Source organism: Streptomyces montanus, assembly GCF_005786655.1.
GTDB lineage: Bacteria > Actinomycetota > Actinomycetes > Streptomycetales > Streptomycetaceae > Streptomyces > Streptomyces sporangiiformans.
The window spans coordinates 1-42,425 of sequence record NZ_VBZC01000075.1 but is presented as its reverse complement, the minus strand read 5'-3'; the positions used below and the strand labels follow the sequence as shown (position 1 = coordinate 42,425).

At 69.4% G+C, this 42,425-nt stretch carries 38 protein-coding genes; 13 read left to right on the top strand and 25 right to left on the bottom strand.

Translation table 11 applies throughout. The features are described 5' to 3' along the window. The 3 genes from FE633_RS41085 to FE633_RS41075 all read right to left on the bottom strand — a co-directional run. Positions 1-750, bottom strand: a 750-nt coding sequence (locus FE633_RS41085; protein ID WP_138050265.1) for an NADH-quinone oxidoreductase subunit C, incomplete at its 3' end; no start/stop codon positions are given. Further along, positions 747-1,373 (bottom strand): NADH-quinone oxidoreductase subunit B, encoded by a 627-nt coding sequence (locus FE633_RS41080; protein ID WP_138050264.1) that lies wholly within the window; start codon positions 1,371-1,373, stop codon positions 747-749. The genes FE633_RS41080 and FE633_RS41085, both read right to left, overlap by 4 nt. Then, positions 1,364-1,777, bottom strand: a complete 414-nt coding sequence (locus tag FE633_RS41075; RefSeq protein ID WP_171060333.1) for an NADH-quinone oxidoreductase subunit A — start codon at positions 1,775-1,777, stop codon at positions 1,364-1,366. The genes FE633_RS41080 and FE633_RS41075 overlap by 10 nt, the downstream gene beginning before the upstream one ends. A 257-nt stretch (positions 1,778-2,034) precedes the next feature. Here FE633_RS41075 and FE633_RS41070 point away from each other — a divergent pair, with 257 nt between their 5' ends. From FE633_RS41070 to FE633_RS41050, 5 genes are all read left to right on the top strand, one after another. After that, a complete protein-coding gene (locus tag FE633_RS41070) occupies positions 2,035-3,237 on the top strand; it encodes a sensor histidine kinase (RefSeq protein WP_138050263.1) in 1,203 nt (400 codons plus the stop codon). 326 nt (positions 3,238-3,563) lie between these two features. Beyond that, entirely contained in the window at positions 3,564-4,919 is a 1,356-nt protein-coding gene (locus tag FE633_RS41065) for a sensor histidine kinase (RefSeq protein ID WP_138050262.1), read from the top strand. A 295-nt stretch (positions 4,920-5,214) separates the two neighbouring features. Next, positions 5,215-5,928: a response regulator gene (locus FE633_RS41060; RefSeq protein ID WP_281291333.1), complete on the top strand. Its 714-nt coding sequence runs from the start codon at positions 5,215-5,217 to the stop codon at positions 5,926-5,928. A 490-nt stretch (positions 5,929-6,418) separates the two neighbouring features. Then, the gene (locus tag FE633_RS41055) at positions 6,419-8,353 is read left to right on the top strand and encodes a 2-oxoacid:acceptor oxidoreductase subunit alpha (protein ID WP_138050260.1); all 1,935 of its coding nucleotides are present in this window, start codon (positions 6,419-6,421) and stop codon (positions 8,351-8,353) included. Then, positions 8,346-9,440, top strand: coding sequence for a 2-oxoacid:ferredoxin oxidoreductase subunit beta (locus tag FE633_RS41050; protein ID WP_138050259.1), 1,095 nt, complete (start codon positions 8,346-8,348; stop codon positions 9,438-9,440). Before FE633_RS41055 ends, FE633_RS41050 begins: the two co-directional genes overlap by 8 nt. Positions 9,441-9,525: 85 nt before the next feature. Here the strand turns inward: FE633_RS41050 and FE633_RS41045 are convergent, their stop codons facing one another. From FE633_RS41045 to FE633_RS41035, 3 genes are all read right to left on the bottom strand, one after another. Beyond that, the gene (locus FE633_RS41045) at positions 9,526-9,783 is read right to left on the bottom strand and encodes a hypothetical protein (RefSeq protein ID WP_240436735.1); all 258 of its coding nucleotides are present in this window, start codon (positions 9,781-9,783) and stop codon (positions 9,526-9,528) included. Between the two features lie 127 nt (positions 9,784-9,910). Then, the gene (locus FE633_RS41040) at positions 9,911-10,474 is read right to left on the bottom strand and encodes a DUF6082 family protein (protein WP_138050258.1); all 564 of its coding nucleotides are present in this window, start codon (positions 10,472-10,474) and stop codon (positions 9,911-9,913) included. A 247-nt stretch (positions 10,475-10,721) separates the two neighbouring features. Next, on the bottom strand, positions 10,722-11,120 hold the full coding sequence (locus FE633_RS41035) for a winged helix-turn-helix transcriptional regulator (RefSeq protein ID WP_138050257.1): 399 nt from the start codon (positions 11,118-11,120) through the stop codon (positions 10,722-10,724). A 93-nt stretch (positions 11,121-11,213) separates the two neighbouring features. On the opposite strand from FE633_RS41035, the gene FE633_RS41030 reads away from it, so the two are divergent. Together FE633_RS41030 and rarD are read left to right on the top strand one after the other, a co-directional pair. After that, positions 11,214-12,071: an SDR family oxidoreductase gene (locus FE633_RS41030; RefSeq protein WP_138050256.1), complete on the top strand. Its 858-nt coding sequence runs from the start codon at positions 11,214-11,216 to the stop codon at positions 12,069-12,071. A 137-nt stretch (positions 12,072-12,208) separates the two neighbouring features. Next, on the top strand, positions 12,209-13,252 hold the full coding sequence (gene rarD, locus FE633_RS41025; protein ID WP_171060332.1) for an EamA family transporter RarD: 1,044 nt from the start codon (positions 12,209-12,211) through the stop codon (positions 13,250-13,252). Positions 13,253-13,320: 68 nt separating this feature from the next. Here the strand turns inward: rarD and FE633_RS41020 are convergent, their stop codons facing one another. Continuing rightward, the gene (locus FE633_RS41020) at positions 13,321-14,538 is read right to left on the bottom strand and encodes a 4-hydroxybenzoate 3-monooxygenase (protein ID WP_138050254.1); all 1,218 of its coding nucleotides are present in this window, start codon (positions 14,536-14,538) and stop codon (positions 13,321-13,323) included. Between the two features lie 26 nt (positions 14,539-14,564). After that, positions 14,565-16,082, bottom strand: coding sequence for an MFS transporter (locus tag FE633_RS41015; RefSeq protein ID WP_171060331.1), 1,518 nt, complete (start codon positions 16,080-16,082; stop codon positions 14,565-14,567). 89 nt (positions 16,083-16,171) lie between these two features. Between FE633_RS41015 and FE633_RS41010 the strand changes: the two genes are divergently transcribed. Beyond that, positions 16,172-16,663 (top strand): winged helix-turn-helix transcriptional regulator, encoded by a 492-nt coding sequence (locus FE633_RS41010; RefSeq protein WP_212747337.1) that lies wholly within the window; start codon positions 16,172-16,174, stop codon positions 16,661-16,663. A 216-nt stretch (positions 16,664-16,879) separates the two neighbouring features. Next, entirely contained in the window at positions 16,880-17,815 is a 936-nt protein-coding gene (locus FE633_RS41005) for a M28 family metallopeptidase (protein ID WP_138050252.1), read from the top strand. 33 nt (positions 17,816-17,848) lie between these two features. Here FE633_RS41005 and FE633_RS41000 read toward each other — a convergent pair whose 3' ends face one another. The 5 genes from FE633_RS41000 to FE633_RS40980 form a co-directional block, all read right to left on the bottom strand. Continuing rightward, on the bottom strand, positions 17,849-18,799 hold the full coding sequence (locus tag FE633_RS41000) for an ABC transporter permease (protein ID WP_246114058.1): 951 nt from the start codon (positions 18,797-18,799) through the stop codon (positions 17,849-17,851). Continuing rightward, a complete protein-coding gene (locus tag FE633_RS40995; RefSeq protein WP_138050251.1) occupies positions 18,786-19,742 on the bottom strand; it encodes an ABC transporter ATP-binding protein in 957 nt (318 codons plus the stop codon). Before FE633_RS40995 ends, FE633_RS41000 begins: the two co-directional genes overlap by 14 nt. 84 nt (positions 19,743-19,826) lie before the next feature. Further along, positions 19,827-21,053 (bottom strand): LolA family protein, encoded by a 1,227-nt coding sequence (locus FE633_RS40990; protein ID WP_138050250.1) that lies wholly within the window; start codon positions 21,051-21,053, stop codon positions 19,827-19,829. A gap of 293 nt (positions 21,054-21,346) precedes the next feature. After that, positions 21,347-22,381, bottom strand: a complete 1,035-nt coding sequence (locus tag FE633_RS40985) for a CHRD domain-containing protein (RefSeq protein WP_138050249.1) — start codon at positions 22,379-22,381, stop codon at positions 21,347-21,349. 127 nt (positions 22,382-22,508) lie between these two features. After that, positions 22,509-23,519: a polyprenyl synthetase family protein gene (locus FE633_RS40980; protein WP_138050248.1), complete on the bottom strand. Its 1,011-nt coding sequence runs from the start codon at positions 23,517-23,519 to the stop codon at positions 22,509-22,511. A 312-nt stretch (positions 23,520-23,831) separates the two neighbouring features. Between FE633_RS40980 and FE633_RS47940 the strand changes: the two genes are divergently transcribed. Beyond that, positions 23,832-24,794, top strand: a complete 963-nt coding sequence (locus FE633_RS47940; RefSeq protein ID WP_212747336.1) for a DUF5959 family protein — start codon at positions 23,832-23,834, stop codon at positions 24,792-24,794. Here the strand turns inward: FE633_RS47940 and FE633_RS40970 are convergent. After that, positions 24,760-25,614: a Cof-type HAD-IIB family hydrolase gene (locus FE633_RS40970; protein WP_138050247.1), complete on the bottom strand. Its 855-nt coding sequence runs from the start codon at positions 25,612-25,614 to the stop codon at positions 24,760-24,762. The two genes, FE633_RS47940 and FE633_RS40970, sit on opposite strands and share 35 nt — an antisense overlap. Before the next feature lie 156 nt (positions 25,615-25,770). Between FE633_RS40970 and FE633_RS40965 the strand changes: the two genes are divergently transcribed. Next, entirely contained in the window at positions 25,771-26,220 is a 450-nt protein-coding gene (locus FE633_RS40965) for a hypothetical protein (protein WP_246114057.1), read from the top strand. Then, positions 26,217-26,849, top strand: coding sequence for a hypothetical protein (locus tag FE633_RS40960; protein WP_246114056.1), 633 nt, complete (start codon positions 26,217-26,219; stop codon positions 26,847-26,849). Before FE633_RS40965 ends, FE633_RS40960 begins: the two co-directional genes overlap by 4 nt. 68 nt (positions 26,850-26,917) lie before the next feature. Here the strand turns inward: FE633_RS40960 and FE633_RS40955 are convergent, their stop codons facing one another. Beyond that, on the bottom strand, positions 26,918-28,120 hold the full coding sequence (locus FE633_RS40955; RefSeq protein ID WP_138050246.1) for an FAD-dependent oxidoreductase: 1,203 nt from the start codon (positions 28,118-28,120) through the stop codon (positions 26,918-26,920). 52 nt (positions 28,121-28,172) lie between these two features. After that, entirely contained in the window at positions 28,173-29,429 is a 1,257-nt protein-coding gene (locus tag FE633_RS40950; protein WP_246114055.1) for a carboxylate--amine ligase, read from the bottom strand. A gap of 192 nt (positions 29,430-29,621) precedes the next feature. Between FE633_RS40950 and fahA the strand changes: the two genes are divergently transcribed. Next, positions 29,622-30,836 (top strand): fumarylacetoacetase, encoded by a 1,215-nt coding sequence (fahA, locus tag FE633_RS40945; protein ID WP_138050245.1) that lies wholly within the window; start codon positions 29,622-29,624, stop codon positions 30,834-30,836. A 118-nt stretch (positions 30,837-30,954) separates the two neighbouring features. Here fahA and recQ read toward each other — a convergent pair whose 3' ends face one another. The 9 genes from recQ to FE633_RS40900 form a co-directional block, all read right to left on the bottom strand. Continuing rightward, complete coding sequence (gene recQ / locus FE633_RS40940; protein WP_425473298.1) at positions 30,955-32,952, bottom strand: DNA helicase RecQ; 1,998 nt, start codon at positions 32,950-32,952, stop codon at positions 30,955-30,957. A 205-nt stretch (positions 32,953-33,157) separates the two neighbouring features. After that, on the bottom strand, positions 33,158-34,807 hold the full coding sequence (gene nuoN / locus FE633_RS40935; protein ID WP_138050244.1) for an NADH-quinone oxidoreductase subunit NuoN: 1,650 nt from the start codon (positions 34,805-34,807) through the stop codon (positions 33,158-33,160). Continuing rightward, positions 34,804-36,375: an NADH-quinone oxidoreductase subunit M gene (locus tag FE633_RS40930; RefSeq protein WP_138050243.1), complete on the bottom strand. Its 1,572-nt coding sequence runs from the start codon at positions 36,373-36,375 to the stop codon at positions 34,804-34,806. Before FE633_RS40930 ends, nuoN begins: the two co-directional genes overlap by 4 nt. Positions 36,376-36,380: 5 nt before the next feature. Next, positions 36,381-38,327: an NADH-quinone oxidoreductase subunit L gene (gene nuoL / locus FE633_RS40925; RefSeq protein ID WP_138050242.1), complete on the bottom strand. Its 1,947-nt coding sequence runs from the start codon at positions 38,325-38,327 to the stop codon at positions 36,381-36,383. A 14-nt stretch (positions 38,328-38,341) separates the two neighbouring features. Continuing rightward, the gene (gene nuoK / locus FE633_RS40920; RefSeq protein ID WP_009310327.1) at positions 38,342-38,641 is read right to left on the bottom strand and encodes an NADH-quinone oxidoreductase subunit NuoK; all 300 of its coding nucleotides are present in this window, start codon (positions 38,639-38,641) and stop codon (positions 38,342-38,344) included. Then, complete coding sequence (locus FE633_RS40915) at positions 38,638-39,447, bottom strand: NADH-quinone oxidoreductase subunit J (protein WP_138050241.1); 810 nt, start codon at positions 39,445-39,447, stop codon at positions 38,638-38,640. The genes nuoK and FE633_RS40915 overlap by 4 nt, the downstream gene beginning before the upstream one ends. Next, positions 39,444-40,085 (bottom strand): NADH-quinone oxidoreductase subunit NuoI, encoded by a 642-nt coding sequence (nuoI, locus tag FE633_RS40910; RefSeq protein WP_138050240.1) that lies wholly within the window; start codon positions 40,083-40,085, stop codon positions 39,444-39,446. Before nuoI ends, FE633_RS40915 begins: the two co-directional genes overlap by 4 nt. Continuing rightward, positions 40,078-41,448 carry an NADH-quinone oxidoreductase subunit NuoH gene (gene nuoH / locus FE633_RS40905; protein WP_138050239.1) on the bottom strand — a complete coding sequence of 457 codons (1,371 nt, stop codon included), beginning with the start codon at positions 41,446-41,448 and terminating at the stop codon, positions 40,078-40,080. Before nuoH ends, nuoI begins: the two co-directional genes overlap by 8 nt. Further along, positions 41,445-42,425, bottom strand: a 981-nt coding sequence (locus tag FE633_RS40900; RefSeq protein ID WP_171060329.1) for a molybdopterin-dependent oxidoreductase, incomplete at its 5' end; no start/stop codon positions are given. The genes nuoH and FE633_RS40900, both read right to left, overlap by 4 nt.

Below are 42,425 nucleotides of genomic sequence, written 5' to 3'. Positions count from 1 at the left end.
AGCGCCGCCGGCACCGGTACCCGCGGCGGGCGCACCCGCAGTGGACGCGTCCTCCGCCGTCGAGGCCTGGCTCGCCGAGCCCTCGGCCGCCGTGCGGGCGCGGCGTGCGGGACGTTCACCCGCCGCCCGGCCCGCGCCTCGGGCTCCGCCTCCTCGTGCCGGGCGGGCCGGGGCAGGCGGGAGCTGGCCCTTCAGGGGGCCCCACTCGTTCGGGTCGGGGACGCCCGGTGGCAGCATCTGGCGGCGCTTCGGGCCTCCGTGCTCGGACTCCCCGGGCTCCTTGGCGCCGGGCCAGGCCTTGGCGACGCGGGCGGCCAGGACGAAGTCCTTGCGCAGCGGGTGGCCCTCGAAGCCCTCGGGGAGGAGCAGCGGCGCCAGCCCCGGGTGGCCTTCGAAGGCGACGCCGAACATCTCGTGGGTTTCCCGCTCGTGCCAGGCGGCGCCCGCGTAGACACCGACCGCGGAAGGCAGCACCGGGGCGTCGTGCGGGACCGTCGTACGGACGAGGAGACGGCGTATCGGAGCGAGCGCGACCACATGGGCCGAGACGCGGAAACCCGTGCCGGGCTCGTCGACGGCACTCAGCCAGTCGAAATACGTGCAGCCCAGCTCGCCGCGTGCGGTCTCCAGGGCGGAGATCCAGGCGGCGGGCGGCACGTCGACCGTCAGGACTTCGTACGACTCCTCGGCCGTGGCCTCCGTACCGAAGAGCTCCTCCACGGGGGCGGGCAGCCAGCCGGTCATGGTCACCGCTCGCCCTCCCCCGCGGCCGGAACCGGCGGCTTCACCAAGCCGCTCCGCAGCGCGGACGCGGACGGCCGGGTGGTGCCGGCGGACGCGTACCGCTCCCCCAGCGACTCCCGGGCGATCTTCTCCTGGAGCTTGAGGATGCCCTGGAGCAGCGCTTCGGGGCGCGGCGGGCACCCGGGAACGTAGACATCCACCGGGATGATCTGGTCGACGCCTTTGGTCACGGAGTACGAGTCCCAGTAGGGCCCGCCGCAGTTGGAGCAGGCGCCGAAGGAGATGACGTACTTCGGCTCGGGCATCTGCTCGTAGAGCCGCTTCACCGCGGGGGCCATCTTGTCCGTGACCGTGCCCGACACGACCATCAGGTCGGCCTGGCGCGGTCCCGGTGCGAACGGGATGACTCCGAGGCGGATGAAGTCGTGCCGGGCCATGGAGGCGGCGATGAACTCGATCGCGCAACAGGCGAGGCCGAAGTTGAAGACCCACAGGCTGTAGCGGCGGCCCCAGTTCAGGACCACCTTCATCGGCTCGGGGGCGAGACGGGCGAGCGCGCCCAGCCTCTTCGGCTCGGGAAGCAGCACGGGCACCGGCTCGGACACGGTCTCGGGCTGGTTCACGTCCATGTGAGGACGCCCTTCTTGTATGCGTAGAGCAGGCCCACGGCCAGGAAGCCCAGGAAGATGAACATCTCCACGAGCGTTGTCGCGCCGTATCCCGGCGCGGCGAAGACCGTCGCCCAGGGGAAAAGGAAGATCGAGTCGACGGCGAAGATCACGTAGAGGAAGGCGTAGACGTAGTAGCGGACCTGGGTGTGCGCCCAGCCCTCGCCCACGGGGTCGACTCCGCACTCGTATGTCAGCAGTTTCTCGGGTGTCGGGACGACAGGCCGCAGCAAGCGTCCCGCTCCGAAGGCTACGGCGACGAACAGCACGCCGACCACTGTGAGCAGTCCGACGACCGAGTAGGACTGGAAGTAGTCCGCCGCGACGACGGTCCCGGTCCCCGCGACCATGGTCGGTTCCGGCACGTCCGCCCCTCGCTCCCTGACCTCGTATGACCTCGTGTGCGCCCTGACGTGCGCCGCGTGATGCGCCGTGCTCGACGATCTGTACGCACCGGAGTCTAGGCCCTGCTAAAGAAACGGTAAGCAGCCCGTCACACGTCAGCATGCACGGAGGCCCCCGGGAGGCGATCCGTGAGCGCCCCGAGGGTGGGGCTTTCCCCAGTGAACGGCGGCGGGATACCTCATGGCGCGACGGCCCGCGGCCCGGCACGCTAGCGGTCATGACCGAATCCACCCTGGCCACCGATGCCCGGAACGGCACCGAACGGCTGCCGCGTGCGCGCTTCGCCTATGACCGGCACACCTGGAAGGAGATCGCGCATCTCCTCGCCAACCTGCCGGTCGCGTTGCTCGGCTTCACCTATGTGGCCACGGTGCTGTTCACCGGCGCCTTGCTGACGGCGACGGTGGTCGGCTTTCCGCTGCTCGCGGCCGGGCTGATGGGTGCCCGGCAGCTGGGCAAGCTGGAGCGGGGCCGGGCCAGGGCGCTGCTCGGGGTGCGGGTGGACGAGCCGAGTCCGCTGTCGTTGCTGGGGCGGAGACGGGACGGGTTCTTCCCCCAGTTGTGGATGGCACTGAAGGACCCGGTCGGCTGGCGGACCATGCTGTACGACTTCATGCGGCTGCCCTGGGGCATCCTGACCTTCACCATCACGCTGACCTCGCTCTTCGTACTGTGGCCCGTGCTGCCGTTCATCGCGCGCGGGCTCGCCAACGCGGACCGGGCGATGGTCCGGGCGCTGCTCTCGCCCTCCGACGAGCTGGAGCGGCGTATCGCCGAGCTGGAGTCGGACCGGGGCGTGGTCGTCGACACGGCGGCGGCCGACCTGCGGCGCATCGAGCGGGATCTGCACGACGGGGCGCAGGCCCGGCTGGTCAACCTCGCGATGGGGCTCGGTCTGGCCAAGGAGAAACTTCTGGAGGACCCCGACGCGGCGGCGTACATGGTCGCGGAGGCGCACGGTGAGGTGAAGCTGGCCCTCCAGGAGCTGCGCGACCTGGCCCGGGGCATTCACCCCGCCGTCCTCACCGACCGCGGGCTCGACGCCGCCCTGTCCGCGGTGGCCTCCCGCTGCACGGTCCCGGTCAAGGTGACGGCCGACCTGCCGACGCGCCCCGCGGCGGCCATCGAGGGCATCGCGTACTTCACGGTCTCGGAGCTCCTCCAGAACGTGAGCAAGCACAGCGGGGCGCGGTCCGCCTCCGTGGACGTGTGGCGCTCGGACGACCGCCTGCTCATACAGGTCTGGGACGACGGCCGTGGCGGTGCGTCCCTGGACGGCGGCACGGGTATGGCGGGTCTCGCCGACCGGCTCGGCGCGGTGGACGGCCTGTTCGTCGTCGAATCCCCCGTCGGCGGCCCGACGACCATCACCGCGGAGCTCCCCTGGCGGGACCGGACGGACGAGCCGGCGCGGGGGTAGGCGGAAGGCAGTACGCGGTAGGCGGCGGCTGTACGCGAGGCTGCCGCAGTCTTCCCACGCCCGGCCGGCCACGCCGTACCCCCGCCACGCGACGCCACGCCACGCCGGCGCCCCCGCGCCATGCCGTACCGGACCGCCATGCCGTACCGCACGCGCCATGCCGTGCCGCGCCCCCGACGTTCCGCATGCCGCCGCCCGGCGCCGGGCCGAGGTAGGGAAAACCCCCGCTCGAAGACGCCGACATGCTCCATGGTCCGCGGACCTCGCGCCGAGCACTGTGGAGCTACGACAGCGGACGAGTGGACGAGTAGAAACGGACGACGGTCATGGCGACGGAGTACGGACAGGGATACGGGCTGAAGGGTGGGTCCGGCTTCCGCGGGGAGGGCGTCGAGGAGCGGCGGCACCGGCTCCCCGCCGCGCTGCGGGCGCCGATCGAGGCCCGCAGCTGGCGCGAGTTCGGCTATCTGATGCTGAGCCTGCCGGTCAGCGTCATGACCTTCACCTACGCCGTCACGATGGTGGCGCTGGGGGCAGGTCTGCTGATCACGTTCCTCGGCATACCGGTGCTCGCCGCGGCGCTCGCGGGCTGCCGTGGGCTCGGCTCGCTGGAGCGGGCGCGGGCGCGTGGGCTGCTGGGCCTGGATGTCGCGGCGCCGGAGCCCTTGCGGGTCCGGCGGCAGGGCGCGATGGCATGGATGGGCGCGATGCTGAAGAGCGGGGCGTCCTGGCGGCATCTGCTGTACGCGGTGCTGCACTTCCCGTGGGCCGTCTTCGCGTTCGTGGTGGCGGTGAACTTCTGGGCGTACGGCTGGGCGCTGCTGACGTATCCGCTGTGGTTCTGGCTCTTCCCGGTGTACGGCGGACAGGGCGGGCTTCAGCTGTACGGGGACGAGACGCACCGGGTCTACCTGGACAACCCCTTCGAGGTCACCGTGACCGCGTCGGTGGGGCTGTTGCTCACGCTGGCCACGCCGTGGATCGTGCGGGCGCTGACAACGGTGGACCGGTTGATGGTGCACGGGCTGCTCGGGCCGTCGCGGCTCGCGACGCGGGTGGTGGAGCTGGAGTCGGACCGCGGAGTCGTGATCGACACGGCGGCGGCCGACCTGCGGCGTATCGAGCGGGATCTGCACGACGGGGCGCAGGCCCGGCTGGTCGCGCTGGCGATGGATCTGGGGCTGGCGAAGGAGAAGCTGGCGGAGGATCCGGAGGCGGCGGCGCGGATGGTCGGCGAGGCGCATGGCGAGGTGAAGACTGCGTTGCAGGAGCTGCGGGATCTGGCGCGGGGGATTCATCCGGCGGTGCTCACCGACCGGGGGCTGGACGCGGCGTTGTCCGCGGTGTCCTCGCGGTGCACGGTGCCCGTTCAGGTCGAGGTGGATCTGCCGGGGCGGCCGGCGCCCGCGATCGAGGGCATCGCGTACTTCACGGTGTCCGAGCTGCTGCAGAACGTCAGCAAGCACTCTCGGGCGACGCGTGCGTACGTCGATGTCTGGCGGGTCGAGAACCGGCTCATGCTGCAGGTGGTCGACAACGGGGTCGGGGGCGCGGACGGCTCCGCCGGGTCCGGTCTCGCGGGGCTCGCCGAGCGGCTTGACGCGGTCGACGGCATCCTCGTGATCGACTCTCCCGTCGCCGGGCCCACTCGCATCACGGCGGAGCTGCCTTGGCGGGAATGAGTGCCTTCCCCTGACGGCGGGTGGGGGGTGGGTTTTCTTCCCCAACCCCACCCCTTCCCGAAACAGGGGGCTGCGCCCCCAGGCCCCCATACATGGCTCGCGTCTCGGCTGCGGGCCGTCTGGGGCTGTTCGCGCAGTTCCCCGCGCCCCTTGAAGGGGCGCGCTCGTATGTCCCCGGCGGCGACGGGCGGACGCACCGGCACGCGACCCCGACCCATCCCCCAGTAGTAAGCGTTTGCCCCAGCCCGACGGGAGCGATTCCACTCTGTGGGCCCACCGGTAGCCGAATGCTGGAATGCTGGGGCTGTCGTACGAGTGGGCTGGGGGGCCGAGGACCGTGGAGGACAGGGTGCAGGTGGTCATCGCCGAGGATTCGGTGCTGCTCAGAGAGGGGCTGACTCGGCTGTTGACCGACCGGGGGCACGAAGTCGTCGCGGGCGTCGGCGACGGCGAGGCGTTGATCAAGACCATCACGGAGCTGGCGGCCCAGGGGGCGCTGCCGGACGTCGTGGTCGCCGACGTCCGGATGCCGCCGACCCACACCGACGAGGGCGTCAAGGCCGCGGTGCAGCTGCGCAAGCAGCACCCGGGACTCGGCGTGCTGGTGTTGTCACAGTACGTGGAGGAGCAGTACGCGACAGAGCTCCTCGCCGGCTCCAGCCACGGCGTCGGCTACCTGCTCAAGGACCGGGTGGCCGAGGTACGCGAGTTCGTGGACGCGGTGGTGCGGGTGGCCCAGGGCGGTACGGCACTCGACCCGGAAGTGGTGGCTCAGCTTCTCGGCCGCAGCCGGAAGCAGGACGTACTCGCGGGGCTGACGCCACGCGAGAGAGAGGTCCTAGGACTCATGGCCGAGGGGCGGACGAACTCCGCGATCGCGCGGCAGCTGGTCGTCAGCGACGGGGCCGTCGAGAAGCACGTCAGCAATATCTTCCTGAAGCTGGGCCTGTCCCAGAGTGACGGGGATCACCGACGGGTCCTCGCGGTCCTCACCTATCTGAACTCATGACCGCCGCGGCCGAGCCCATGATCGCCGTGCCCGCCATGCCGGACGCGGCCATCGTGACGGCCGTGGCCGCCATGCCCGACGCGGCCATCGTGATGGCCGTGGCCGCCGTGACCGTCCCGTTCGCCGGGACACGTCGGCCGCCTCGTCCACCTTCACCGCCCAGACATCTGACACCATGTCAGCTCAAAGGGCCCGCCACCCACCAAGAGGTGACAAGGGGGAAGGCGGCGGCCGAACCAGAGGTCAGAGCGACGGTGAAAGCACCAGCGGTAGTGACATCCCTAGAACCAAAGGATGAGCGGGGAGCGTCTTCAGAAGCAGGGCCGGGGGGCGAATAAATCATGTCAAATCAGGGCGTCGGACCGTCTCAAAGTGGTGTCCATCATGCGAACGGCCGAGGGAAGGCGACCCTTACAGACGTAGGGTTGAGCTTGGGAAGGCCTGCGGGCAGGCCGCTCCCAGACAGCCGCCTCGAGGGAGGTCCAGTTCAGTGACCAGCCAGGTCAGCAGTCCAGCGGAGCAGGCCGACGGAGCCGTCGTAGGAGAACAGCGCAAACGGGAGGGCTCGGGCACGAAGGATGTCCGTCGGCTCGACCGTGTGATCATCCGGTTCGCGGGGGACTCGGGTGACGGTATGCAGCTCACCGGCGACCGGTTCACCTCGGAGACGGCGTCCTTCGGCAACGACCTCTCGACGCTGCCGAACTTCCCCGCGGAAATCCGCGCCCCTGCCGGCACCCTGCCGGGCGTCTCGTCCTTCCAGCTGCACTTCGCCGACCACGACATCCTCACTCCGGGTGACGCTCCGAACGTGCTGGTCGCGATGAATCCGGCGGCCCTGAAGGCGAACATCGGCGATGTGCCGCGCGGCGCGGAGATCATCGTCAACACGGACGAGTTCACCAAGCGGGCCATGCAGAAAGTGGGATACGCCGTCTCACCCCTCGAGGACGGCTCGCTGGACGGCTACCAGGTGCACCCGGTGCCGCTGACGACCCTGACGGTCGAGGCGCTCAAGGAGTTCGACCTCACCCGCAAGGAGGCCGAGCGCAGCAAGAACATGTTCGCCCTCGGCTTGCTGTCCTGGATGTACCACCGGCCGACCGAGGGCACCGAGAAGTTCCTGACCACCAAGTTCGCCAAGAAGCCGGACATCGCGGCGGCGAACATCGCGGCGTTCCGCGCGGGCTGGAACTTCGGCGAGACCACCGAGGACTTCGCGGTCTCCTACGAAGTGGCTCCGGCCGCGCAGGCGTTCCCGACGGGCACGTACCGCAACATCTCCGGGAACCTGGCGCTGTCCTACGGTCTGATCGCCGCGTCCCAGCAAGCGGACCTGCCGCTCTACCTCGGCTCGTACCCGATCACGCCGGCCTCGGACATCCTGCACGAGCTGAGCAAGCACAAGAACTTCGGCGTACGGACCTTCCAGGCCGAGGACGAGATCGCGGGCATCGGCGCGGCCCTGGGCGCGGCCTTCGGCGGGTCGCTGGCCGTCACCACCACCTCCGGTCCCGGTGTGGCGCTCAAGAGCGAGACGATCGGGCTGGCCGTCTCCCTGGAACTGCCCCTGCTGGTCATCGACATCCAGCGCGGCGGCCCGTCCACCGGCCTGCCGACCAAGACCGAGCAGGCCGACCTCCTGCAGGCGATGTACGGCCGCAACGGCGAGGCCCCCGTGCCGGTCGTCGCGCCGCGCACGCCGGCGGACTGCTTCGACGCGGCCCTCGAGGCCGCCCGGATCGCGGTCACCTACCGCACTCCGGTCTTCCTGCTCTCCGACGGCTACCTGGCCAACGGCTCCGAGCCCTGGCGCATTCCGGATCTGGACGAACTGCCGGACCTGCGCGTCCAGTTCGCCCAGGGCCCGAACCACACCCTGGACGACGGCACCGAGGTGTTCTGGCCGTACAAGCGCGACGAGCAGACTCTGGCCCGCCCGTGGGCGATCCCGGGCACTCCGGGCCTGGAGCACCGCATCGGCGGCATCGAGAAGCAGGACGGCACGGGCAACATCTCGTACGACCCGGCCAACCACGACTTCATGGTGCGCATCCGGCAGGCGAAGATCGACGGCATCGACGTGCCCGACATCGAGGTCGACGATCCGCACGAGGCGAAAACGCTGGTACTGGGCTGGGGGTCGACGTACGGGCCGATCACCGCGGCGGTCCGGCGGCTGCGCGCGGCCGGGGAGGCCATCGCGCAGGCCCATCTGCGCCACCTCAACCCGTTCCCGCGGAATCTCGGCGAGGTCCTGGGGCGTTACGACAAGGTGGTGGTCCCCGAGATGAACCTCGGTCAGCTCGCCACGCTCGTCCGGGCGAAGTACCTGGTCGACGCGCAATCGTACAACCAGGTCAACGGTATGCCGTTCAAGGCTGAGCAGCTCGCCACGGCTCTCAAGGAGGCCATCGATGGCTGAGACGACCACGGAAGGCACGGGCACGATCGAGGCGCTTTCCCTCGTGCCGAAGGCCGAGGCCAAGCAGTCCATGAAGGACTTCAAGTCCGATCAGGAAGTGCGCTGGTGCCCCGGCTGCGGTGACTACGCGATCCTCGCCGCGGTTCAGGGCTTCATGCCCGAACTGGGCCTGGCGAAGGAGAACATCGTCTTCGTCTCGGGCATCGGCTGCTCCTCCCGCTTCCCGTACTACATGAACACCTACGGGATGCACTCCATCCACGGCCGCGCGCCCGCCATCGCCACGGGCCTGGCCTCGTCCCGGCAGGACCTGAGCGTCTGGGTCGTCACGGGTGACGGCGACGCGCTGTCCATCGGCGGCAACCACCTCATCCACGCCCTGCGCCGAAACGTCAATCTGAAGATCCTGCTCTTCAACAACCGGATCTACGGTCTGACGAAGGGTCAGTACTCCCCGACGTCCGAGGTCGGCAAGATCACGAAGTCTACGCCGATGGGTTCGCTGGACGCGCCCTTCAACCCGGTCTCGCTGGCCATCGGGGCGGAGGCGTCCTTCGTGGCGCGGACGGTGGACTCCGATCGCAAGCACCTGACGGAGGTGCTGCGTCAGGCCGCCGCCCACCCGGGCACGGCGCTGGTGGAGATCTACCAGAACTGCAACATCTTCAACGACAACGCCTTCGAAGCCCTCAAGGACAAGCAGCAGGCCGAAGAGGCCGTGATCCGTCTGCAGCACGGGCAGCAGATCCGCTTCGGGGCTCCCCTGGAAAGCGGCCTCGGCTCGAAGGGCGTCGTACGCGACTCGCTGACCGGGGACCTGAAGGTCGTCGCGGTCACGCCGGAGAACGAGTCGCAGGTGCTCGTGCACGACGCACACGCCCCGTCGCCGACCACGGCGTTCGCGCTGTCGCGCCTCGCCGACCCGGACACGCTGCACCACACGCCGATCGGTGTGCTCCGGTCGGTGGACCGGCCGGTGTACGACACGCAGATGTCCGACCAGCTGGACACGGCGATCGAGCAGAACGGCAAGGGTGACCTGGCCGCGCTGCTCGCGGGAGGCGACACCTGGACTGTCGTCGGCTGACGGGCAGTTGGCCCTTGAGCGCCTGGGTGCCGTACGCACATCGCGTACGGCACCCGGGCGCTTTGTGTTCCTTGCGGTGCCTCGGCTAGGCGTCGGGGATGTCCTTCTTGGCGCGGATCAGCGTGTCCCGGCTGATCACAACGATGCGCTCGTAGTCGGCTCGGGCGGCGTCGGAGGGCAGGTGGGGGTCGAGAGCGGTGGTGGCTTCCGTGCCGATGACGGCGAAGTTGCCGTCGGACAGCTCGAAGAGGTCGGGGCAGGTTTGGCTGGTGACCGATCCCCGTTTGCTCGGGGGGTCTCCGAGACGGCGGGTGATACGCGCGGACGAGAGGTCAATGCGCAACGGAATGGTCCCCTCTGGGGCGGGTGGCCCCGCGTGTCAGACGTGAGCATTAACAACGAGTGCGACACCTAAGGGTCACGGTGACCCCTGCTATTTCTGGCCACTCGCAGCGCTCGCCACACATCAATCATCCGTTTGGAGAATCGGAGTCCACCTGGCCCACGACCCACCACTCGTCCGGGTCGTCCGCGAGCTCTTCCAGGATGGTGTCGACCACTCCACCGACCCGCCCCTCCAGGGAGTCGACGGGAAGACTTCGCCGGTGCTCGACCGTGCGCTCCCAGTACTCCGCGAAGACGGGGTTGCGGCACAGCACGCGCAGATGACCGATCAGTTCCTCCCACGTGAGTCTGCCGATCTGATGGCCCACCAGTACGGTGCCGTAAGCACGATTGGCGAAAATCATTTGCCGATGCCTCTGCTCGGAGAGACCGGTCAACGTGCTCGACGCGTCGGCAAGCGCGGCATCGTCGATCTCTCGGTCGAGCTGTTCCACGACGAGGCGATGGTGCTGGATCAGGTTCGCGCGCTGGAGCTCCTCGGCCACGCGGGCGAGCTGCCGAAGGAGTTCCAGCATCAGCTCTTCCTGGCGCCTGAGCCGGGAGTCGCGCGCGAAGGGGGAGCGCATCAGGCTCAGCCCGGCCACCAGCGCAGAAGCGATTTTCCTGGCGGTCGGAGTCAGTGTGACCATGTCAAGTTATCCCCCCGGATCTGGTGACCGCGCACCGGCCGGTGGCACCACTGGACCGACGCACGGTGGGTGAAACCACCCCGCCCCCAGCGTGCCCGGCAGCTCAAGTCGGCGTGGGAGGCGGAGAGGGGGCGCATGGAAGGACGTGCCGCTTATGTCGAACGACGCCCCGACATATGTGTGCCCCGCAGACGCCGTCCGCATTCGTTCAGTTGGCTCCGACAGAATGCATCAGGCCTGCTCAGAGCTACTCTTTGGCCGCGTCGTACACCTCTCGCGCCTTCTGTACCTCGTCCATGCGGCGATGGGTCCAGGCGGCGAGCGCGCGCACCTGCTCGGCCGCCTCGCGGCCGAGGTCCGTCAGTGAGTAGTCCACCCTCGGCGGAATCACCGGCTTCGCATCGCGGTGCACCAGACCGTCCCGCTCCAGCGTCTGCAGGGTCTGCGTCAGCATCTTCTCGCTCACCCTGCCGATCGCCCGCCTCAGCTCACTGAAGCGGTACGGGCGGTCCAGGAGCTCGATCAGGACGAGGACGCCCCAGCGGCTGGTGACGTGCTCCAGAACGAGGCGGTACGGGCACAGCTCCTCGCCCTGGAGATTCCACTTGCCGGCGGGTGACGCGTTGACGCTTGCACTTACGGCCATGCCAGTACCTTACCTTGAAGTGGGTACTTTCGAAGAGTTAGTGCATCCCCTAGGGTGAGTGCCCAGACCCACCCCACAAGGAGCTGCGAGAACATGAGCATTGTCGTCACCGGCGCCACCGGACACCTCGGCCGTTTCGTCATCGAGGGACTGCTGGAGAAGGTCCCGGCCTCCGAGGTCGTCGCCCTCGTCCGCGACAAGGAGAAGGCCGCGCCGCTCGCCGCGCGCGGCGTCGAGCTGCGGATAGCCGACTACAGCGCACCCGAGAGCCTGAAGGGCGCCTTCGCCGCCGGTGACAAGGTGCTGCTGATCTCCGGCAGCGAGGTCGGGCAGCGGGTCCCGCAGCACACGGCCGTCATCGAGGCCGCCAAGGCGGCCGGAGTCGCGCTGCTCGCGTACACGAGCGTGCTGGGCGGCCCCGAGGCCGACTTCGACCTGGCCGCCGAGCACAAGGTCACCGAGAAGCTGATCATCGACTCCGGACTGCCGTACGCCCTCCTGCGCAACGGCTGGTACCACGAGAACTACACCGAGCAGCTCGCTCCGGTGCTGGAGCACAACGCCGTCGTCGCCGCCGCGGGCGAGGGCCGGGTCGCCTCCGCCTCGCGCGCCGACTACGCGGCCGCCGCAGTCGCCGTACTGACCGGCGAGGGCCACGAGAACAAGGCGTACGAGCTGAGCGGCGACGTCGCCTGGAGCTTCGACGAGTACGCGGCCGAGCTGAGCAAGCAGACCGGCAAGGAGATCGCGTACAACAACGTGCCCGGCGAGGTACTCCAGGGCATCCTCACCGGCGCCGGCCTGCCGGAGCCCCTCGCCACGATCCTGGTGGACGTCGACAAGGCCATCGGGCGCGGGCTGCTCGCGGGCCGGAACGGGGACCTGGCCCGGCTGATCGGCCGCCCGACCACTCCGATCGCGGACGCGATCGCGGCGGCGCTCAAGAGCTGAGCCCCCTCGACCTTCCACCCCGCCTGTCATGACCGTATGGCGATACGGGCATGACAGGCGGGGGTGTTCGGCGTTACCGTCTTCAGGGCTGCGCGCTCGCAGCCGTGCGAGGGGGCCGTGCGCGAAGACTGTGCACGATGCCGTGCGAAGAGGGAGTTGCCGTGCCGGTGGAATCCAAGGGCGAGCAGCGCATAGGTCTGCTGAACGGATTCGCGGCATACGGCATGTGGGGCCTCGTCCCCCTGTTCTGGCCCCTCCTCGAACCCGCCGGCGCGGTCGAGATCCTCGCCCACCGCATGGTGTGGTCGCTCGGGTTCGTTGTGATCGCGCTCCTGGTGATGCGGCGCTGGGCCTGGGCCGGCGAGCTGGCGCGGCAGCCGCGCAGGCTGGGTCTGATCACCGTCGCCGCGGCCGTCATCACCGTCAACTGGGGTGTCTACATCTGGGCCGTGAACACCGGCCATGTGGTGGAGGCGTCCCTCGGGTACTTCATCAACCCGCTCGTCACCATCGCGATGGGCGTCCTGCTCCTGAAGGAACGGCTGCGGCCCGCGCAGTGGGCGGCGGTCTCCATCGGCTTCGCCGCCGTCCTCGTGCTGACGATCGGATACGGCCGGCCGCCGTGGATCTCCCTCTGTCTTGCCTTCTCCTTCGCGACGTACGGGCTGGTGAAGAAGAAGGTCAACATCGGCGGTCTGGAGTCACTGGCGGCGGAGACCGCGATCCAGTTCCTGCCCGCGCTCGGCTTTCTGCTGTGGCTTTCGGGGCAGGGGGACGCGACGTTCGGTTCCGAAGGCGCCGGGCACGCGGCGCTGCTCGCCGCGACCGGTGTGGTGACCGCGGCACCGCTCGTCTGCTTCGGGGCGGCGGCGATCCGCGTACCACTGTCGACGCTCGGCCTGCTCCAGTATCTGGCGCCCGTGCTGCAGTTCCTGCTCGGCATCCTGTACTTCCACGAGGCGATGCCCGGCGAGCGGTGGGCCGGATTCGTGCTGGTGTGGGGCGCGCTGTCGCTGCTGACGTGGGACGCGTTGCGGACGTCGCGGCGGGCGAGGGCGGCTCTGCGGGCGGCGGAAGGCGGCGCGGGGACGCCGGAATCGGAGCTTTCGGAACCGGACTCTTCGAAGCCGGAGCTTTCGGAGCCAGAGCTTTCCGAACCGACCGTCGGCCCGAGGCCGTAGCCGGTGGCTAGTGGCCGGTGGCCGGTAGCCGGTAGCCACCGGCCGGTTCGCCTCTTGTTGATCCGTAGTCAGTAGTCGGTGTCCTTGCCGAGGAACAACTCGGCGAAGTCGGCCGCGGCGGCGGGCGAGGCCAGGGTCCGTCGCAGGCGGGCCGCCGTGGTGCCCGCGAGGAACGGGTCGCCGGACGAGGCGCCGTGGTAGATCTCCGACAACCACAGCGAGAACTCCTGGTACTGCCACACCCGCGGCAGACAGGCCGCCGAGTAGCCGCTGAGCCCGCGTTCGTCGCCCTTGCCGCAGTACGCGACGAGGGCGTCACCGAGCAACAGGGCGTCATGGATCGCGAGGTTCATGCCCTTCGCGCCGATCGGCGCCAGCAGGTGGGCCGCGTCACCGGCCAGATACAGCCGCCCGTACGCCATCGGCTCCACGACGTAGCTGTGCATGTCCAGGACCCGCTTCTCGATCAGCTGCCCCTCCGTGAGCGGCCGGGCCCCGGCTGCCGCGAGCCGCTCGTGGAGTTCGGCCCACACGCGCTCGTGCGGCCAGTTCTCCGGGTCGTCGCCGGGCGGGCACTCGAGGTAATAGCGGGTGACCTGCGGGCTGCGGGCCATGTGCCCGGCGAAGCCCCGCGGGTGGATACCGAAGACGACGCAGTCGGAGGACGGCGGCGCCTCGGCGAGCAGCGCCAGCCAGCCGACGCCAAAGTCGTAGCGGGCTATGGCGGTGTGCTCCGGCGGCATACAGGTCCGGGTCACACCGCGCGCACCGTCGCAGCCCGCGACGGCCGAGCAGTCGATGCGTACGCGTTCACCGGTCTCGGGGTCGGTGTACGACACCGAGGGCCGGTCCGAGTCGATCCCCCGCAACTCAACGTCGCGTACACCGAAGCGGATGTCGCCGCCCCGCTCGTCCGCGTACGCGCGCACGAGGTCCGTCACCAACAGCGGCTGCGGATAGACGAAATGGCGCTGCCCGGTCACCTCGCCGTACCGGAACGTGTGCCGCTCCCCCGCGAGCCGGAACTCGCACTCGGTGTGCACCTGGGTGTTCGCCAGCAGCCGGTCGGCGAGGCCCCGCCGCTCCAGGGCCCGTACCGCCCACTCCTCCAGGAACCCCGCGCGCGGCCGCTGTTCGATGAACTGCCTGCTCTCGGTCTCCAGCACCACGCAGTCCACGGAGGCGGCCCGGAGGATGTTGGCGACGGTGAGGCCGGCCGGGCCGGCTCCCACGACGACGACAGAGGTGCGCTGTTGGAGGGAGGAAGAGGCGGCGGTGTCCGTCATGGCGACAGTATGGCCGTGAACTCCACTCAACTCACTGCCTGAGGAGCTGGGTTGGCGGCCACCTCGGCAGACGGACCACCGACCGACCGCTTCCGCCGCCCACGCAGGCCGAAGGACGAGAGCAGGGCCCCCAGCGTCACCATCACCACCGGCACGATCAGAGCCGCGCGGAAGGCGGACAGCGTGGCTTCCGGGTCCGAGGCGGAGCCCGGGGTGCCTGGGGCCGCGCCTGCGCCCGCAGCCGAGGAGGCCAGTCCGTACACCGCCGTCACCGCCGAGATGCCGATGGCCGAGCCGAACTGGGTCGCGGTGTGCAACAGGCCGCCCGCCAGCCCCTGTTCGGACTCCGTGACGCCGTCCGTCGCCGCGATGGTGAGCGGACCGTAGGCCAGGGCGAAGGCGACGCCCGCGATGAGCAGGGTGGGGAAGATCGCGGCGTACGTCCAGTCCATGCCGACGGGGAGGAAGAGCCCGTACGCGACGATCGCCAGGACGAAGCCTCCGAGGATCACCCGCGCGTTGCCGAAGCGGGAGACCAGGTGGGGGGTGAGCACGGGAGCGAGGATCGCGTCGCAGCCCATCACGACCAGGGCGATCGCCGTCTCGAGGGAGGACCAGCCGCGCAGTTCCTGCAGGTAGAGCGTGACGACGAACTGGAAGCCGAAGAAGGCGCCGACGAAGAGGAGCGCGCCGAGGTCGGCCCGTACGACGGATGCCTCGCGGAAGATGCCGAGGCGGACGAGGGGGGCCGGGGTGCGGCGTTCGACGGCTATGAAGGCGGCGAAGAGGGTTCCGGCGGCGGCTGCCGCACCGGCTGTCAACTGCCAGCCGTCCAGGCCGTGTTCGAGGCGGATGACGGCGGAGGCGGCGAGCAGCATGGCAGCGGCCGCGGTGATCGCGCCGAGGATGTCGAAGCCCTTGGCCAGTTCCGTCTTACGTGACCGAGGGCGCCCGGGGCGCCCCGCCGTTTCCGGTCGCGCCTCGCTCGGCTGCTTCGGGACCAGGCGTACCGCTGCCGCGAGGATCGCCGCCGCCAGCAGTACCGGCGCGAAGAAGACCCAACGCCAGCCGAGTTGGGTCAGCAGACCGCCGATGACCAGGCCGAGGGAGAAGCCGCCGGCTCCCGTACCCGCGAAGACGAGCAGCGCCTTGTTGCGCTGCGGGCCCTCTTCGTAGGACGTCGTGATGAGGGACAGCGCCGCCGGTGTCATGAAGGCCGCCGAGACGCCGGTGATGAAGCGGGCCACGATCAGCATCCAGCCTTCCGTGGCGAAGCCGCCCAGGCCCGAGAAGGCGAGGAAGACCGTCAGCCAGGCGAGGAACATCCTGCGCCGGCCGAGGAGGTCGGCCGCGCGGCCGCCGAGCAGGGTGAAGCCGGCGTAGCCGAGTACGTACGCGCTCATCACCCACGCCGCCGTGTCCGTGGGCAGGTCGAGATCGGATCTGATGGACGGGATGGCGACCGCCAGCATGGCTACGTCGATGCCCTCGAGGAAGATCGTTCCGCAGAGGACCAGCAGCAGGGCCCAGGCACGGGTGCCCATCGCAACTCTCCTGAAGTAAGGGTCGGTTACCCGCTTGAGGGTCGGTTCCCTCTTGTAACCATGGCCAGCCTGCGGCAGCATCGGCAGGCATGGAAGAGGGCACTTTGAAGTCACCGAGTAACCACGGCGGCACCGTGGGCACCGTGGGCGCCGCGGGTGCCGTGGACGCCGCGGGCACCGTCGACTCATGCGCGAACTCCGTGGACTACGGCGACCCGGACCCCTTCCAGTGGGACACCCGGGAGGACTGCCAGGTGCGGCAGATTCTCGACCGAGTGGCCGACAAATGGTCGCTGCTCGTGATCGCTCTGCTGGACAGTCGGCGGCTGCGGTTCACGGAGTTGCGGCGGGAGATCGACGGGATCAGTCAGCGGATGCTGACGGTCACGCTGCGGCAGTTGGAGCGGGACGGGCTCGTGCGACGGACGGTGCATCCTGTGGTGCCGCCTCGGGTGGAGTACGAACTCACTCCGCTCGGGGGGACGTTGCACACGACGATTCGGTCGCTGGTGACGTGGACGGAGGAGCACCAGAACGAGATCGCGGCTGCTCGGGCGGCTTATGACGAGCGGGGGGTGTGACCGGGGGGGGTTCTTCGCCCCCGTCCTGGGGGCTCCGCCCCCAGACCCCCATGCCGTCGCTTTCGCTGATCCGACACCATGAGGCGCCCATCCGATATACGAACATCCCTGTCTAAATAGCGCTCTTGACGGAGAGTCAGGCTCAGCTTCACCATCCAGGCACCCATTCACTGTGGAGTCCCTTTGGGATTTCCCAAGGAATTCGGAGCCCCCCACATGAAGCTGTCCGTTCCCGGCCGTGCGGTGGCCGCCGCCCTTGTCGCGGCCACCACGCTGATCACCAGCGGGTCCATGGCCGACGCGGCGCCCGCGGCTGCCGCGCCCGACATCCCCGTGGCCAATGTCAAGGCTCATCTCTCCCAGTTGCAGTCCATAGCCACCGCCAACGGCGGGAACCGCGCCCACGGCCGCGCCGGCTACAAGGCGTCCCTCGACTACGTGAAGGCCAAGCTCGACGCGGCCGGATTCACCACGACCGTGCAGCAGTTCACGGCGTCCGGCCGTACCGGCTACAACCTGATCGCCGACTGGCCCGGCGGCGACGCCAACCAGGTCGTCATGGCGGGCTCGCACCTCGACAGCGTCTCGGCGGGGGCGGGTATCAACGACAACGGTTCGGGATCGGCGGCGGTACTGGAGGCCGCACTCGCCGTGTCCCGTGCACAGTACAAGCCCACCAAGCATCTGCGGTTCGCGTGGTGGGGGGCGGAGGAGCAGGGCATGCTCGGATCGCGCTACTACGTCAACAGCCTGTCCTCCGCGAACCGCTCGAAGATCAGCGGCTATCTGAACTTCGACATGATCGGCTCACCGAACCCCGGCTACTTCGTCTATGACGACGACCCGGCCATCGAGAAGACCTTCCAGAACTTCTACACAGGTATCGGCATCTCCACCGAGATCGAGACCGAGGGCGACGGCCGCTCGGACCACGCCCCCTTCAAGAACGCGGGCGTCCCCGTCGGCGGCATCTTCAGCGGCGCCGACTATCGCAAGACCGCCGCCCAGGCCACCAAGTGGGGCGGCACGGCCGGACAGCCGTTCGACCGCTGCTACCACTCGTCATGCGACACGACATCGAACATCAACGACACAGCACTGGACCGGAACAGCGACGCGTTGGCGTACGCGGTGTGGGACCTGTCCGCCTAGGGCACCGCCTGAGAGCCGCTGCTCCTGCGGCTCTCAGGCGTTGATGTCCTTCGTCGTGAAACGCGCCCACGCCGCCGTGCCGAACACCGCCGCGTACAGACCCTGGAGTCCGAGATTGCGGTACAGGTCCTCCCAGTACACCGGCTCACGCATCAGATCCGCGAAGGACAGCCAGTAGTGCGAGAAGAAGTACGGCTGCAGCGCGTGGAGTTGGGGTATCTGGTCAAGGATCTGGATGGTGATCAGCAGGCCCACGGTCGTCGCCATCGCCGCGATGCCACTGTTGGTGAGAGTCGAGACGAACAGGCCGAGCGCTGCGACGCCGATCAGTGACGCGGCGACGACCAGTGCGATCAGCAGCGCCCGTCCCAGCCCCTCTCCGAAGCTGATCCGTGTGCCGGAGATCGTCGTCAGCTCGCCGAGAGGGAACAGCAGCGCCCCCACGATCAGCGCCGACACCGCCACGACGAGCGTCGCGATGACACAGAACGCCAGCGTGGTCGCGTACTTGGTGAGCAGCAGCCGTGTACGTCCTGCCGGGGCGACCAGGAGATAGCGCAGTGTCCCCGCGTTCGCCTCGCCCGCTATCGCGTCTCCCGCGATGACGCCGATCGCCATCGGGAGGAAGAAGGGCAGTGTGGCGGCGAGCGCGGTGAAGACGAGGAACAGGCCGTTGTTGGTGATCTGCGCGATGAAGGCCGGGCCCCCTCCGCCTCCGGTCGACGCACCGTCGCTCGTCTCGATCTTCACGGCGATTCCGACGAGGACGGGCACCGCGGCCAGCACACCGAGCAGCGCGATCGTCCGCCACCGGCGAAGGGTGGTCACCAGCTCGTTGCGCAGCAGACCGAATGTCCACAGCGGGCTCGGCTTTCGTCCGCCGACCACCGCGACAGTGCCGGCGCCGGCAGTGACATCAGTGCCAACGGTGACATCAGTGCCGGCACTCCCCTCGGTCCCGTCGGTGGTCTCAGCCCGCGACATCGAAACCCTCCCCCGTGAGCGCCACGAACGCGTCCTCCAGCGAGGCCCGTTCGAGCGCGAAGCCCCGTACGCGGACGCCCGCCGTCACCAGCGCCGCGTTCACCTCGGCGAGATCGCGCTCGGGCGGCTCGCCGGTCACGCGGTCCTCCGTGACCACGACATCGCTCACGCCCTGCTCCTTCAGCACGCGGGCCGCGTCGCCCGGGTCCGGGGTCGTGACGACGAGGCGGCCGCGGGCCCCGGCCGCCAGCTCGGCCACCGGCCCCTGGGTGATCAGCCGTCCCTGCGCCATCACCGCGGCATGCGTGCACACCTGCTCGATCTCGTCCAGCAGATGCGAGGAGAGGAAGACGGTCGTGCCGTCCGACGCCAACTCCCTCACCAGAGAACGGATTTCGCGCATCCCCTGCGGATCGAGCCCATTGGTCGGCTCGTCCAGGACCAGGAGCCGGCGCGGCTGAAGCAGTGCCGCGGCCAGGCCGAGCCGCTGCTTCATGCCCAGCGAGTAGGCCTTCGCCTTCTTGCTCGCGGCCGCCGTCAGTCCGACCCGGTCGAGGGCCGCCGCGACGCGCGTACGCCGGGTGCGGGGATCGGCGGTCGGATCGGCGGAGTCGTACCGCAGGAGGTTGTCGCGGCCCGACAGGAACCCGTACAGCGCGGGCCCTTCGATCAACGCGCCCACCTGGGGGAGGACCGTGCCGGTGGCGCGCGGCATGGGCTGCCCCAGGACGCGTGCCGCGCCCGAAGTGGGCTCGATCAGGCCCATCAGCATTCTGATGGTGGTCGTCTTGCCTGAGCCGTTCGGTCCCAGGAAGCCGAAGACACTGCCTGCCGGGACGGACAGGTCCAGGCCGTCGACGGCGAGTTGCCCGCCGCGGTAGCGCTTGGTGAGCCCACGGGTGGCGATCACCGTGTCGGCTTCCGCGGTGGACGGTTCCGCCATCGACTCCCTCAACTCCCTGTTGCCGTACGGCAAAGTCGCAAAGTCACTCTGCCGTACGGCAACTCCTTGTTCCCGTACGCCTGATTACTGCGCGGCGTTGGCCGCCTTCACGAGCGCGTCCTTGGTGACCGCACCCGCGTACACCTGGCCGTCCTCCGTGATGAGGGCGTTGACCAGGCGGGTCGAGAAGACCGTGCCCGAGCCGAACTCGCCGGTCACGCGGGTGCCCAGTGAGTCGAGGAACCGGCCCGCGTCTCCGGACTCGGACCCCGAAGGTACGCCCTCGCCTCCGGTGTCGAACCGGGCGATGGAGTTCCAGCCCTCGCCTATGGTCTTCAGACCCTCGAGGCCGTCGAGTTCCTTGCCCAGGTCCTCGTCAGCCTTCATATGCGCCCTGTCCTCCGACTTCGCGTCGGCGCCCTCGGTGACCTTCGCCCCCTTCGGCGGACTGAAGTCGAAGGTGGAGGCGGCCGGCTTGGTGAAGTCGACCTGGGTGAAGCCCGCGTCCACGACGGCCGCGCCGCCGCTCGCCGGGGTCAGCGTGAACTTCAGCGGCACACCGGTCTTCGCGTCCACGGCTATCGAGATGGCGCCGACCGTCGAGCCGGACTGCTTCGGCTTGATGAGCAGCTTGTACGCGTCGCGGTCGGCGACCCGCACCGTGCCGTCGACGGTCACGGACGTGGTGTCGTCGACCGCCTTCAGCGCCTCCTCCGCCATGTCCTTGGGCGTGGCGGGAACGTCCTTCGGCGCCTCTTCCTTCCTGTCCTCACCCTTGTGCTTGGCGGAGCCGGAGGCGGTGTCCCTCATGTGGTACGCCTCGTTCGACTCGCTGTCGTACGCCCACGCCTCGTCGCCGTTGTGGATCAGGCTGTACTCGGCGGCCTTGTCCATCAGCGACAGCTTCTGCTTCTCCGGGCCGTCGGCGGCGACACGCAACGTGTGCGTACCGGAGGTCAGTTCCATCAGCTTGGAGGACGGATCGGCGGACGAGCCCTCGCCGCCCGAGCCGCCACCGCCGCCCGGCGCGAGGCCGCTCTCCAGGCCGCCGAGGCTCGGCAGTCCCAGATCCGTACTGATCTTCACCGTGCCGGACAGCTGCTGCACGTCCGAGGCGGCGATCTTCTCGATGAGTTGCTGCGCCGTGACCTCCGGCAGGTCGGGGTCGCCGGATCCCGCGAACGCCGGGACCAGCCCGATGGTCGCCGCCGCCACTCCCACCACCGCGACCGGTACGACGTACCGCGCCGCCCTGCGCCGGCCGGGTCGCTCGTCATCGTTCGTGTTGTCGTCGGCTTCGTACGGTGCCATGTGTGCCCTACCTCCGTCGTCGGCGGCGGCTTACCGTCACTGTCGCTGTCCGAGTCCACCCCGCGCCGCCATTCTCACCCGAACTCCTGTGAAGTGGTGTCTCCAATCTGACCAAATCGGCCAGCGAGACGCGTCAGACTACGGAGCCAACTCCGTGTACTGCTGCGGTATGACATGAGTGGACGGCGCCTCCCCCGACCCGTAGGGGTCGTAGGGGAAGACGCCGTCAGGATTCCGTCAGGATTCCGTTCAGAGCGGGTGGATCCAGAACCGGTGAATCCAGAGCGGGTGGATCACCGGTTCACGAACACATAGTCCGCCTGGTAGGGCACGCCCACGATCCTCCCCACCTCGCAGGACCCGGCAGGAGCCACCCCGCCCACGGTGTTCAGCCGCAGGATCTCGGCTGTACCGGCCAGCAGCCCGCGGTGCTTGCCGGACTGCGTGGCCCTGAGGTCCAGCTCAGGGATGTTCTTGTCGCCGTTCGGGGTCTTGGAGATCAGCGCCCCGGTGACCGCGCTGCCGTCGGGCGCGATCCACTGCGGCGTACCGGAATTGGGCTTAACGAAGGAGTGTGCGATGCCGCCGCCGAGCACGGCGCGCACATCACGCTGCGCGAAGGCGGTGGTGCCGTCGTCCGCCTTCTTGCACTCGTAGATCTGCTTGCCCTTGATCACGGAGGCCTGGAAGTTGTGCGGCGCGCGCCGGAAGTCGAAGTCCGTGGTGACCTTGTGGAGTTGGCCGCGGACGGCTCCGCCGGGGAACTCGGCGGTGTGCAGGTTGGCGTAGAAGCTGCCCGGGTCCGCCTTCAACCGGCCGAGCAGGGCCGCGTCCTTGACCTTCACCGTGCCCGTGACCGTGCGGCCCTTGGCGTTCTCCAGCAGCTTGGTGAAGTCGACCTTGACGCCGCCGTTGACACCCTTGGCGCCCTGGTGGATGTGGAGCAGGGTCGGCTTGCCGGTGCCGCGCCACTTGACCGCGACGGAGACCGTGTCCCCCTTGACCCTCACGAATTCAAGCGCCGCGCCGTCCCGGTCGCCGACGGCCGGGCCGCCCGCTACCGGCACCTCGTTCGCGCCATTGAGGCTCGCGGCGAGAATGGCGCCGCCGCTGCCCCTGCCTCCGGCGAGGCCACCGCTCTGCACCTCGATGGACTGACCCCCGTGTGCCCCGTGCCCCACGTGGTTCTTGCTCACGCCCTTGCCCTGGCTTCCGCTGTCGGCGACCGCCGGGATGACCGCGGCGGCGACTCCGGCCGCGGCGGCCACGGCGACACCGGACATGACCAGGCTCTTGCGACGCGTCGTGAACGTGGCGATTTTCCCCATGATTCTGTTTTCTCCCCGTATCCAAGCCGACACCCCCTGCGTCAGCTTCTGGGCATGGTTACGGAGTTGATCTGAGATTGGACTCAATCCAAGTCTGTGACGTGTATCACAAATGAATGCGCACCGGTCAGCCCGCCCGGTGCACCACCGCGTCGCACAGCTCCACCAGCGCCGACTTCGCACCGCACTCCGGCAGCGGCACCAGCGTGGCGCGGGCCTCCTCCGCGAAACGCACGGTGTCGCGGCGGGCCTGGTCCAGGGCGGGATGGGCGCGGAGGAGGGAAAGCGCCTCGGCGTGCCGGGCATCGTCCGTCAGGTCCGAGTCGAGCAGTTCGCACAGCGCGATGTCCTCGGCCAACCCGAGCCGCTCCGCTCGCTCGCGCAGCCGCAGCACGGGCAGGGTGGGAATGCCCTCGCGCAGATCGGTGCCGGGCGTCTTGCCGGACTCGTGCGAATCGCTCGCGATGTCGAGTACGTCGTCCGCGAGCTGGAAGGCCACGCCCAGCCGCTCCCCGTACTGCGTGAGCACATCCACCACGGTCTCGTCGGCGCCCGACATCATCGCGCCGAATCGTCCCGACACGGCGATCAGCGAGCCGGTCTTGCCGCCGAGGACGTCCATGTAGTGGTCGATCGGGTCGCGCCCGTCCCGCGGTCCGGCCGTCTCCAGGATCTGTCCGGTGACCAGGCGCTCGAACGCCTCGGCCTGGATGCGTACGGCCTCCGGCCCCAGGTCGGCCAGGATGTGCGAGGCGCGCGCGAACAGGAAGTCGCCGGTGAGCACCGCGACCGAGTTGCCCCAGCGGGCGTTGGCGCTCGGCACCCCGCGGCGGACGTCCGCCTCGTCCATCACGTCGTCGTGGTACAGCGTGGCGAGGTGGGTCAGCTCCACGACGACGGCCGAGGGCACGACACCCGGCGCGTACGGATCCCCGAACTGCGCGGCGAGCATCACGAGCAGCGGCCGGAACCGCTTTCCGCCCGCGCGCACCAGGTGCTGCGCGGCTTCCGTGATGAAGGGGACCTCACTCTTGGTGGCCTCGATCAGGCCTTCCTCGACAGCCGCCAATCCGGCCTGGACATCGGCTTCGAGAGCCTGGTCCCGCACGCTCAGCCCGAACGGCCCGACGACGGTCACGAGGGTCTCCTGTCTGCTGACGCTCTCAAGGGCGGTCTCTGTGTGATCTGGTTGTTGATCTGGTTGTTCTCGGTGCTCTGGGCGCTGTGAGCCTTTGTCGATGTGTCGCCGCTTGCACTCAAGTCAGCGTATCCGGTCGCCTTTCGATCACGGTGACTGCCCACCCGTCCAGGCCAGGCGGTATCGGGTCACTGTCGATATGTTCTCGTTCTCCTGATACGGATTGCAAAAGGCATGATTTTCATGCCTTGACACCTGTTGAGCATGATCCAGTATTTCGCGTGCGGCGGAGTGAGACCCTAGGCTCCGCGCATGACCGCATACGCGTATGTGGGCCCCCTCGACATAGCCGAGGCGGCCGGGGCGCTCGAGGCAGTCGAGGCGGCCGCGGCGGGGTCGGTGCCCCGTGCGGGCGCGACCAGCCGGCCCGGCCAGGGTGACCGGATCCGGACCCCGGCAGACCTCGACGCCTTTCTGAGCTCCCGTCCCCAGGACGAACTGCACGAACCCCACACCTTCGTCGTCGACCTGTCGGGCACCCTGCGACTGGCTCCGCGCCGCTCCGAACACGTGGCGTGCGCGGGCGGCGAGGCGGTGCGCGCGGCCGGGGAGCTGGCCTTCGCCCGGACCGCGCAGGGCTGGACGGTCACGTACGCGAGCAACCAGTCCACCGGCTACTGCCCGGACGTCGAGTCCTGGCCGGCCGTCGCGGCGGCTCTCGCCCGCGCGGGCATCACCCACGGCTCCGCCTACACGCACCCGATCACTTACCGCCGCTGCCCGGAATGCGGCGAGTGGAACTCCGTACAGGACGCGCATTTCGTCTGCGTCTTCTGCGACGCCGATCTCCCGGCCTCGCATCGCACCGGCCCGATGGATCTCGCACTGCTCGCCGACGAGGAGGGCAACGCCGTCAGGATCACGGTCCTCGGCCGTCACCCACAGGTGCCGGGCCGCCTGGAGGCCGAGATCGTCGTGGCGACCCCTTTCGTGCAGGGCCGCCTCGCGCTCGCCCTGTCCCGCAGCCGACTTGAAACGTGGGGGCGCGCCCTGAACAGCCTCGAAAGCGGCGAGGACATCGCATGGATGGCGGTGGAGCGAGGGCCGTCGGTGTTCATCCACCTCACAGGAGAGCGGGACTGCCCCGAGGTGGTCGTGGAGGACCAGATGATCTCCATGGTCACCGTGCGCGTGCCCATCAGCCTGCCGGAGGACTGGATCGCAAGCCACCGACAACGCCTCAGTGACGTACTGGCTGCTCACTCTCCCCATTGACCACCGGGGCCCAGGGCATAAACAGCCGTTCCAGGACCACCGCGATCCCGTCGTCCTCGTTCGACAGGGTCACCTCGTCGGCCACCGCCTTGAGTTCGGGGTGGGCGTTGGACATGGCGACGCCATGAGCCGCCCAGTCGAACATGGGGATGTCGTTGGGCATGTCGCCGAAGGCGATCGTCGTGTCGGGGGTGAGGCCGAGATGGGCGGCCGCGAGGGCGAGGCCCGTCGCCTTGGTCACCCCGCATGGCTGGAGTTCGACGGTGCCGGGGCCGGACATCGTGACGCTGGCGAGGGAACCGACCGCCGCACGGGCCGCGGACGCCAACTCGTCGTCGGTCAGCGCCGGGTGGCGCAGGAGGACCTTGCTGATGGGTTCCGCCCAGAGGTCGTCGCGGTGGAAGATGCGCACCGCCGGCAGCGTCGGATGCGGCATCTCGTAGCCCGGTTCGATGAGCGTGAGCCCGTCGACGCCGTCCTGGTCCACGGCCGCGTACACCTCCCCGACCTCCGCCTCGATCTTGCCGAGCGCCGTCTCCGCCAGCTCGCGCTCAAGGGTCACCGACCACAGCATGCGGTCGGCCCCGGCGTCGTACAACTGCGCTCCCTGCCCGCACACCGCCAGCCCCTGGCCGCCCAGGTCATCCAGTAACGGCCGCACGCGTGGGGCCGGTCGTCCCGTCACCACGAGGTGCCGGGCGCCCGCCGTTGCCGCCATCGCCAGCGCGGTCCGTGACCGGTCGGAGAGGGTGTCGTCGCCGCGGAGCAGCGTTCCGTCCAGGTCAGTGGCGATAAGTGAATATGCGATCGGTGCGGCCATGATCAGAGAATACGGATCGAACGGCCCATCGACCCGGCCGGAACCGGACGTCGTCCGAAACCTCGACCGCTCCGAGCGCCCTCGTACGCCCGGCCGCGACCGCTCCGAGCGCCCCCGAACGTCCGGCCGCGACCACCCCACGCGCAGACTGGGGCCATGACCCGCAAGCCATCCGAAGGCGACATCGGCGCGGCAGACTGGCTGCAGGAGCAGATGCGGAACTGGCGTCCCCCACGGCCTGACACGGAGATGCCCCGCGTGACGGTGCGGACCGCGGAATTCCTGGTCCGACTCGACGACGGCATGCTCGGCTACTTCCGCGAGATGGCGGACGTGCTCGTGGAGCGCTTCGGGATCTCGCGGGCGGAGGCCGTCGCGAGGATCAACGCACGGTACGCGGACATCGAGATCGAGCCCGCGGAACAGGAACTCATGACGCACGAGCTTCCGGAGTACTGGGCGTTCGGCGTCTACTTCCTGCCTCACGCTGACGCGTCCCGGCTTCCCTACGGCGACGAGGACCTGGACGGCGACCTCTCGAAGTGGGAGGTCCGACCGGCGCCTCCCCGGGAGTGGCCCGTGTGGACGCTGGAGGAAGGCACGTGAAACCGTTGCCCATGCCGTCGTTCCCCACGCAGCCGTTGACGCGGTCGTTCCCCGCCCAGTCGTTCCAGCAGCACCTGCGCACGGCCGGGGCCGAGATCCTGGAGCGGTTCCCGGACGACCTCAAACCCGAGATCTACGCCCTCTCCTTCCGGATCTGGCGGATCGACTACGACCCCAGGCGGCCGTACGTGGCGATCGGGTACAACACCGAGAGCCAGTACCGGCTGGAGGCCCGGGGGGAGGACCCGGGCGAAGCCCGCTGGAATTACGCCTGTTGGCTGCTGGACGGGTTCGAGATGCTGGGGAACGTTCCGGAGGATCCCCCCGGAAGCCCTCTCTACGTCGACGAGGTGAAGCGGCTCGGCCTCTGGTTCGACGGTGAGGGGGACGACGCCGACGACGGCCAGTACACGGCACTGGTCGAGCATTTCGCCGCTACCTGCATCGACCTCTCCCGCCACCTTCAGAGCAGCGGCCGGATCAAGGAGATCCTCGGCCGTCCCGTGCCCGTTGTGGTCTTCGACATGGACTGTCCGGGGTGGGAGGTGGAGGCCACCGAGGCCGCCAACCCGCCCGAACTCGTCGCCGACTTCCTCGCATGGCAACGAGAGGCGGCGGGAGAGGCGTAACCCGGGCGGGCCGGCAGGAGGCGGGGCCGGACTGACGGACGGAACGCCGCCGCCCGCGCCCCCGAAGGTCAGCCGTGCGCCCCCGCCAGATGCCGGGCCAACCGCGGCGAGGCGAACTCCGTGCCGCACACGAACCGCATCACCGGCCCGTACGAGGCCGCCGCCGGCAAGCCCGTGAAGTACAGGCCGGGGATGGACGACCGGAACCCGGCGCCCAGCTTCGGCGTGCCCCGGCTCACCGCCAGCTCCGTACGCAGCTCATGCCCGAGGAAGTCCATCGCGGCGAGGTCGACGCGGTAGCCGGTCGCGGCGACGACGTGGTCCGCGGAGAGTTCCTCCATGCGTCCGCCGAGGGTCTGGACCGCGAGGGTCGGGCGGCCGTCCACCAGCCCGGACCGGACGATCCGCGAGACCTCGCGCACCTGCACCTTCTCCTCGAACCGCTCCCGCAGCCACCACGCTCCGAGCGGCCCGAGTACGCGGCGCACGAGGAAGTGCCGGGCCTGCGGCGGGAGATAGCGGTAGGGGTGCGGGTAGTAGCTGAGCGCCCACAGCGACCAGGCACGGCCGAAGGGCGACTCGGGACGCAGGCGCGGCTGCTCCCAAGGGGGCGCGCCGAAGCCCACCGCCCCCTCGCCGCGCGCGACCACGCGCACCCGCGCGCCCGCCTCCGCCGCGAGCGCCGCCGTCTCGAGGGCGGACTGGCCGGCGCCCACCACGAGCAGTTCCTTGCCGGAGAAACGGCTCAGGTCGTGGTGCTGTGAGCTGTGCGAGACGGCCCCTGTGGGGGTCGGTCCGTCGGCCGCCGCCGCAGCCAGCTCGCGCGGCAGGTGGGCCAGGCCGGACAGGCCGGTCGCGACGACGACGGCCCGCGCGGTGAACAACTCCCCCGAGTCCAGCTTGAGTTCGAAGCCCTCCGCGCCGCGCCGGTCGACCGAGACGACCCGCACCCGCTCCAGCTCGGGCACAAGCCGCTGCTGGAACCACTCCCCGTACGCGATGAACGTCTCCACCGGAACGAGGTCCTCGTCCCCGACGAGCCGGGGGATACCGGCCGCGTCGCAGTAGTCGACGAGGTTGTGGCCCCGCTGCGGGGCGTCGAGGTTGGAGGCGGCCGGCGTCGACTTCAGCAGCATCCCCTCCGGCATGTGCGCGCGCCAGCTCACCATGGGCTCGCCGAACACGCGAACCGGAATACCGCGCGCCCGCAGATGCGCGGCGATGGAAAGCCCGAACGGCCCAGCACCGATCACTGCCACCGGATCCATCACGAAGTCCCCTCCCCAGGACACCACTTCACCGCTTCTTGGCTTGGCGATCTGCCTATTTCGTCGCGCCGCGGTGGCCCGCCCGCCACAGCTGGTACAGGTGCTTGGCGCCGGGCCGCACGAAGCGCGCGAGCATCGTGAAGAACGGCCGCAGGTCGTCCGCCGCCAGCCACGCCAGCTCCGTGCCGCTCGGGCGGACGGGTGCGTGCGGGGTCGTATAGCCACTGCGGCGGTAGGCGAGCAGGGCGGGCAGGTCGATGTTCTCCACGATGTACCGCCGGCCGGCGCGCTGCCCTCCCTTCGGAACGGCGCGCCCGGTCAGATCCAGGTGCATGGCGCGGACGACGTCGATCCCGGACTCGCTCTCGAAGAGCCGGAACTGCGCGCCCATCCGTGGATTGAAGTCGAGCAGTTTGTACTGGCCGTCGCGCCGGTCGAAGCGCAGGTCGAGGTCGATGACGCCGCTGAAGCCGATCTGCTTGATGAAACGCGTGGCGAGGTCCGCGAGTTCCGGATTGTCGACGACGTACGCATGTGCCGTCATACCCGCGTGCGGCGGCCAGGAGCGCACTTTGACGCCGGTGAACATCGCGAGGGGCACCGAGTGCGCGTCGAAATACGCGTGCACGATCCAGTCCTCGGCCTCTTCCCGCGGCAGATACTCCTGCAGTATCACGCCGGGATGCGCGCCCCATTCGCGAGCGAGGCCGAGCAGGCGCTCTCGGCTGGTGATGCGAGTCGTCCCGTTCACAGCCGGGCGTGCGCGACGCACGAAAGCCTCGCGATTCTTCGCCACGAGCGGGAACCTCGCTTTCGCCGCGAATTCCTCTATCTCGTCGTACGACTCCGGAAAGGCGGCCTTCGGACTCGGAATGCCGTGCTCCACGCAGAGTTCATGCAGGCCCTGTTTGCTGGCGAGGCGGCGCGGCAGGCCCGCGTCCACTCGGGGGAACAGGAATCCTCCGCCGAGCTCCGTCTGGTGCTCGGCGATCAGCACCGCGGCCTCCTCGTCGGTCGGGATCAGCACGGCGGGCCGGCCGATGCGGCGCCCGATGCGCAGCAGTCCCTCGACGAGCCGCGCCGGCTCCTCCGTACCGGTGGTCGGCCACACGAACGCGCGCCGCAGATGACGCGAGAGCGCGGCGGGCGTGTAACGGTCCTCCGTGATCGCATACATCGGTACGCCCAGGCGCCCGAGGCTGCGGATCGCGCCCACGCCGCCGTGGTGCAACGGGTAGTCGCCGAACTTCACGATCAGCCCCGGCACGCCCCGGTCGGCATCCAACGGCACACTCTCGGTGCTTCTGGCCACGGGTCCCCCCACGTGTCCCCCCAATGGACCCGGACCCACCCCCGCCCGCGCCCCTCCCAAAGGAGGCTAAGCCAGAATCAATTACTCCTCACAAGATCTATCCGGACATTGCGAACTCTTTAGGCACTGCCCAAGCAAGGCAACTCCCCCGTAACGTGTGCCTCACCCACACGGAAAGCGAGGCAGCATCCGATGCCCCCCTTCGAGGTCCCCGAGGGCGATCCCTTCGGTCCGCACAACCTTCCGTACGGCGTGTTCTCCCCGCTCGGCTCCAAGGAGCGCGGGGTCGGTGTCCGGCTGGGCGACCACGTCCTCGACGCGGGCGGCGCGGCCCGGGCACTGGGCTCCCCGTACGTCAGACTGCTCGCCCGACGCTCCCTCGACGCCCTGCTCGCGGCGGGCCGTACGACATGGTCTGACGTGCGGCGGGCGATCACGGCGTGGGTGACGGTGCCCGCCCACCGGGAGACCATCGCACCCCTGCTGCACCCGCTCTCCGAGGTGACCCTGCACCTGCCCTTCGAGGTCGCGGACTACGTCGACTTCTACGCGTCGGAGAACCACGCCCGCAACGTCGGCAAGATCTTCCGCCCCGACGCCGCCGACCCCCTCACCCCCAACTGGAAGCATCTGCCGATCGGTTACCACGGCCGGTCCGGCACCGTCGTGGTGTCCGGTACGGACGTGGTGCGCCCCTCGGGCCAGCGCAAGGCCCCCACGGACCCGGAGCCGGTCTTCGGGCCGTCCGTCCGGCTGGACATCGAGGCGGAGGTCGGCTTCGTGGTCGGTGCGCCCTCCACCATGGGCACACCCGTACCGCTGAGCGACTTCAGCGACCATGTCTTCGGCCTCTGCCTCCTCAATGACTGGTCCGCGCGCGACCTCCAGGCCTGGGAGTACGTCCCCCTCGGCCCGTTCCTCGGCAAGTCCTTCGCCACGTCGGTGTCGGCCTGGATCACACCTCTGGACGCCCTTGAGGACGCTCGGGTCCCACCCCCGCCCCGTACCCACCCCCTCCTCCCCTACCTGGACGACTCCTCCGAGGAGCCCGGCGGCTACGACCTGCGCATCTCCGTCGCCCTCAACGGCCACGTCATCTCCGAGCCACCCTTCTCCACCATGTACTGGACCGCCGCCCAGCAGTTGGCCCACATGACGGTGAACGGCGCCTCCCTGCGCACCGGCGACCTGTACGGCTCGGGGACGGTGAGCGGGGCCGGCGAACGCGAACGCGGGTCGCTGCTGGAGCTCAGCTGGAACGGACGCGACACCCTCGAACTCCCCGACGGCAAGCGGACGTTCCTGGAGGACGGCGATGTCGTGACGATCACGGCCTGGGCACCGGGCCCGAACGGAACCCGCGTGGGACTGGGCGAAGTGACCGGGCGGGTCGTCCCGAGCGCGTGACGGCGCCTTGTCCGGGCGACCGGGCAGGATCTACCTCTCTCTGTCCGGGCGACCGGGCAGGCCCTACGTCCTGTCGCCCGGAAGACACCCCAGGGGCGGCACGGCGCTCGGCTCGCCGCTATATCCAGTCGTCCGGCTCGTCGGGCTCCCCCCAGTCCTCCGGGTCCGGCTCCACCTCCGTCGCCGAGTCCTCGCCCTGGATCGCGGGGGCCGGCGGCGAGGCCGGGGACAGCGAGGCCAGCACCCCGAGCACGCCTTCCCCGTATGTCGTGAGCTTCTTCTCGCCCACTCCGCTGATCCCGCCCAGCTCCGCCATGGAGGTGGGCCCCACCGTGGCGATCTCCCGCAGTGTCGCGTCGTGGAAGATGACGTACGCCGGGACGCCCTGCTCCTTGGCCTGCGCGCCACGCCAGGCGCGCAGGGCCTCGAAGGCGGGGACCAGCTCGTCGGGCAGTTCGGCCGCCGCGGCCTTGGGCCTGCGCTCGCCCCGGGGCGACGCCGACCGCGAGGTCACCGGCTTCTTCGGCTCCTTGCGCAGCGGCACCTCACGCTCGCGCCGCAGCACCGTGCCGCTCGCCTCGGTCAGCACCAGCGTCCCGTACTCGCCCTCGACCGCGAGCAGCCCCTGGGCCAGCAACTGCCGTACGACACCGCGCCATTCGCCTTCGGACAGCTCCTCGCCGATGCCGAACACGGACAGCTGGTCGTGATCGAACTGTATGACCCTGGCGGTCCTGCGCCCGAGCAGAATGTCGACGATCTGCACCGCCCCGAACTTCTGCCCCCGCTCGCGCTGCAACCGCACCACCGTGGACAGCACCTTCTGGGCCGCGATCGTGCCGTCCCAGGTCTCGGGCGGGACCAGGCATGTGTCGCAGTTTCCGCACGCCGTGGCCTCGGCGTCCTGGCCGAAGTAGGCGAGCAGTTGGGCGCGGCGGCACTGGACGGTCTCGCACAGCGCGAGCATCGCGTCGAGGTGCGCCGCGGCCCGGCGCTGGAACGCCTCGTCGCCCTCACCGGACTGGATCAGTTTGCGCTGCTGTATGACGTCGTTCAGGCCGTACGCCATCCAGGCCGTGGACGACAGTCCGTCGCGGCCCGCGCGACCCGTCTCCTGGTAGTAGCCCTCGACCGACTTGGGCAGGTCGAGATGGGCGACGAACCGTACGTCCGGCTTGTCGATGCCCATGCCGAAGGCGATGGTCGCGCACACCACCAGCCCCTCCTCACGGAGGAACCGCGCCTGGTGCGCGGCGCGTGTGCCCGCGTCCAGGCCCGCGTGGTACGGCACCGCCTCGATGCCGTTGCGGGAGAGGAACTCGGCGGTCTTCTCCACCGAGTTGCGCGACAGGCAGTACACGATGCCCGCGTCGCCCGCGTGCTCCTCCTTCAGGAACGACAGCAGCTGCTTCTTGGGGTCGGCCTTCGGGACGATGCGGTACTGGATGTTGGGCCGGTCGAAGCTCGCCACGAAGTGGCGGGCGTCCGGCATGCCCAGGCGTTGCGTGATCTCCTGGTGCGTCGCGTGCGTGGCCGTCGCCGTCAGCGCGATCCGCGGCACCTCGGGCCAGCGCTGCCCCAGGAGCGAGAGCGCCAGGTAGTCGGGCCGGAAGTCGTGGCCCCACTGCGACACACAGTGCGCCTCGTCGATCGCGAAGACGGAGATCTTGCCGCGGGCCAGCAGATCGAGCGTGGACTCCAGGCGCAGCCGCTCCGGCGCGAGGTAGAGCAGGTCGAGCTCGCCCGCCAGGAACTCCGCCTCGACCAAGCGCCGCTCGTCGAAGTCCTGCGTGGAGTTCATGAACCCGGCGCGCACGCCGAGCGCCCGCAGCGCGTCCACCTGGTCCTGCATCAGCGCGATGAGAGGGGAGACCACCACGCCCGTACCGGGTCGGACCAGGGCCGGGATCTGGTAGCAGAGCGACTTGCCGCCACCTGTCGGCATGAGGACGACGGCGTCGCCGCCGGCCACCACATGCTCGATGACCGCTTCCTGCTCACCGCGGAACGTCTCGTACCCGAAGACGCGGTGGAGCGTGCCCAGCGCCTCGGTCACCGCGAGGCCCGCGGGCCTGTCCTCTTCGGCCATCACACCCGTCCCACCCGTCCCGCTCATCGCCCTGTCCCCCGTCACACGCCGTGCCTCGACCACTGCCCCCACGATAGGGGCCCACACCGACAGCCTCGCAGTTATCCACAGCCTGCCTCGCGCCACCCCACATCAAGGCGCATCACTCGTTCACACGCACGAGGGAGCACACCACACCGGCCCGGCTCCCCGCGAAGGCGAGCCGGGCCGGCTGTGTGCGACGAGCGGAGCGTCAGCGGACGAACACCCCCGCCTGCCCCGCCAGGTCCAGGAAGTACTGCGGCGCGACACCCAGCACCAGCGTGACCGCCACGCCCACCCCGATCGCTGTCATCGTCAGCGGCGACGGCACGGCGACCGTCGGGCCTTCCGGCTTCGGCTCGCTGAAGAACATGAGCACGATCACGCGGATGTAGAAGAACGCCGCGATGGCCGACGAGATCACACCGACGACGACCAGCGCACCGGCGCCGCCCTCCGCCGCCGCCTTGAACACGGCGAACTTCCCGGCGAAGCCAGAGGTGAGGGGAATGCCGGCGAAGGCCAGCAGGAAGACCGCGAACACGGCCGCCACCAGCGGCGAACGCCGTCCCAGCCCCGCCCACTTGGACAGATGCGTGGCCTCGCCGCCCGCGTCGCGCACCAGGGTCACGACCGCGAACGCGCCGATCGTGACGAAGGAGTACGCGGCCAGATAGAAGAGCACCGACGAGACGCCGTCGGCCGTGGTCGCGATGACACCGGCGAGGATGAAGCCCGCGTGCGCGATCGACGAGTACGCCAGCAGCCGCTTGATGTCGGTCTGGGTGATCGCGACGATGGCGCCGCCCAGCATGGTGATGATCGCGACGGCCCACATCACCGGCCGCCAGTCCCAGCGCAGGCCCGGCAGCACGACGTACAGCAGACGAAGCAGCGCCCCGAAGGCGGCCACCTTGGTCGCGGCGGCCATGAAGCCGGTCACCGGGGTCGGCGCGCCCTGGTACACGTCCGGGGTCCACATGTGGAACGGCACCGCGCCCACCTTGAACAGCAGGCCCATGACGACCATCGCGGCACCGATGAGCAGCAGCACGTCGTTGCCCATGGTGTCGGCGAGCGCCGGGTTCACGTTCTCGATCGAGCCGTCGACGACCTGGGCGATCGTCGCGTACGACACCGAGCCCGCGTAGCCGTACAGCAGGGCGATGCCGAAGAGCGTGAACGCGGAGGCGAAGGCACCGAGCAGGAAGTACTTGACCGCGGCCTCCTGCGACATGATCCGCTTGCGGCGGGCCACGGCGCACAGCAGGTAGAGCGGCAGCGAGAAGACTTCCAGGGCGATGAACAGCGTCAACAGGTCGTTGGCCGACGGGAAGATGAGCATCCCGCCGACCGCGAAGAGGAGCAGCGGGTACGCCTCCGTCGTGGTGAACCCGGCCTTCACCGCGGCCTTTTCGCTGTCGCTGCCGGGCACTGACGCGGCCTGCGCGGCGAACGAGTCGACACGGTTGCCGTGCGCCACCGGGTCGAGGCGTCGCTCGGCGAAGGTGAACACGGCGAGCAGTCCGGCGAGCAGGATCGTGCCCTGCAGGAAGAGGGCCGGTCCGTCGACCGCGATCGCGCCCATCGCCGCGATCTTCGCCTTCGTGGTGCCGTATCCGCCGGCCGCGAGCCCGATAACCGCGGCGAAGGCGGCGGCGAGCGCGACGACGGACAGGAACACCTGCGCGTAGTAACGGGACTTGCGCGGCACGAACGCCTCGACGAGCACGCCGATGATCGCCGCGCCGATGACGATCAAGGTGGGCGACAACTGCCCGTATTCGATCTTTGGCGCGTCGATCTTCTCGATCGGATCGGCCGCCATTGTCCACAGGCTGTGGACGGCTACTGCGCTCACTTGGCCGCCTCCACCTCGGGCTTGGGGTCCTGCTTCTGTACGTCGGACATGGTGTGCTCGACCGCCGGGTTGACGATCTCGGTGACCGGCTTCGGGAAGACGCCCAGGAAGATCAGCAGGGCGATCAGCGGGGCGACGACCACGAGCTCCCGCACCCGTAGGTCGGGCATGGCCGAGACCTCGGGCTTCACCGGGCCCGTCATCGTCCGCTGGTAGAGGACGAGGGTGTAGAGCGCGGCGAGGACGATGCCGAAGGTGGCGATGATCCCGATCACCGGGTAGCGCGTGAACGTGCCGACGAGGACCAGGAACTCACTCACGAAGGGCGCGAGGCCGGGCAGCGAGAGGGTCGCGAGGCCGCCGATCAGGAAGGTGCCCGCGAGCACCGGGGCGACCTTCTGCACCCCTCCGTAGTCGGCGATCAGCCGCGATCCGCGGCGCGAGATCAGGAAACCGGCCACCAGCATCAGCGCGGCGGTCGAGATTCCGTGGTTGACCATGTAGAGCGTCGCGCCCGACTGGCCCTGGCTGGTCATCGCGAAGATGCCCATGATGATGAACCCGAAGTGCGAGATCGACGCGTACGCCACCAGCCGCTTGATGTCGCGCTGACCGACCGCGAGCAACGCGCCGTAGACGATGCTGATCAGGGCGAGTACGAGAATGACCGGTGTCGCCCACTTCGAGGCCTCAGGGAAGAGCTGGAGGCAGAAGCGCAGCATCGCGAAGGTGCCGACCTTGTCGACCACCGCCGTGATCAGTACGGCGACCGGGGCGGTGGCCTCCCCCATGGCGTTCGGCAGCCAGGTGTGCAGCGGCCACAGGGGTGCCTTCACCGCGAACGCGAAGAAGAAGCCCAGGAAGAGCCACCGCTCGGTGTTGGTCGCCATGTCCAGCGTGCCGTTGGCCCGGGCCTCGGCGATCTCCTGGAGCGAGAAGTTCCCGGCCACCACATAGAGACCGATGACGGCGGCCAGCATGATCAGGCCGCCGACCAGGTTGTAGAGGAGGAACTTCACCGCGGCGTACGACCGTTGGGCCGCCGCGTTCTCGTCCGAGCCCGCGTGGGCGCGGTCTCCGAAGCCGCCGATGAGGAAGTACATCGGGATGAGCATGGCTTCGAAGAAGATGTAGAAGAGGAAGACGTCGGTGGCCTCGAAGGAGAGGATCACCATCGCCTCGACGGCGAGGATCAGGGCGAAGAAGCCCTGCGTCGGACGCCACCGGGTGCTTCCGGTCTCCTGCGGGTCGGCGTCGTGCCACCCCGCAAGGATCACGAACGGGATCAGCAGCGCGGTCAGCGCGATCAGCGCCACCCCGATGCCGTCCACACCCAGCTCGTACCTCACCCCGAAGTCCGCGATCCACGCGTGGGATTCGGTGAGCTGGTAGCGGTCGCCGCCCGGGTCGAAGCGGACCAGGACGACCAGGGCGAACACCAGAGTGGCGAGCGAGACCAGCAGCGCCAGCCACTTGGCGGCGGTGCGGCGCGCGGCCGGCACGGCGGCCGTGGCGATCGCCCCGAGGGCCGGGAGCGCCGCCGTCGCTGTCAGCAGAGGAAAGGACATCGGTATCAGACCGCCCTCATCAGCAGGGTCACGGCGATGAGGACCGCCGCACCGCCGAACATCGAAACCGCGTACGACCGCGCGTAGCCGTTCTGCAGCTTGCGGAGCCGACCGGAGAGACCACCCATCGAGGCCGCCGTGCCGTTGACGACCCCGTCGACCAGGGTGTGGTCGACGTACACCAGGGAGCGGGTGAGGTGCTCTCCGCCGCGTACGAGGACGACGTGGTTGAAGTCGTCCTGGAGGAGGTCGCGCCGGGCGGCCCGGGTGAGCAGGGAGCCACGCGGGGCGAGTGCCGGAACGGGACGGCGCCCGTACTGGGCGTACGCGATTCCGGCGCCGACGACGAGCACCACCATGGTGGCGAGCGTGACCGTCATGGCGCTGATCGGGGCGTCTCCGTGGTCGTGTCCGGTGACCGGCTCCAGCCAGTGCAGGAAGCGGTCACCGATGCTGAAGAAGCCGCCCGCGAAGACCGACCCGAAGGCGAGCACGATCATCGGGATCGTCATGGACTTCGGGGACTCGTGCGGGTGCGGCACCTCGTACTCACCCCGGGTCTCGGCGGCCGGCTCCACGCTCGGCTCGGCCGGGGACGGCGTCGGCGCGTTGCGCCAGCGCTCCTCGCCGAAGAACGTCATCAGCATCACGCGCGTCATGTAGTACGCGGTGATGGCCGCGCCGAGCAGGGCCACTCCGCCGAGGATCCAGCCCTCGGTGCCGCCCTTGGCGAAGGCAGCCTCGATGATCTTGTCCTTGGAGAAGAAGCCCGACAGACCGGGGAAGCCGATGATGGCCAGGTAGCCGAGGCCGAAGGTGACGAACGTGATCGGCATGTACTTCCTGAGGCCGCCGTACCTCCTCATGTCGACCTCGTCGTTCATGCCGTGCATGACCGATCCGGCGCCGAGGAAGAGCCCGGCCTTGAAGAAGCCGTGCGTCACCAGGTGCATGATCGCGAAGACGTAGCCGATGGGGCCGAGGCCCGCGGCGAGGACCATGTAGCCGATCTGCGACATCGTCGAGCCGGCCAGGGCCTTCTTGATGTCGTCCTTCGCGCAACCGACGATCGCACCGAACAGGAGCGTGACGGCACCGACGACGGTGACGACCAGCTGGGCGTCCGGCGCGCCGTTGAAGATGTCGGCGGAGCGGACGATCAGGTACACGCCCGCGGTCACCATCGTCGCGGCGTGGATGAGGGCCGAGACCGGGGTCGGGCCCTCCATCGCGTCCCCGAGCCAGGACTGCAGCGGCACCTGGGCGGACTTGCCGCAGGCGGCGAGCAGCAGCATCAGGCCGATGGCGGTGAGCTTGCCCTCACTCGTCTCGCCCGTCGCCTCCAGCACGGGCCCGAAGGCGAACGTGCCGAACCACGCGAACATCAGCATGATCGCGATCGAGAGCCCCATGTCGCCGACACGGTTGACCAGGAAGGCCTTCTTCGCGGCGGTCGCGGCGCTGGGCTTGTGCTGCCAGAAGCCGATCAGCAGGTACGAGGCGAGGCCGACGCCCTCCCAGCCGACGTACAGCAGCAGGTAGTTGTCGGCGAGGACGAGCAGCAGCATCGCCGCGAGGAACAGGTTCAGATAGCCGAAGAAGCGGCGTCGGCGCTCGTCGTGCTCCATGTACCCGATCGAGTACAAGTGGATCAGCGAGCCGACGCCGGTGATCAGCAGGACGAACGTCATCGACAACTGGTCGAGCTGGAAGGCGACGTCGGCCTGGAAGCTCTCGACGGGGACCCAGCTGAACAGGTGCTGGGCCATCTCCCGTTCCTCCGCGCCCTTCCCCAGCATGTCGGCGAAGAGGACCACGCCGATCACGAAGGAGACGGCCGCGAGGACCGTACCGATCCAGTGGCCGATGGCGTCCAGCCGCCGGCCGCCGCACAGCAGTACGGCCGCTCCGAGCAGAGGCGCCGCTACCAGCAGCGCAATCAGGTTCTCCACGATTCAGCGACCCCTTAGAGCTTCATCAGGCTGGCGTCGTCGACCGAGGCCGAGTGGCGGGAACGGAACAGCGACACGATGATCGCGAGCCCGACCACGACCTCCGCGGCGGCGACGACCATCGTGAAGAACGCGATGATCTGGCCGTCGAGATTGCCGTGCATCCGGGAGAAAGCGACGAGCGCGAGGTTGCAGGCGTTGAGCATGAGCTCGACGCACATGAACACCACGATCGCGTTCCGCCTGATCAGGACGCCGGTGGCGCCGATCGTGAACAACAGGGCGGCGAGGTAGAGGTAGTTGACGGGATTCACTTCGCGGCCTCCTCTTCCCTTCCGAGCCGCTCCTCGGCGCGCCGCTCCAGTGCCTTGAGGTCATTGATCGCCTCGGTCGACACATCGCGGATCTGGCCGCGCTGCCGCAGCGTCTTGATGACGGTGAGCTCGGACGCGGTGCCGTCCGGGAGGATGCCCGCGATGTCCACCGCGTTGTGCCGGGCGTAGACGCCGGGGGCCGGCAGCGGCGGTACCTGCTTGCCTTCCCGTACGCGCTGCTCGGCCAGCTCGCGCTGGGTCTTGGCCCGCTCGGTGCGCTCCCGGTGCGTGAGCACCATCGCGCCCACGGCGGCCGTGATGAGCAGGGCGCCGGTGAGCTCGAAGGCGAAGACGTACTTCGTGAAGATGAGGGCCGCGAGGCCCTCCACGTTGCCGCCCGCGTTGGCCTGGGCCAGGCCGTTGAACTCGTTCAGCGCCGCGTTGCCGATTCCCGCGCACAGCAGGATGCCGAAGCCGAGTCCGCACAGGAGGGCCAGCCAGCGCTGCCCCTTGATGGTCTCCTTCAGGGAGTCGGCGGCGGTGACGCCGACGAGCATGACCACGAAGAGGAACAGCATCATGATCGCGCCGGTGTAGACGACGATCTGCACGATGCCCAGGAAATACGCGCCGTTGGCGAGGTAGAACACCGCCAGGATGATCATGGTCCCGGCGAGGCAGAGGGCGCTGTGCACGGCCTTCTTCATGAAGACGGTGCACAGGGCGCCGATCACGGCAATGGTGCCGAGGACCCAGAACTGAAACGCCTCTCCGGTGGAGGTGGAGTAGGCGGCGAGACCCGTCATCGTCCGATCACCTTCCCCGACGCCGGCTCGTCCTCGCCGGAGGTCGAGCCGGCTTCCTGCGGGACTTCCCCCTTGGAGAGGGCCACCTGGCGCTCCGTGCCGGGCGCCGCCTCCGTCACCAGACCCCGGTAGTAGTCCTGCTCGTCCATCCCGGGGTAGATCGCGTGCGGGCTGTCGACCATGCCCTCGTCGAGGCCGGCGAGCAGCTGTTCCTTGGTGTAGATGAGGTTGGCGCGACTGCTGTCGGCCAGCTCGAACTCGTTCGTCATCGTCAGCGCGCGCGTGGGGCACGCCTCGATGCACAGCCCGCACAGGATGCAGCGGGCGTAGTTGATCTGGTAGACGCGGCCGTACCGCTCGCCCGGGGAGTAGCGCTCCTCGTCGGTGTTGTCCGCGCCCTCCACGTAGATGGCGTCCGCCGGGCAGGCCCAGGCGCACAGCTCGCAGCCCACGCACTTCTCCAGGCCGTCCGGATGACGGTTGAGCTGGTGCCTGCCGTGGAATCGCGGGGCGGTGGTCTTCTGCTCTTCCGGGTACTGCTCGGTCAGCCGCTTCTTGAACATGGCCTTGAAGGTCACGCCGAAGCCGGCGACGGGGTTCTGGAAACCGGGCTTGGTCTCCTTCTGCTCATCAGCCATCGGACGCCTCCTTTCCGTCTTGAGGTCCATCGGGTCCGTCACTGGCAGTATCGGGCCCACCACTGACAATCAACTCCCGCTCCCGGCGCGGGCGTCGCCGAGGCACTGGCGGCAGCTCCTGTCCCGGCAGCGGCGGTACGGGGAATCCGCCCGCCATCGGGTCGAAGGCGACGGGTTCGGCCGGCGCCTCCTCGGCACTCTTCCGGTCGCGGAACGTGTCGACCACGAACGAGAGCAACAGCAGGACGAGGACGCCCCCGGCGACGTAGAGGGCGATGTTGGCGAAGTCGTAGCCCTCGTTGCGCAGCGTCCGTACGGTCGCGACAGCCATCAGCCACACCACGGAGACCGGGATGAGGACCTTCCAGCCGAGCTTCATCAGCTGGTCGTAGCGGACGCGGGGCAGCGTGCCGCGCAGCCAGATGAAGAAGAACAGCAGCAACTGCACCTTGAGCACGAACCAGGCCATCGGCCACCAGCCGTGGTTGGCGCCCTCCCAGAAGGTGCTGACCGGCCACGGAGCCCGCCAGCCGCCCAGGAAGAGCGTCACCGAGACCGCCGAGACCGTCACCATGTTCACGTACTCGGCGAGCATGAACAGCGCGAACTTGATGGACGAGTACTCGGTGTTGAAGCCGCCGACGAGGTCGCCCTCGGACTCCGGCATGTCGAACGGGGCGCGGTTGGTCTCCCCGACCATCGTCACGATGTAGATCAGGAACGACACCGGCAGCAGCAGGATGTACCAGCGGTCCTGCTGCTGGGCGACGATCTCCGACGTCGACATCGAGCCGGAGTAGAGGAACACCGAGGCGAAGGCGGCGCCCATGGCGATCTCGTACGAGATCATCTGCGCGCACGAGCGCAGACCGCCGAGCAAGGGGTACGTCGATCCGGACGACCAGCCCGCGAGCACGATTCCGTAGATGCCGACCGAGGCGACCGCGAGGATGTAGAGCATCGCGATCGGCAGGTCGGTGAGCTGCATCGTGGTGCGCTGCCCGAAGATCGAGATCTCGTTTCCGGCGGGCCCGAAGGGGATCACCGCGATCGCCATGAAGGCCGGGATGGCCGCGACGATCGGCGCGAGGACGTAGACCACCTTGTCCGCGCGCTTGACGATGAGGTCTTCCTTGAGCATCAGTTTCACGCCGTCGGCGAGCGACTGGAGCATGCCCCAGGGCCCGTGCCGGTTGGGGCCGATGCGCAGCTGCATCCAGGCGACGACCTTGCGCTCCCACACGATGGAGAAGAGCACGGTCACCATCAGGAAGGCGAAGCAGAAGACCGCCTTGATGACGACCAGCCACCAGGGGTCGCGGCCGAACATGGAGAGGTCTTCAGCGGCGAGGTACGGCGTCATGCCTCCACCTCCTTGGGGGCCTCGGTGGCGAGCGTCGCCGGGCCGATGCGGACGAGGGCACCGGGCTGCGCGCCCGTGTCCGAGGCGACGCCTCCCCCGGCGGAGTTCAGCGGGAGCCACACCACGCGGTCGGGCATCTCCGTGATCTGCAAGGGGAGTTCGACCACTCCCGAGGGGCCGGTCACGGCCAGGGCGTCGCCGTCCTTCACGCCCGCCTCGGCGGCCGTGGCGGCAGACACACGCGCGTGTGCGGCATGCCGGGTCGCGGCCAGCGCCTCGTCGCCCTCCTGGAGGCGGCCCTGGTCGAGCAGCAGCCGGTGCCCTGCGAGCACGGCCTCCCCGGCGGCGGGCCGCGGCAGCTGGGCCGCGGACTCCATGGGCTCGGTGGCCCGCGCCCCGTCCCAGGCGCCGAGCCGGTCCAGCTCCACGCGCGCGGTGCGCAGATCGGGCAGCCCCAGGTGGACGTCCATGGCGTCCGCGAGCATCTGCAGGACGCGTGCGTCGGTCGGCGGCAGGCGGCGGGGCATCTGGTCGGGTTTCAGCGCGGCCTCGAAGAGCCGGGCCCGCCCCTCCCAGTTGAGGAAGGTGCCCGCCTTCTCGACGACCGCGGCGACGGGGAGCACGACGTCCGCGTGCTCGGTGATCTCGCTGGGACGCAGTTCGAGCGACACCAGGAAGCCCACCTCGGATAGTGCCTCACGCGCGCGTGCCGGGTCCGGGAGGTCGGCGACCTCGACGCCCGCCACGACGAGCGCGGACAGCTCGCCGGTGGCGGCGGCCTCGACGATCTGGCCGGTGTCGCGGCCGTACCGGTGCGGGAGTTGGGCGACTCCCCAGGCCGCGGCGACCTCGTCCCGTGCGCGCGGGTCCGTGGCCGGACGGCCGCCGGGCAGGAGCGAGGGCAGCGCGCCCGCCTCGATGGCGCCGCGCTCCCCCGCCCGGCGCGGGATCCACACCAGGTGGGCGCCCGTCGCGGT

Coding starts and splice junctions, on each gene's coding strand:
- FE633_RS41080 (WP_138050264.1), bottom strand. CDS start 1,373: ATGGACGTGAACCAGCCCGAGACCGTGTCCGAGCCGGTGCCCGTGCTG.
- FE633_RS41070 (WP_138050263.1), top strand. CDS start 2,035: ATGACCGAATCCACCCTGGCCACCGATGCCCGGAACGGCACCGAACGG.
- FE633_RS41065 (WP_138050262.1), top strand. CDS start 3,564: ATGGCGACGGAGTACGGACAGGGATACGGGCTGAAGGGTGGGTCCGGC.
- FE633_RS41060 (WP_281291333.1), top strand. CDS start 5,215: ATGCTGGGGCTGTCGTACGAGTGGGCTGGGGGGCCGAGGACCGTGGAG.
- FE633_RS41050 (WP_138050259.1), top strand. CDS start 8,346: ATGGCTGAGACGACCACGGAAGGCACGGGCACGATCGAGGCGCTTTCC.
- FE633_RS41040 (WP_138050258.1), bottom strand. CDS start 10,474: ATGGTCACACTGACTCCGACCGCCAGGAAAATCGCTTCTGCGCTGGTG.
- FE633_RS41035 (WP_138050257.1), bottom strand. CDS start 11,120: ATGGCCGTAAGTGCAAGCGTCAACGCGTCACCCGCCGGCAAGTGGAAT.
- FE633_RS41030 (WP_138050256.1), top strand. CDS start 11,214: ATGAGCATTGTCGTCACCGGCGCCACCGGACACCTCGGCCGTTTCGTC.
- rarD (WP_171060332.1), top strand. CDS start 12,209: ATGCCGTGCGAAGAGGGAGTTGCCGTGCCGGTGGAATCCAAGGGCGAG.
- FE633_RS41020 (WP_138050254.1), bottom strand. CDS start 14,538: ATGACGGACACCGCCGCCTCTTCCTCCCTCCAACAGCGCACCTCTGTC.
- FE633_RS41015 (WP_171060331.1), bottom strand. CDS start 16,082: ATGGGCACCCGTGCCTGGGCCCTGCTGCTGGTCCTCTGCGGAACGATC.
- FE633_RS41010 (WP_212747337.1), top strand. CDS start 16,172: ATGGAAGAGGGCACTTTGAAGTCACCGAGTAACCACGGCGGCACCGTG.
- FE633_RS41005 (WP_138050252.1), top strand. CDS start 16,880: ATGAAGCTGTCCGTTCCCGGCCGTGCGGTGGCCGCCGCCCTTGTCGCG.
- FE633_RS41000 (WP_246114058.1), bottom strand. CDS start 18,799: ATGTCGCGGGCTGAGACCACCGACGGGACCGAGGGGAGTGCCGGCACT.
- FE633_RS40995 (WP_138050251.1), bottom strand. CDS start 19,742: ATGGCGGAACCGTCCACCGCGGAAGCCGACACGGTGATCGCCACCCGT.
- FE633_RS40990 (WP_138050250.1), bottom strand. CDS start 21,053: ATGGCACCGTACGAAGCCGACGACAACACGAACGATGACGAGCGACCC.
- FE633_RS40985 (WP_138050249.1), bottom strand. CDS start 22,381: ATGGGGAAAATCGCCACGTTCACGACGCGTCGCAAGAGCCTGGTCATG.
- FE633_RS47940 (WP_212747336.1), top strand. CDS start 23,832: ATGACCGCATACGCGTATGTGGGCCCCCTCGACATAGCCGAGGCGGCC.
- FE633_RS40970 (WP_138050247.1), bottom strand. CDS start 25,614: ATGGCCGCACCGATCGCATATTCACTTATCGCCACTGACCTGGACGGA.
- FE633_RS40965 (WP_246114057.1), top strand. CDS start 25,771: ATGACCCGCAAGCCATCCGAAGGCGACATCGGCGCGGCAGACTGGCTG.
- fahA (WP_138050245.1), top strand. CDS start 29,622: ATGCCCCCCTTCGAGGTCCCCGAGGGCGATCCCTTCGGTCCGCACAAC.
- recQ (WP_425473298.1), bottom strand. CDS start 32,952: ATGAGCGGGACGGGTGGGACGGGTGTGATGGCCGAAGAGGACAGGCCC.
- FE633_RS40930 (WP_138050243.1), bottom strand. CDS start 36,375: ATGTCCTTTCCTCTGCTGACAGCGACGGCGGCGCTCCCGGCCCTCGGG.
- FE633_RS40915 (WP_138050241.1), bottom strand. CDS start 39,447: ATGACGGGTCTCGCCGCCTACTCCACCTCCACCGGAGAGGCGTTTCAG.
- nuoI (WP_138050240.1), bottom strand. CDS start 40,085: ATGGCTGATGAGCAGAAGGAGACCAAGCCCGGTTTCCAGAACCCCGTC.
- nuoH (WP_138050239.1), bottom strand. CDS start 41,448: ATGACGCCGTACCTCGCCGCTGAAGACCTCTCCATGTTCGGCCGCGAC.